Source organism: Nonomuraea sp. NPDC049684, from assembly GCF_044465345.1.
In the GTDB taxonomy this organism is placed as follows: domain Bacteria; phylum Actinomycetota; class Actinomycetes; order Streptosporangiales; family Streptosporangiaceae; genus Nonomuraea.
Genome location: NZ_JBITLO010000023.1, coordinates 1 through 56028 on the forward strand (window position 1 = coordinate 1; position 56028 = coordinate 56028).

The following is a 56028-nucleotide window of genomic DNA, read 5'->3' on the forward strand; positions in this document are numbered from 1 at the left end:
CGGTTCCAGAACGAGGTCGAGGTGGGGATGGTGGGGATCAACGTGCCGATCCCGGTGCCGATGGCGTTCTACAGTTTCGGCGGGTGGAAGTCGTCCCTGTTCGGTGACACGCATGTGCACGGCGCCGAGGGGGTGCATTTCTACACGCGGGGCAAGGTGGTGACATCGCGCTGGCTGGATCCGTCCCACGGCGGCGTGAACCTCGGCTTCCCCACGAACGGGTAACCGACGCCTCCCGCCGGGAGGGACCGGCGTCCCTCCCGGTCCCGTCCCCGGTAAGCTCCAGCGCAACGGACAAGGGGGGACATCGTGAGACGCCGTCGCATATCCGCCGTGGCGCTGGCCACGGCGGCGCTGGTCGCCGGCACGGGAGCGGTGTCCTCGACCTCCGAGGCGGCCGGGCAGCCGGCCGTCAGGCCGAGCCCCAAGCCCACCCCGACGGCCACGCCCTCGCCCACGGCCACCCAGAGCGACGGCACGCTGCAGATCCTCACCTACCGCGGCTACGCCGAGTACGGCGGGATCAGCCCCAAGGCCAACTGGGTCGGCTCCTTCGAGAAGGAGACCGGCTGCCGCCTGGCCCGCGTCGACACCGTACGCACCGCCGAGGAGATGGAGCGGGCCGTCGCGGCCGCCGAGCGCCCGTACGACCTGATCTCGGCGGGCCCGGCGCTGGCCGGCGACCTGATCACGCGCAAGCTGGTACAGCCGATCGACCCGGCCAAGGTGAGCGGCTACGACGACCTGAACGAGCGTTTCCGCGACATGACGAAGGTGTCCGGCAAGGTCTACGGCGTGCCGTTCCTGTGGGGGTACCACGAGTTCGTCTACGACTCGTCCAGGGTCAAGGACGCGAGCATGAGCCAGGTGTTCGCCTCCGGCCGGACCGCGCTCCGCGACAGCCCGCTGACCATCGCCGACGCGGCGCTGGCCGACGCCGCCGTCAAGGACCCGTACGAGCTGAGCCAGGAGCAGCTCGACCGGGCCATGGCGCTGCTCGGGCAGCAGAAGGAGCGCACCTACTGGCGGAAGCCGATCGACCTGATCAAGGGCTTCGCCACCGGGTCGCTGGATTACGCGCAGGCCACACCGTACTATCGCCTGCTGCTGCAGAAGGCCGGCAAACCGGTCCGGACGGTCGCCGCCAAGACGGCCACCGGCTGGCTCGACTCCTGGATGCTCGGCGCCAACCTGCCCGACACCACCTGCGCCTACCGCTGGCTGACCTGGATGACCGCGGCCGACGCCCAGCGCGACGCGGCCGCTTGGGTGGGGCTCGCGCCGGCCAACGACAAGGCGTGCAAGGGCCGGGCCAAGTCGATCTGCGACCTGTACGGCGCCGACGACCCCAAGCGGCTCGACCGGATCGCCTTCGCCGTCCGGCCGCCGGGCGGTTGCCGCGGCGAGGACGGGGAATGCACTGATTATGCCGTCTGGGGGAAACGGTGGGCCGAACTCGCCGAGTAGGTGAGATCTCCGCCCCCGCTCGACCCCATCGCGGGCGCGCCTTCCCCCGGGTGCGCCTGCAGAGACGCCCCGGGCCTTCCCCCCTGTCCCGGGGCGTCTCGCTGTTCCCTGCTTGACGGACGTCCTGGTGCCGGGGCGTCTCGCCGTGCACCGGCCGGAGGACGTCCGTACTCGGGAACTCTCCGGCGCGAAAATTCGACTGAATGACCAGTCAGTGAGTATGTTCTCCTCATGAGAATCCTTCTTGTCGGCGCCGGAGGCGTCGGCTCCGCCGTGGTGCCCATCGCCGCCCGCCGCCATTTCTACGAACACATCGTGGTGGCCGACTCCCAACAGAGCCGGGCGGCCCGCGCCGTCGCCGCCGTGGACGACCCCCGCTTCACCGCCATCCAGCTGGACGCCTCCGACCGGGCCCAGGTCGCCGCGGCGCTCCGGGAGCACCGATGTGACGTGCTGTTCAACGCGGTCGATCCGCGCTTCACGATGCCGCTGTTCGAGGCCGCCCTGGAGGCCGGGGCCCACTACCTGGACATGGCGATGTCGTTGTCGAAGCCGCATCCGCGCGAGCCGTACCGCAAGCCCGGGGTGAAGCTGGGGGACCGGCAGTTCGAGCGCGACGGCGAGTGGCGCGGCGCGGGCCGGCTCGCGCTGGTCGGCATGGGCGTCGAGCCGGGGCTCGCGGACGTGTTCGCCCGCTACGCCGCCGACCACCTGTTCGACGAGATCGACGAGATCGGCATCAGGGACGGCGCCAACCTCGTCGTGGACGGCTACGACTTCGCGCCCACGTTCTCCATCTGGACCACGATCGAGGAGTGCCTGAACCCGCCCGTCGTCTGGGAGGACGGGCAGTGGCGCACCACCGAGCCGTTCAGCGAGCCCGAGGTGTTCGACTTCCCCGACGGGATCGGGCCCGTGGAGTGCGTGAACGTCGAGCACGAGGAGGTGCTGCTCGTCCCGAGGTGGATCCCGGCGCGGCGGGTGACGTTCAAGTACGGGCTCGGCGAGGAGTTCATCGGCGTGCTCAAGACGCTGCGCAAGCTGGGCCTGGACAGCGCCGACAAGATCAGGGTGGGCGGGGCGGAGGTGGCGCCGCGCGACATGGTCGCCGCGAGCCTGCCGGACCCGGCGACGCTGGGCGCCCGCATGCGCGGCAAGACCTGCGCGGGCACGTGGGTCAAGGGCACCGGCAAGGACGGCTCCCCGCGCGAGGTGTACCTCTACCACGTGGTGGACAACGAATGGTCGATGCGGGAGTACGGCTCCCAGGCCGTCGTGTGGCAGACGGCGATCCATCCTGTGGTCGCGCTGGAGCTGGTGGCGACCGGGGTGTGGAAGGGCGAGGGCGTGCTCGGCCCCGAGGCGTTCGACGCGGTGCCGTTCCTCGACCTGCTGCGCGAGTACGGCTCGCCGTGGGGCCTGCGCGAGGCGGCCGCTGCTTGACGGTCGCTGCTTGACGGCCCCTGCCCGGCGGTCCGTGCTTGACGGCCGGGGCTTCCCCGGCCGCGGCCTAGCGGCCGGGGAAGGCCACCACGGTCGCCATGGGAGCGGGCAGGAGCGCCTCGGCGCATTCGGTGCAGGCGAGCACGGAGGAGTTGTCGGGCAGCTTGCCGACCCGGACCCGGGGCCGCGGCCACCTCTTGTGGCACACCACGCAGGCGTCGCCGTCGCGCTGGGCCGGCGTCAGGCCCTCAGGGTCGAACGTCAACATACTCCGTGCCGTTCTGGTGGGACCCCAGTTCATCACGCTCCCAGCTGCCATCGCCCCTCCGCATGTCCGGATCCGTTATAACCCTGACCGAGGCCGTGATCGTCTAGCTGAGCGTCAAGCCAGGGTGAATTCTCTACCCGAGTGACCTGCGTTACACACACAAAATCGGGCATCCAGCCGCAAGCCGGATGCCCGATTTTTTGGACTTTGCTATAGAGCGGAGATGGCCTTCTCCAGGATCCCCAGGCCCTCCTCAAGCAGGTGCTCGGGCATGACCAGCGGGGGCAGGAAGCGCAGCACGTTGCCGTACGTGCCGGCGGTCAGGACCACCAGGCCCTCGGCGTGGCAGCGCTTGACGATCTCCTGGACGGCCGCCGGGTCCGGGTTCTTCGTGCCCGGCTCGACCAGCTCGATCGCGATCATCGCGCCGCGTCCGCGCACGTCGCCGATCGCCGGGAACCGCTCCTGGAGCGCGCGGAGGCGGGGGAGCATGATCTCGCCGATGCGGCGGGCCTTGGCGACCAGGTCCTCCGACTCGATCGTCTCCAGGACGCCGAGCGCGGCCTCGCAGGCCAGCGGGTTGCCGCCGTACGTGCCGCCCAGGCCGCCGACGTGCACGTGGTCCATCAGGTCGGCGCGCCCGGTCACGGCGGCCAGCGGCAGGCCGCCGGCGATGCCCTTGGCGGTGCAGATGATGTCGGGGACGACGCCCTCGTCCTCGCAGGCGAACAGGTCACCGGTGCGCGCGAAGCCGGTCTGGACCTCGTCGGCCACGAAGACGATGCCGTTCGCCCGGCAGAACTCGGCGATCCGCGGCAGGAAGCCCCTGGCCGGGACGATGAAACCGCCCTCGCCGGCGATCGGCTCGATCACCACGGCGGCCACGTTCTCCGCCCCGACCTGCTTGTTGATCTGGTCGATGGCCTGCGCGGCGGCCTCCTCCGCGCAGTTGTCCGCGCCCGTCGGCCAGCGGAACGGGTAGGCCAGCGGCACCCGGTACACCTCGGGCGCGTACGGGCCGAAGCCCTGCTTGTACGGCATGTTCTTGGCGGTCATGGTCATCGAGAGCAGCGTGCGGCCGTGGTAGCCGTGGTCGAACACCACGACGGCCTGCCTGCCGGTGGCGTGCCGGGCCACCTTGACGGCGTTCTCGACGGCCTCGGCGCCGGAGTTCACCAGGAAGGTGCGCTTCTCGTGGTCGCCGGGGGTCAGCTCGTTGAGCCTCTCGCAGACCTGCACGTACGACTCGTACGGGGTGACCATGAAACAGGTGTGGGTGAAGTCGGCCGCCTGCTTCTGGACGCGCTCGACGACCTTCGGCGCGGAGTTGCCCACGTTCGTCACGGCGATGCCGGAGCCGAAGTCGATCAGAGAGTTCCCGTCGGCGTCCTGGAGGATGCCGCCGCCGGCGCGGGTGACGAAGACCGGCAGCGTGGTGCCGATGCCGGAGGGGACGGCGGCCTGCTTGCGGGCCAGCAGCTCCTGCGACTTGGGGCCTGGGATCGCGGTCACGACGCGCCGCTCCTGGGGAATGCTCATGGGCTCGACGCTACGTCGGGCTCCGACCTGGGCCGATACGTCGATATGGCACACTGGGGGTGCTCGCCTTTGCCGGAATGGACAAACTCGTATGGCACCTTCGCTGCGCACCGTGGTGCGACGGATGAAGTTGCGTCAGCTCGCGGGCGCGGCGGCCTCCGGAGCGCTCGACGCGGAGGTGCGCTGGGTGGCAGTCAGCGAGCTGGAGGACCCGACGCCGTTCCTTGAGGGCTCGGAGCTGCTGCTGACGACCGGGATCCGCCTGGAGGGTGACTTCTCCGGATATGTCGCCCGGCTGGTGGATCGTGAGGTGGCCGGGCTCGGCTTCGGCGTCGGCCTCTCCCACGAGCACGTCCCGGCCGCCCTGGTCGCGGCCGCCGACGAGGCGGGGCTGCCGCTGTTCGAGGTGCCGCGCGAGACGCCGTTCATCGCCATCGGCAAGGTGGTCAGCGAGCTGCTCGCGGCCGAGCAGTACGACGAGATCACCCGCGCCTTCGCCGCGCAGGGGCGGCTCACCCGGGCGGCGCTGCGTCCGGAGGGCATGAACGCGGTCATCGACCGGGTGGCTAAGGAGATCGACGGCTGGGCGATGCTGCTCGACGAGACGGGCGAGGTCCGGCACGCCACGCCGGGGGCCGACGTGCCGGTCGTGGTGGCCGAGCTGCGCCGGCTGCGCGCCGGCGGCCCGGCAAGACCCCAGCCCGCCGGAGCCGAACGCGCACTCCCTGACGAGCCCGCCGCCCCCCAAGGGCCGGTCGGTGAGCGGGTACGCGGCGGTGGTCAGGCTGGTGAGCGGGTGGGGGGCGGCGTGCCGGTCGGGGCACGGAGGCGCGGGGCGGTCCAGGCCGGTGAGCGGGTGCCGGCGAGTCTCGCGTTGTCCGGGCCTGACGAGCACGTCGTGATCCAGCCGCTCGGCGGCGGTCCACGGCCGCGCGGCTTCTTCGCGGTCGGCGCCCGCAGGCCCTTCTCGCCGGTGACCCACACGGTGATCAACGCGGCCGGGTCGCTGCTCACGCTCGCCATGGAGCAGGGCAGGGCCCAGCGGGAGGCCGGTCGGCGGCTCCGCTCGGCCGTGCTGGAACTGCTGCTCGGCGGGGCGGTCGAGCAGGCGCGGGCGGTGGCAGGCACGCTCGGCGCGCGACTGCCCGGCGAGCCGCTGGTGGTCCTCGCAGCGGGCGCGGCCGCCCTGGAGACCCTGGAGCCGCACGGCTTCACAGCACTCCTCGACGACGGCCACAACGGTCCCGGCGGCGCACACGGCGGCGGTCCTGGCAGTGGTTCCGGCGATGGTCCTGGCGGTGGTCATGGTGGCGCTCACGGTGGTGGTCCCGGTGGTGGTGGCAGGCGGGGGCGTGGTGGTGGGCTTCCGGGTGGGGAGACGGTGAGTGTCTGTCTGATGGCGGAGGGGGTCGCGGAGAAGGTGGCGCGGGAGGTGGAGGGGCCGGTCGGGCTGAGCTCGCCCTGCCGCTACGACGGCCTGCGCGACGCGCTCGACCAGGCCCGCCGCGCGCTGGCTCACAGCGACGGCGGCATGACGCGCTTCGCCGACCTGGCCGGCCAGGGCCTGCTCGCCCTGCTGGACGCCGACACCCTGCGCGCGTTCTCCGGCGCGCTGCTGGCCCCGCTCACCGCGTACGGCTCCCGCGCCGACCTGGTCGAGTCGCTGCGCGCCTACCTCGACAGCAACGGCCACTGGGACGCAGCCGCCCAGCGGCTCGGCGTCCACCGGCACACGCTGCGCTACCGCATGCGCCGCGTCGCCGAACTCCTCGGCCGCGACCTCGACGACCCGGGCGTACGCGCCGAGCTCTGGCTCGCCCTGGAGGCAGCCCGCCGCTGAACCCATCACCGGGTCCGCCACTGAGCCCACCGCTGGGCCCGCCGCTGGGCCCGCCGACCGGTGGGTGCGTCAGCGGCCGGGGGCCGACGGGAGGCTGTCCTTGTCCACCAGGTAGCAGCAGATCGTGGCCAGGGTGACCGCCTCGTACGTGCGGTCGTCCCGCAGGTGGCCGGCCCGTTCCAGGCTGATCGCGCCCTGCGCGGCGGCCCAGAGCGCGTCGGCGATCTTGCGGGGCTGGGTCGGCGTCAGGTAGCCGGCGGAGATGCAGTCGGCGATCACCCGGTCGAGGATGTTCAGCGCCGCGCGGGCGAGCGTCCTGGCCCGCTCGCTGGGCTCGAAACCGGGGATGGCCCGTTCGAACATCAGGTTGTAGTAGCCGGGCTCGGACAGGCACGCCTGCCGGTAGGCGGGGCCGAGCGCGGTCAGGTACTCCAGCGGGTTGCGCCGCTGCGGGACCGCTTCGAGAAAGCGGCGGAAACGCTCGAAACCCTCCAGATACAGCGCCTCGGCCAGGCCCTCCCGGTTGCCGAACATCGTGTAGATGACGGTCGTCGTGCAGCCGGCCTCGGCCGCGATCCTGCGCATGGTCAGACTGTCGGGACCCTCGCTCTGAAGCAGGTTCACCGCCACGTCGAGCAGGCGGGAACGGAGTTCGTCGTGGGTGGCGCGCTCGCCCAGCAGGTAGGCGCCCTGCAGGCCCAGCGGCGTCGAGGTCATGCGACCTCCCCAGCGACCAAGGAGCTCAGTGTCCTTGTGACCTCACTTTGCTCGGTCACGGGGCCCACGCCTTTCTGATCGGGGGCCCACCGCGCTGGAGACCCGCACCCGATGACTTAGCCATGGCGGAGATCGCTCAAACCACTCCGCATGGTAAACATCCCGAATTGGGTCTACTTCTGTTACATCATGGGTATACACCAGGGCTTGTACTTAACGGTGAGCGCTCATGGGAGTCTTGTGCACCGTGGTGTAAATCCCCGGACTCCCGCTTGGCATAACGTCGTGGGTATGGACGTGCGTACCTTCTGGCTTGCCGGCCGGCCCGCCACCGGCGAAACCGATCTCACCGTGACCAACCCCCATGACGGTCGTGAGGTCGGCCGGTACTCCGTACCGACCGATGCTCAGGTCGAGGAGGCCGTCGCGGCCGCCCACGCGGTCTCGCGCGAGGCCGCCGCGCTGCCCGTGCACGTACGTGCCGAGGCCCTGGCCCACGTCTCGCGCCGGCTGGCCGAGCGGGCCGACGAGATCGCCCACCTGATCACCGCCGAGAACGGCAAGCCGATCTTCTGGGCGCGCGGCGAGGTCAACCGCGCCATCTCCACGTTCCGCTTCGCGGCGGAGGAGGCCCGCCGCTGGTCGGGCCAGGTGCAGCGGCTCGACACCGAGCCGGCCGCCGCGGGCCGTCTCGCCTACGTCTCCCGCGTGCCCAAAGGACCCGTGCTGGCGATCACCCCGTTCAACTTCCCGCTGAACCTGGTCGCCCACAAGGTCGCGCCCGCCATCGCCGTCGGCGCCCCGATCATCGTCAAGCCCGCGCCCGCCACGCCGCTGTCCTCGCTGGTCCTCGGCGAGATCCTGGCCGAGACCGACCTGCCCGCGGGCATGTTCTCGGTGCTGCCCGTGCCGAACGAGCGCGCCGCCGCCCTCGTCGACGACCCCCGCCTGCCCGTGGTCTCCTTCACCGGCTCCGCGCCCGTCGGCTACGCCATCGCCGACCAGGTGCCGCGCAAGCACGTGACCCTGGAGCTGGGCGGCAACGCCGCGGCCGTCGTGCTGGCCGACGCCGACCTCGACTGGGCCGCGCAGCGCATCGCCCTGTTCTCCAACTACCAGGCCGGTCAGAGCTGCATCGCCGTCCAGCGGGTGATCGTCGAGCAGCCGGTCTACGACGCGTTCGTCGAGCGGCTGCTGCCGGCCGTCGGTGGGCTCGTCACGGGTGACCCGGCCGACGAGAAGACCCAGGTCGGGCCGCTGGTGTCGGAGGCCGCCGCCGAGCGGGTGGAGCAGTGGGTGCGCGAGGCGGTCGCCGCCGGCGCCCGCGTCCTGGCCGGCGGCACCCGCGAGGGCGCCACGGTCGCGCCGACCGTGCTGGCCGACGTCCCGCACGACGCCAAGGTGGCCTGCGAGGAGGTGTTCGGGCCGGTGATGATCCTCCAGCCGGCCGCGTCGATCGACGAGGCGTACGCCATGGTGAACGACTCCAAGTACGGCCTCCAGGCCGGCGTCTTCACCCGCTCCCTGGACGCCGCCTTCAAGGCCAACCGCGAGCTGGAGGTCGGCGGCGTGATCATCGGCGACGTGCCGTCGTACCGGGCCGACCAGATGCCGTACGGCGGCGTGAAGGACTCCGGCATCGGCCGCGAGGGCCTGCACTCGGCCATGGAGGACCTGACCTACGAGAAGGTCATGGTGCTCACCGGCCTGTCGCTGTAGCTCCCGCCCCGCCCCGCCCCGCGCCGCCCCGGCGCGGGGCGGTCGTGTGTCCGGGCGGGGACCGCCGAGCCGCCGCGGTCGTCAGGCGCGTTCGGCCGTGGCGTAGACCGTCCTGGCGGCCTGGCCGAAGTACGGGCCGTACATGGTGTGCTGGTCGTCGCTGTACTTGAAGCTGCTCAGCGAGGTGATCGTGCCGCGGCCGGTCATCGGGTCGAAGCCGGACAGCCAGGGGCCGCCGCTCGACCCGGCGGTCATGGCGCAGCCGAGCCCCTGGTCGCGCGTCTGCTTGTACGGGTCGTCGCGCAGCCGCCCGGCGCAGTAGACGAGCTGGTCGCCGTCGTAGGGCGGGTCGGCCGGGTAGCCGAAGCCGTAGGTCTGGCCGCCGCGCCGGGTGTTGAAGGCGATGTCCTGGGTGCCCACCACGTCGGCGACGTGCCGCCCGCCCGAGGTGGCCAGGGCGACCATGCCGACGTCGTGGTTGTCGTCGCCGGAGCGCGACCAGGGGGCCGAGACGAACATGCGGCGGGCCGCGTACTGGCCGTAGGGCTGCTCGCCGCCCCTGCCGTAGCCGGGGACGAACGTCCAGTTCTGGGCCCATTCGCCGGCGCCGTCCTTGACGCAGTGGCCGGCGGTGACGACGAGGTCCTTGCTGGCGCTGGTGACCGTGCTGGCCGAGCAGACGAAGTCGGCGCCCGCCAGGGTCAGGAACACCCGCCCGGTGGTGCGGGTCACGGCTCCGCCGGTGCTCCAGCGCGCGCCGATCGTGCTGGCCTGGGGCCTGGACGACGCCTGGTGGCGCCGGCGGCCGACGTTGATCTCGGTACGGCCGCCGGACCCGCCGGACCCGCCCGGCTCGGCCTGCGCCCCGCCGCGCCCGGTCAGGCCGCTGAGCAGGCCGTCGCCGTCGGTCACGGAGTCGAGCAGGCCGATGGGCAGGGCCGCCGCCATGCGTTGCGGGGTCCAGTAGCCGAGCACGCGCCGCTGCTCGGCGTCGCTCCGCGCGGCCTCGTGCTCGACCACCATGCCGAGCTGAGCAGCGGCGTGCTCGACGGCGGGACGATCGACCTGGTGCTGGCCGGGGACCGCGCCGAGGATCGCCGGTCCCGTCAGCCCCGCGATCAGCGGGACGGCCGCAAGCAGGGAGGTGCTCAGGGTCATGGCCCCCGAGTGTGCACCACGAGATGTGTTCTTGCGGCTACTTTCCGTGAATTGAATCAGAGTGCGCTGGTGGTTTGCGCTGCTTGGTACACAGCCTGTGCTTCGTTTCCGAAATAGGGGCCGAACATCCAGTTGGGGGCGAAGTTGTATTTGAAGCTGTTGACCGAGTTCTGCGTGCCGAGACCGGTCGACTCGTCGAAATTCAGCATCCACGGGCCGCCGCTCGCGCCGCCGGTCATGTCGCAGGTCAGGCCGAGGTCGTCGGAGAGCAGGAAGTCGTCGAACGTGCGTCCGCTGCAGTAGATGAGCTTCGAGCCGTCGTAGGGGGCCGCGGCCGGGTAGCCGAAGGAGTGCATCTGCCGGCCGCGTTGCTGGTTGAAGGCCACGCCCTGGCCGCCGACGACGTCCACCAGGCTCTTGCCGTCCACCTGGGCCACCACGGCGGCGGCCACGTCGAAGTCGACGTCCTCACTGGCGTTCCACTGGGGGGTGGTCAGCAGCTTGGCGGCCGGCCAGGTGCCGAAGGGGCGCCGGCCGGCGGCGTAGCCGGGCACGAACACCCAGTTGGTGTGGAAGGCGCCGCCGAGCTTGACGCAGTGGCCGGCGGTCAGCACCACGCTCTTGTTCGCGCTGGTCACCGCCGAGCCCGAGCACGAGGCGCTGCGTCCCTGGTAGGTGAAGAACACCCGGCCGGTGGTCTGCGCGACGGCGCCGCCGCCCCAGGGGGCGCCGGAGCTGTTCGCCGACCGGAGCCGCCGCCCGTCGCCCCGGCCGCCGGTGGGCGGCGCCTGCCAGGGGGTGCCGCCGTCGGGCTCGCCGGGCCCGGCCGCCGCGCCGCGGGACGCCTTCCCGCCGTTCTTGGGCGCGGGCAGGTCGAGCGGCTGCGCGCTCTCCATGCGCGCCTCGGTCCAGTACCGCGTGACCTGCCGTTGCTCGGACGCCGAGTCCGCGGCGGCGTGCTGGGCGGGACGGGGTGCCGCGCCGGCCTGGGCCGCGGTGCCGGGGAGCAGGGCGATGCTCCCGGCGGCGAGGGTGAGAACGGGGAGCAGGGCAGATCTGCGGCGCATTACGTAACCTCCCGAAACCGGAGCTGGGGCTTGGAAGGTAGCCGCACAATAATCAGGATTTCTCCAGAAATGCGCATCCCGATATAGCGATATCTGGACATAAATGGCGTGGGTTATCGCGCGTCACTCAGGAGCCGGGATCGCGCCGGTCGGCCCCTCACGTGCCCGTCCGCGTCCGGCAGCGGGGACAATGGACACGTGCATGCAGAGACCCTCCGCTCCGTCGTCGTGCTCGGCTCCACCGGCTCGGTCGGCACCCAGGCCCTCGACGTCATCGCCGCCGACCCCAACCGGTTCAAGGTCGCCGGGCTCGCGGCCGGGGGCGGCAGGGTCGAGGAGCTGGCCGCGCAGGCGGCCCGGTTCGGCGTGGAGGTCGTGGCGGTGGCCGACGCCGCCGCCGTCCCGGCGCTGAAGGAGGCGCTGGCCGCGCGCGGGGCGTCCCCCGTCGTGCTGGGCGGTCACGAGGGCGTCGCCGAGGTCGCGGGCTGGCGGTGCGACACCGTGCTCAACGGCATCACCGGCGCGCTGGGCCTGACGTCCACGCTGGTCGCGCTGGAGGCCGGCCGCACGCTCGCGCTGGCCAACAAGGAGTCCCTGATCATCGGCGGGCCGCTGGTCAAGCGGCTGGCCGCGCCGGGGCAGATCCTCCCGGTCGACTCCGAGCACTCGGCGGTGCAGCAGTGCCTGTGGGCCTCCGGCCCCGGCGCCCACGACCCCGCCGCCGTCAGGCAGCTCGTCATCACCGCCAGCGGCGGCCCGTTCCGGGGCATGAAGCGCGAGGAGATGGCCGACGTCACCCCCGAGATGGCGCTGGCCCACCCCACCTGGTCCATGGGCCCGGTCATCACCATCAACTCCGCCACGCTGGTCAACAAGGGGCTGGAGGTCATCGAGGCCCACCTGCTGTTCGACATCGGCTTCGAGCGGATCGAGGTCGTCGTCCACCCGCAGTCGGTGATCCACTCCATGGTCGAGTACGTCGACGGCTCCACCATCGCCCAGGCCAGCCCGCCCGACATGCGCCTGCCGATCGCGCTCGCGCTGGCCCACCCGGCCCGCGTGCCCGGCGCCGCCCGGCCCGTCGACTGGACCAAGGCCCACACCTGGACCTTCGAGCCGCTCGACGACGCGGCCTTCCCGGCCGTCGCGCTGGCCCGGCACGTCGGCGCCGAGGGCGGCACCGCGCCCGCCGTCTACAACGCCGCCAATGAGGTCTGCGTCGAGGCGTTCGCCAGGGGCGGGCTGCGTTTCCCCGCGATCGTCGACACGGTCGCCCAGGTCGTCGAGGAACACCGCGTCACCCCGGCCTCCAGCGTGGAGGAGGTGCTGGCCGCCGACGCCTGGGCCCGGGCGCGTGCGGCCGAACTCACAGCCGGGCAGTCCTTCTAGCTACCTAGACTGGGTAGCGTCGTCACACCTAAGGGTAGAAATGTCTTCTGTAGCACTTGGCATCCCGACGGTCCGCCCCAAGCCGCTCGCCGAACGCCGGCACTCCCGCCAGATCATGGTCGGCAGCGTTCCCGTGGGCGGCGACGCGCCCGTCTCCGTCCAGTCGATGACGACGACGGTCACCGCCGACGTCAACGCCACGTTGCAGCAGATCGCCGAGCTGACGGCGTCCGGCTGCCAGATCGTGCGCGTGGCCGTCCCGTCGCAGGACGACGCGGACGCGCTGCCGATCATCGCGAAGAAGTCCCAGATCCCGGTCATCGCCGACATCCACTTCCAGCCGAAGTACGTGTTCGCGGCCATCGAGGCGGGCTGCGCGGCGGTCCGCGTCAACCCGGGGAACATCAAGAAGTTCGACGACAAGGTGGGCGAGATCGCCAGGGCGGCCGCCGACCACGGCGTGCCGATCAGGATCGGCGTCAACGCCGGGTCGCTCGACCCCCGCCTGCTCCAGAAGTACGGCAAGGCCACGCCCGAGGCGCTGGTCGAGTCCGCGCTGTGGGAGTGCTCGCTGTTCGAGGAGCACGGCTTCAGGGACATCAAGATCTCGGTCAAGCACAACGACCCGGTCGTCATGATCAACGCTTACCGGCTGCTCGCCGCCAAGTGCGACTACCCGCTCCACCTCGGCGTCACCGAGGCCGGCCCCGCCTTCCAGGGCACCGTCAAGTCCGCCGTGGCGTTCGGCGCGCTGCTGGCCGAGGGCATCGGCGACACCATCCGCGTCTCGCTGTCCGCGCCGCCCGTCGAGGAGGTCAAGGTCGGCGCCCAGATCCTGGAGTCGCTGGGGCTGCGCGAGCGGGGGCTGGAGATCGTCTCCTGCCCGTCGTGCGGCCGGGCCCAGGTCGACGTCTACACGCTGGCCGAGCAGGTCCAGGCCGGTCTGGAGGGGCTCAAGGTCCCGCTGCGGGTGGCCGTCATGGGCTGCGTCGTCAACGGCCCAGGCGAGGCGCGCGAGGCCGACCTCGGCGTCGCCTCCGGCAACGGCAAGGGCCAGATCTTCGTCAAGGGCGAGGTCATCAAGACCGTGCCCGAGTCGCAGATCGTCGAGACCCTGATCGAGGAGGCCCTGCGGCTGGCCGAGGAGATGGGCGTCGAGGTCGACCTCGACGACGACGACGTCGCCGGGCCCCAGGTGACCGTGGGCTGAGCGCCCGCCGGGGCCGGTAACCCGGTGCAATGGCCCCATTACAAACTGGCAAGCCTTTCCCCATTCCCAGCGTCATGACCCGCTCGCCCGCGGGAGCATCACAGGGCCATGACGAGGGGGAGGGGCTGGGTGAAGCGCGTATTCAGTGTTGCCGTCGGCATCGCGGTGCTGGTCGCCGGGGTTGTCAGCGCGGACGGAGTGGCGTCGGCCGGCAGGGGCGCGGCCTGGGGGGCGCAGCAGGTGGTCTGGGGGCCGTGCCCGGCGAAGGAGGGCAAGACGGTCCGGGCCGACCTTGAGTGCGCCACCGTACGCGTGCCGCTCGACTACCGCGACCCCTGGGGCCAGTCGATCAAGCTGGCGATCAACCGCATCAAGGCCAAGGTGTCCAGGGACGGCAACCATCTCGGCACCCTGCTGATCAACCCGGGCGGCCCGGGGGCCTCGGGCCGTGACCTGACCGAGTTCGTCTCGAACGGCCTGCCGAACCGGCTGGGCGAGCGTTACGACGTCGTCGGGTTCGACCCGCGCGGGGTCGGCGGCAGCGAGCCGTCGCTCCACTGCGTGGACCCCGACACCTACTACCGGGCGCCGCGACCCGACGCGGTGCCGCACACGGCCGGCGACGAGAGCAAGCTGCTGGCCAGGGCCGACGAGTACGCCACCCGCTGCGGCGACCTCTGGGCCTGGATGCTGCCGCACCTGACGACCGAGAACTCGGCCAGGGACATGGACACGATCAGGGCGGCCCTGGGCGAGGAGAAGATCAGCTACCTGGGCTACTCGTACGGCACCTACCTCGGGGCCGTCTACGCCACCCTGTTCCCGCAGCGGGTCAGGCGGCTGGTCATGGACAGCACGGTCAACCCCGAGGGCGTCTGGTACCGGTCGAACCTGGGCCAGGACGTCGCCTTCGAACGCCGCCACCGCGCCTTCCTGGCCTGGACGGCCCGGCACAACGACGTCTACCGGCTGGGCGGCACGCTGAAGCAGACCTCGTTCGCCTACTACGCGATGCGCGACCGGCTGCGCACCCGCCCGGCCGGCGGCGTGGTGGGGCCGAGCGAGCTGGACGACACCTTCACCCTCGGCGGGTACACCGACCGGGTGTGGCCGGAGTTCGCCCGCGCCTGGTCCGCCTACGTGCGCAAGGGCGACGTGCAGCCGCTGGTGGAGGCGTACAACCGGCGCGGCAAGAACGACGCCGACGACGAGAACGGCTACGCCGTCTACCTCGGCGTGCAGTGCCGCGACGCCGCGTGGCCGCGCGACTGGGACAAGTGGCGCACCGACATGGCCCGCCTCCACCGCAGGGCGCCGTTCCTGACCTGGCCGAACGCCTGGTTCAACGCGCCGTGCGCGTTCTGGCCGGTCAAGGGCGGCACGCCGGTCGCGGTGCACGCCTCGCCGAAGCTGCCGCCGGTGCTGTTCCTGCAGTCGCGCGACGACGCCGCGACGCCGTACCGGGGGGCGCTGGCCATGCGCCGGCGGTTCCCGCGCAGCGGCATGGTGATCGACGAGGGCGGCAACCACGGTGTGTCGCTGGCCGGCAACCGGTGCGTGGACGGCCACCTCGCGGCGTACCTGGCCGACGGCACGCTGCCGGCCCGGACGGCGTCCTGCGCGGCCCTGCCGGACCCGTCGCCCGCCGCCCACCTGGCCGCCCACATGGCCGCGGGAGGCGCGCAGGGTCACGATCGGCTCACCGACGTGCTGTCCCGGTGAGCTATTCGGGGGACGTTCGCGTAGTCTGACCATGTGATGCTGCGTACATCGGCGTCGCGCGTGCTCGACGACAGCGACCGGGACGAGGTTCTCGCCCTGCTTGACTGCGATCCGGTCGCCAACGTCTTCGTCTCCTCCCGGGTGCGGGCCGTCGGACTCAATCCGGCACGCCTCGGGGGGCAGATGTGGGGGTTCGGGCCGCGCGGCGGGCTCGTGTCGCTCTGTTACGCCGGCGCCAACATGGTCCCGGTCAACGCCGGCCCCGAGGCCGTGCACGCGTTCGCCGACCGTGCCCGCAAGCAGGGGCGCAGGTGCTCGTCCATCGTGGGCCCCGTCGAGGCGGTGTCCCTGCTGTGGGAGCGGCTGGAGCCGCACTGGGGCAGGGCGCGGGCCATCCGGTGGGCGCAGCCGGTGATGGCGACCTCCAGCAAGGCCCCCGTGCCCGCCGATCCGCTGGTGCGCCGGGTGCGGCCCGAGGAGTTCGACATCGTGCTGCCGGCGTGCGTGGCGATGTTCACCGAGGAGGTGGGCGTCTCGCCCAACCTCGGCGACGGCGGCGCGCTCTACCGCACCCGGGTCGCCGAGCTGATCCGCATCGGCCGCTCCTACGCCCGCATCGACGACGGCCGGGTGGTGTTCAAGGCGGAGGTGGGCGCGGTCACGCCGCACGCCTGCCAGATCCAGGGCGTGTGGGTGGCCCCCGACCAGCGCGGCAAGGGCCACGCGGTGGCGGGCATGGCGGCGGTCGTGGAGGCGGCGATGAGCTGCTTCGCCCCCGTCGTGTCGCTCTACGTCAACGACTTCAACCACTCGGCGCGGGCCGTCTACCGCAAGGTGGGGTTCCGCGAGGTGGACACCTTCATGTCGGTGCTGTTCTGAGGGTGTGCGGCTAGAGGCGGACCAGCTTGTCGAACAGCCGGGCCAGCTCGGTGCCGGGGTCGGCGGTGAGGCCGGCGTGCACCGGCCCGGTCTGGACGATCGTGCTGCGCGGCGCGGTCAGCCAGCGGAACCGGCCGCCCAGCGGCTCGCTCGCGAGGGGGCCCGGCCGGTCGCCGCAGGCCCGCTCGTAGGCGCTGAGCGCGTGGCGCACGCCGTCGAGGTCGGCGCCGGGGTCGAGGGCGCGCAGGCGGGCCGGGTCGAGGTGCACGCGCGCGCACAGGTAGTCGCGTGGCTGGCAGTAGAGCAGCACGCCGGCGTTGATCAGCTCGCCGCGCTCGACTTTCGGCATGACGCGGATCACCGCGTACTCGTAGACGTCTCTGGTCACCGGCTGCCTCCCCGCCAGAATTCGCCGACCGAGCCGGGCCCGGCCGCCCTGCGTTCCTTGTCGGGGCCGCGCAGCAGCCACTCGCGCGGCCCGTGCGCCCGGCTCAGCAGATGGTCGATGTAGGACTCCCGGACGGCCTGGGCGGAGTCGAAGCCCGGCTCGCCGTCGAGCCATTCGTCGGGCACCAGGGCCGTCACCTCGCCGAGCAGGTCGCGGGTGATCCGGCCGGCCAGCTCGTCGCCGGCGGCGGGCACGTCGGGCGCGAACGGCGCGAGCACGTGGTCGCCGGTGTCGAAGGCGCGCTGCGGGTCGGCCGTGCGCCAGTTGTGGTGGAACCACAGGGCCGCGCCGTGGTCGATGAGCCAGATGTCGCGGTGCCAGACCAGGAGGTTGGGGTTGCGCCAGCTCCGGTCGATGTTGTGGATCAGGCCGTCGAACCAGACCACCCTGGAGGCGAACACCGGGTCGGGGATCCAGCCCAGGGGGTCGAACCCGAGCGCGCCGGGCAGGAAGTCGACGGCCAGGTTGAGGCCGGTGCTGGCCTTGAGGAGGTCCTGGACCTCCTCGTCGGGCTCGCGGACGCCGAGCTGCGGGTCGAGGTCGATGAGCTTGAGCTCGGGAGTGCGCAGCCCCAGCCGGCGGCCCAGCTCGGCGGCGATGATCTCCGCGACCAGCACCCGCCGGCCCTGCCCCGCCTCGCGGAACTTCACCACGTACGTGCCGAGGTCGTCGGCCTCGACCACGCCCGGCAGCGACCCGCCCTCCCGCAGCGGGGTCACATATCGGGTGGCTGCGATCTTTTCCAGCACGGGACGAGGCTATCGTCCCCCTGGCCCCCATCCGTAACTCCGGGCCGGTTCAACGCGCCGGTGGCCGGACAGGACGGGCGAAAGGGGCGAACGGCTGCCGCAACGAGGCTTCGACGGCGGTGAACGCGTAGTCGAGCATGGCGTGCTCGTAGGCCGTCTTCGCCTCGGCGAGCGGGCGGCCCGCGGCGGCGGCAGCGGCCAGCTCCGCGCTCAGGGTGCGCGCGTCGCGCAGCGCGACGTTCGCGCCCTCGCCGCGCCCCGGGCTCATGCTGTGCACCGCGTCGCCGAGCAGGGTCACCGCGGGCTCGTCCCAGGGGCGCACCCGCCGGGCCGAGTGGGTGTGCACCAGGAACGTCGCCTCGGGGTCGGCCCGCTCGACGATCCGGCGCACGCCCTCGTGCCAGCCGGCGACCGTGGCGAGCGCGAGCCGGTGCAGGGCGGCGGGGGAGGTGTCGTCCGGCAGGGGGCCGGGGGCGGTCAGCGTCCAGGAGAAGTAGCCGGGGACGTCGGTCAGCTCCAGGCCGGGGGCGTGCCGGGCGGCGGCCTCGGCCACCGGCGCGCAGGGGCGGCAGGTGGCGACCGAGATCGCGGTGTGGTCGGGCGCGGTGACGCGGTTGAAGGTGTCGACCAGGTCGGCGGGCGTGGCGGCCAGCAGGTCGGGGGTCAGGACGGTCCTGCCGTACAGGGCCCAGTCGAGCCGGTCCACGACGGCGTCGGGGAGGAGCTGGGCGCGGACGCGGGAGCCGACGCCGTCCGCGCCGGCGAGCAGGTCGCCGTCCAGGGCGGAGCCGCCGGCGAGGTGGGCGCGGACGCGGCCGCCGGGCAGCGGCTCGTACCGGCTGAACTCGGTGCCGAAGCGCACGTCGAGGCCGGACAGCAGGATCTCGCGCAGGGTGAGCCGGTTGACGCCGAAACCGGCCACGCCGGGGAGCTGCGGCGGGACGTCCTTGGAGAACTTGGGGACGAGCCGGGTGTCCATGAAGGTCATGCGGGTGGCCGGGCGGATGGAGGTGGCCACGGCCAGGTCGTACAGGTCGGGGGGCAGGATCTCGCGCAGCGCCGCGGCGCCGGTCTCCTTGAGGCTGATGCGGTACCCCTGGGGGCGGTGGCCGGCCGAGGGGTCGCGCTCCAGGACGGTGACCTGGAAACCCGCCGTGCGCAGGCCCTGGGCCAGGGATAAGCCGCCGATGCCGCCTCCCGCGACGATGATGTGGGCAGAAGTGTCCATGGATCCGACGATAGACGATAGCTGTCGCGACAGTAAATGCTTGCGCCAGCTATTCTGGTCGCGTGACCGACGATCGAATGCCGCCGTCGTTCGAGCTGGTGCTGGGCGGCGGGTCGCTGCTCGTGCAGGTCGGACGGGAGCTCAACACCGAGACCGAGCGCCGCCTGGCTCCGCTCGGGCTCACCGCGCAGCAGGCGGCGCTGCTGCTGCACGCGGCGGGCGGGCGCAGCACGCCCGGCGTGCTGAAGGGCCGGCTCGGCACGGACACGGCCGGGATGACCCGGCTGCTGGACCGGCTGGAGGCCAAGGGGCTGCTGCGGCGGGTCCGGCGGCCGGAGGACCGGCGCTCGGTCGTCATCGAGCTGACGGACGAGGGGCACGCGCTGGTGCCGCGCCTGCCGCCGATCTTCGGCGGGGTCAGCCGCCAGGTCTTCTCGGGCTTCTCCGGGGAGGAGATCGAGCAGGTCACGGGCATGCTGCGGCGGATCATGGCCAACCTCGCCGAAGGGAGGCCGTGACCGGGACGCGCGCGCGCCGCGCCTCCCGGCCAGCATCGCCGGGGCTGCCGGAGCCCCCGGGGCTCAGGGGTCAGAGTTTGGCGATGACCTCCTCGGCGAAGCGCTCCATCGTGGCGATCTTGAGGTCGAGGCTGTCCTCGCCGTACCGGGCCTTCTCCTCGGGGGTGGCCAGCCACCAGGGGGCCGCCATGGTGGCGGTCACGCCCTTGGCGGCGAAGCGGCGGTAGGTCTCGGCGTCCGGCAGCACGGCCAGCGGGGCGACGATGTCGAACGGGCCCGTCCTGCCGTTCTCGTCGAGGTGCCGGCGGAGGGTGTCGAGCACCGGGTCGAGCTGCTCCTCGGTGTAGATGCGGTTGCCCAGCCAGCCGTCGCCGAAGCGGGCGGCCCGGCGCAGCGCCGCCTCGCTGTCGCCGCCCACGTAGACGGGCACGGGCCCGGCCGGCGTGGGGGAGATCGACAGCGGCGGCAGGCCGTCCAGCTCGACGGTCTCGCCCGACCACAGGGCGCGCAGCGTGGGCAGCATCCGGTCGAGGCGGCGGCCCCGGGTGTGGAAGTCCTGGCCGGTGCCGAGGAACTCCTCCTCGCACCACCCCACCCCGACCCCGAACGTCACCCGTTCCCGCGACAGCACCGCCGCCGTGGAGACCAGCTTGGCCACGGTGAACAGGTCGCGGGCGGGGGCGATGTAGACGTTCGGCGAGAAGCGCAGCGTCGTGGTGGCCGTGGCCATCGCGCCGATCGTCACCCACACGTCGGGCCAGTGCGTCTCGGCGCTCCACCGGGGCGCGCCCGACCGCGAGTACGGGTACCGCGAGGCGAAGTCGGCGTAGAACAGGTGGTCCGACAGCGTGAAGGTGTCGAAGCCGCAGCGCTCGGCCGCCCGCGCCAGCTCCACGAACTGGTCGGTCGGGACGAACGACGCCCCCAGCCACATCTTCATCGGAACTCCGGCGCGACCTTGGTGGCGAACATCTCCAGGTTCCGCTTGACCGTGTCCAGCGGGAGCACGCCCTGCTGCCCCTGCATGTACAGGCCGAACCACTCCAGGTCCGGCATGCGGTCGAGCATGCGCTGGATGCCGCGCTTGACGTCGTCCGGCGTGCCGAACAGCGCCATCTCCACGTCGTTCATGCGCTTGGCGTCGCCCTTCTCGGGGGAGATCGGCTTGTGCTTCTCGTCCTCCTTCTTGCGCAGCACCTCCAGGTAGCCGAAGGGGCCGAAGAAGGCGGCGAAGTCCTTGGGGATGCTGCGGCCGAAGGTGTTGATGGCCTCCTCGGTGGTGTCCGCGATGCCGACGATCTTCAGGATGCCGGTGTGCTCGCCCAGCTTGTAGTGACGGCCCTGCCGGGCCGACTCCTCCTGGTAGAGCTTGGCCTTGGCGGCGTGGTCGTCGGGGTTGGGGGTGAACATCCACGGCAGGATGTCCTCCTGCGCGGCCCTGATCACCGACCGGTCGGAGATCGTGAACGGCTGCCACAGCTCCGGATGCGGGTTCTGGTACGGCCGGGGGCAGACCGAGATGGCCTGGATCTTCCCGTCGTCGGAGACCTCGCCGGGGGCCCCGAAGGTCTTGGTCCATTCCATCGCGGGCCAGCCCTCGATACCGTCGTAGGGGTATGGCACCTCGTAGTCCAGCACGTCGGACTTGTAGCGGAGGGTCTCCTGCGTCCAGGCCATCTTCATGATCTTCAGCACCTCGCCGAAGACGTCGAAGTTCCGCGTGTCCGAGGCCGAGCCGTCGGACCGGGCGGCGGCGGCCTGCCAGCGCTGGCCGAGGACGTTCATCCAGCGGTTCTGGTAGCCGCGGGCCACGCCGAGCCGCAGGCGGCCCTTGCTGAACTGGTCGAGCAGCGCCACGTCCTCGGCGGCCCTGATCGGGTCCCAGGCGGGCAGCACCATGCCGAGCGGGGCGAGCAGGATGCGCTCGGTCCGCGCGGCGAGGTCGGTGAGGAACATCAGCGGATTGACCGAGAACTCCATTCCCTCGGAGTGGAAGTGGTGCTCGGTCATCATCAGCGCGTCGAACCCGATCTGGTCGGCGTGGACGGCTATCTCCCGCACCTCGTGCAGCAGCCGCTGATACGACTCGGTGTCGCGTCCGATGGGACGCCGTGCCTTGGCGTTCTCCTCGGCCGCGTATCCAGAGCCTGGAATCTGCGGATTCAGGAAGATAGAGAACTTCACCGGGAACCTCTTTCCGCGGACGTCGCCTTGCAAGCTACCCTGGAAATCTTAGCCGAGCAATCGCTTGGTTGACATGAGGAGGCCGTATGAGGCTGGGTGTCACGATGTTCGCCACGGATCTGGCCATGCCGGTCCAGGACCTCGCGGCCGCGGCCGAGGAGCGCGGGTTCGACTCGCTCTACCTCCCCGAGCACACCCACATCCCGGTCAGCCGCCGCACGCCGCCCGCCGGCGGCCAGGCCGAGCTGCCCGAGGAGTACAAGCGCACCCTGGACCCGCTGGTCGCGCTCTCCTTCGCCGCCGCCGCGACCCGGCGGCTGCGCGTCGGCACCGGCATCCTGCTCGCCGCCCAGCGCGACCCGATCGTGACCGCCAAGGCCCTGGCCACGCTCGACCACCTGTCGGGCGGGCGCGTGGTGGTCGGCGTCGGGTTCGGCTGGAACGTCGAGGAGATCGAGAACCACGGCGTGCCGTACGGGCGGCGGCGCGAGGTCGCCCGGCGCAACGTGCTGGCCATGCGGGCCTTCTGGCGGGACGAGGTGGCCGCCGTCGAAGGGGTCGAACCGTCCTGGTCGTGGCCCAAACCCGCGCACGACCTGCCCGTCTACCTCGGCGGGGCGGCCGGGCCGAAGCTGTTCGCCCACATCGCCGAGTACGGCGACGGCTGGATGCCCATCGGCGGCAAGGGCATCAAGGACGCGCTGCCCGCTCTGCGCGAGGCGTGCGAGAAGGCCGGGCGGCCGATGGCCAGGGTGATCCCGTTCGGGACGCTGCCCACCAGGGAGAAGCTGGACTACTTCGCCGGGCTCGGCATCGAGGAGGCCGTGGCCACCCTGCCGAGCGGCCCGGCGGACGCCGTGCTGCGCGCCCTCGACGGCTACGCCGCGCTGCTGCCGGCGGTGTCATAATGACGCCCTATGTCCGAGCTCCGTGCTGATGATCCCCGACGGCTGGGGGAGTACCGGCTCTCGCGCCGGCTCGGGCAGGGCGGCCAGGGCGTCGTCTTCCTCGGTCACTCGGCGGCCGGGGCGCAGGTCGCGATCAAGCTGCTGCACGCGAGCGTGTCCAAGGACGCCGACGTGCGGCGCAGGTTCCTCGGCGAGGTCGAGGCGGTGCGCCGGGTCGCGGCCTTCTGCACCGCCCAGCTCCTCGACGCCGACCTCGACGGCGACCGGCCCTACCTGGTCAGCGAGTACGTCGAGGGGCCGTCGCTGGGCGAGCACGTGGTGGCCGGTGGGCCGCGGAGCGGCGGCTCGCTCGACCGGCTGGCCATCGGCACCGCCACCGCCCTGGGGGCGATCCACCGGGCGGGGGTCGTCCACCGGGACCTGAAGCCGGGCAACGTGCTGCTCAGCCTCGACGGGCCGCGGGTGATCGACTTCGGGGTGTCCCGGCTGATGGACGCCGCCGCCACCACGACCAGGTCGCCCATCGGCACGCCGGCCTACCTGTCGCCCGAGCGCATCAACGGGGAGCCGGCGGGGCCGCCCGCGGACATGTGGGCGTGGGGGCTGACCGTGGCGTACACGGCCGGGGGGCGGCACGCGTACATGGCGGACACGTACCCGGAGGTCCTGGCCCGGATCCTGTACGGCAAGCCGGACCTGCGCGGGTTGTCGGGGCGGCTGCGGGAGATCGTGGAGGCGTGCCTGGCCCACGACCCGCGCGACCGTCCGGACGCCGAGGAGACGCTGCGCGCGCTGCTCGGCCAGGACGGCGGAACCGGCGACGTCCTCCCCTCCGGCGCCCAAGCCGCCACCCCCACCCCACCACCCGCCTCCCCCCGCCCCACCCCGATCACCCCCACCCCCACGACCACCCCCGACAGGACCCCCACCACAGCGCCCGGGCGAGCCCCCACCTCACCTGCCGAAGGCACGCCCGCCATCGCGGCTTCCCCTCTCTCCGAAGGGACGCCCGACGTCGCGGCCGGGGGAGTGGCCGCCGCCCCTTCCCCCAAGGGGACGCCCGCCGTCGCGTGGCGGAGGTGGCAGGTGGGCGTGGCGGTGGCCGGGGTCGTGCTCGGGGTCGCAGGGTTCGTGTTCTGGTGGCGCACGTCCCAAGAACCCGGCCTGGACGGCACCCGGAAGGGGACGTCCCAGCACGCCCCCACCCCGACCACCGAAAAACCGGACACCACCCGCACCGCCCTCGACGGCACCTGGACGGGATCGGCCGAGCATCCCACGGCCGGCCGGGTCTTCCCGGTCGAGCTGCGCCTGCGCGCCGACGGCGAGTCCACCATGCGCTGGGGCGCCGACCTGCACTGCTCCGGCCGGCTCGCCCCCACAAAGAGCGCCGTCGTGTACGCGCTCGGCCAGGTCAAGGGCCAGGCGTGCCACGCCGGGACGGTCCGCATCGTCCCCTCGGACGACCCCGACCGGTTCCTGGTCAAGGTGACCCGGTCCGACACCGGCGCCGTCATGTACGCGGGCCAGCTCTCCCGTGCCACCTGACCGGCTGTGTCACGGTCAGGCGGCGATTGGCGTGCACACTGTTGACTGAACGCCGCCCGTTGCCTTCAGTGGAGAGCAAGAAGGGGTGGCGGCGAGGGGAGGCGCCCCGTGCCGACGGCGCAGCCGCTGAGAACGGGGGACCCGCACAGACTCGGCGAGTACGAGCTCGCCGGGCGGCTGGGTGAAGGCGGGCAGGGCGCGGTGTTCCTCGGTTCGCGAAGCGGCGAGAGGTACGCGGTCAAGCTGCTGCACGGGCCCGTGGGGGATGAGCAGGGCGCGTTCCTGCGCGAGGTGGAGCTGGCCAAGCACGTGGCGCGGTTCTGCACGGCCCAGGTGATCGACGCCGGGTTCGACGAGGGCCGGCCGTACATCGTGAGCGAGTACGTCGACGGGCCCTCGCTGCACCGGGAGGTCTCGCTGACCGGGCCGCGGCACGGCGGCGCGCTGGAGCGGCTGGCGGTCGGCACCGCGACCGCGCTGGCCGCGATCCACCGGGCGGGCATCGTGCACCGGGACTTCAAGCCGCAGAACGTGCTGCTCGGGCCCGACGGGCCGCGGGTGATCGACTTCGGGCTGGCCAGGGCGCTGGACGCGGCGGCCACGGTGACGAACAGGGGCGTGGGCACGCCGGCGTACATGGCTCCCGAGCAGATCACCGCCTCGGCCGTGACCGGGGCGGCCGACGTCTTCTCCTGGGGCGCGACGATGTGCTTCGCGGCCAACGCGAGCGCGCCGTTCGGGCAGGACTCGGTGGCGCCGGTGCTGCACCGCATCCTGACCGCGCCGCCCGAGCTGGGCCGGCTGGACGGGCGGCTGCGCGTGCTGGTCGCCGCCTGCCTGGACAAGGACGTCAGGAACCGGCCCACCAGCAGGGAACTGCTGCTCGCGCTGCTCGGCGAGCCGGACGCGCCGGACCGCGGGTACGGCGACGTGCCGCTGGTCCCCGGGCAGCGTCCGCCCGTGCCGCTGGCCGAGCCGGAGGTCACCGGCGTGGCCGGCGCCTACCACCTGCGCTCGCGGACGGGAGCCGGGCCGGAACCTCCCACGTCCACCGGCCCGGCGGCCCAGCCCGGCCCGACGACGCCGGTCGAGGCGCCCCCGCCAGGCCCGACGACGCCGGTCGGTGCGCCCCCGCCAGGCCCGAGGCCGTCGGACGGCCTGCGGACGCGGGCCGGGACGGGCGCGCCGGACCGGCCGGGCCGGGGACGCGGGGCCCGGTGGGTGCAGGCGGTCGTGGCGGTGTGCGCGGCGCTGGTGGTGACCGCGGTCGTGCTCACCGTGATCGTGCCCGCGCTCAACGGCCACCGCTCCGGCCAGGCGTCCGTGCTGCCGGCGCCGCCGCCGCGCCCGGCGGGTTCGGCGCACGCCTCCTCGCGGCCGGGCGGGAAGACGGCGGACCGGCAGCGCGTGCCCACCGTCGCGCCCGCCGTCGAGCCCACCGGCGTACCGGTCGGGGTGCCCACCGGCGAGCCGACAGCCGGGCGGCCGGTGACGGTCGTGGTCCCGCCGCTGACCGGCCTGGACCGGGCCGACGCGGTCAAGGCGCTCAAGCAGGCCGGGCTGACCGTCGGCGCGGTCACCAGGACCGACTCGCCGCGGGAGATCGGCCGGGTCCTGGGCAGCCGTCCGGCGGCCGGCGCGGTGGTGGGCCGGGGCGGCGCGGTCGCGCTGGAGGTGTCGGCGGGGATGCCGGTGCCGTCCCTGGTCGGGCAGGGGCGCAAGGAGGCCGAGGCGGCGCTCACCGCCGCCGGGCTCGCGGCGGGGACGGTCACCCGGGCCTGCTCCGGCCGGCCGGACGGCCAGGTGCTCGCGACGCGGCCGGAGGCGGGCGCGCGGCTGCCGGGCGGCGCGCCGGTGGCGCTCACGGTGGCCCGCCAGGGCGTGCAGGTGCCGTCCGTGGTGGGGCGGTCCCGCGCCGACGGCCGGGCCGGCCTGGTCGCGGCCGGCTTCACGGTACGGTCCCGCGCCCAGGTCGTGGACGACGACGCCAAGGCGGACACCGTCCTGAGCCAGAGCCTGACCCCGGGAACCTGCGCCGCGCCCGGGGACGTGGTGGTGATCACGGTCGGCGTCGTCGGCCAGTCCGGCGGCCCCGGCCCCGAGGAGCCCACACAGACCCCGACCGGCCCCGCCACCGACCCCTCGACCGGCCTGTAGCCACCACCGGCGCGCCGGAAAGCGGCCGGAAAGCGGCCGGAAAGCAGCGGGGAAGCGGCGGGGAAGCCGTCAGAAGGCCAGCGCGGACTCCAGCATGACCGCCGTTACCTGGTCTTCGGGCAGGTCCATGGTCTTGACCACGCCCCACTGCAACGCCCCGAGCAGCGCCCAGCACCTGACCCTGGCCTCGGGGCCCGGGTTCTCGCCGGCGAGCTTGGCGAAGATCTCGTCCCTGAACGTGCCGACGACCGCGCGCTCGGAGCCGGGCGGCTGGGTGTCGTCGGCCGCCAGGTCCTCCATGAACAGGCGGATCACCGCGCGGTGCCGGACCGCGAAGACGGCCAGGGCCTCGACGAACGCCTTGCGGTCGGGGTGGTCGGTGTCGAGCAGCGTGATCATCTCGGCCGCGGCGGGGGAGAGCAGTTCGGAGGCCAGCCGGTCCTTGGGGTGGAAGTGGTAGGCGACGGCGGTCTTGGTCAGCCCGACCGCGGCGGCGATGTCGGCCAGCGAGGTGCCCGCGTAGCCGCGCTCGGCGAACAGCTCGCGCGCGGCCGCCAGGATCCGGGAGCGGGTGTCGTCGGGTGTGGTCATCGTCTCATTTCCCACGGGATCCGGAATTTCGGATGTCCTCCGTTTTATCATAGTCCTGTACGACCGTACAGGACGGCCGTCGGGCAGGGGCGAGACGATGACGCGGTTTCTTGGTCGGCTGGGTGGCTGGTGTGCGCGGCACGGGCGGATCGTGCTGGCCTTATGGGTGGCCCTGGCCGCGGGCCTGATGGGCGCGAGCCTCGCGCTCGGCAGCCCGGTCAGCAACGACGCCTCCATCCCGGGCACCGACGCGCAGCGCGCGCACGACCTGATGAAGGAGGGCTTCGGCCCCGGCTACGCCACCGGCGGAACCGTGCAACTCCTGCTGTACTCCGCGGACGGGAAGCTCACCGACGAACCGCGCAAGCAGGCCGTCGAGCGCTCGGTGGCCGCGATGCGCACGATGCCGCACGTCGTCCAGGTGGACACGCCCTACCGGATGGGCGGCATCGCCTCGAACCTGCAGATCGGCGTGATCACCGTCAAGATGCAGGGCAACGACCCCGACAAGGTGGGCGAGGACACCCAGGCCCTGTCCGACGCCGCGGCCCCGGCCAGGGACGCCGGGCTGGAAGTGGTGCCCGCCGCCGACTCCAACCCGGCCAGCAAGGAGATCAAGACCGGGCCGAGCGAGATCATCGGCGTGGTCTGCGCGCTGCTCGTGCTGGTCTTCGCCTTCGGGACGCTGGTCGCCGCGATGGTGCCGATCTTCGCCGCGCTGGTCAGCGTCGCGACCGGGCTCGGCGTGATCGGCCTGCTCGGCTACGTCGTCGACATGCCGAAGCAGGCCGGGATCATGTCCACGATGATCGGGCTCGGCGTCGGCATCGACTACGCGCTGTTCCTGCTGTCGCGCCACCGCAAGCTGCTGGCCGACGGCGTGCCGGTCGTGGAGTCCGTGCGCCGGACGGTGGCCAGCTCGGGCGGGGCCGTCGTGTTCGCCGGCGGCACGGTGATCATCGCGTTGAGCGCGCTGATGCTGGCCGGGTTCCCGCTGCTCAGCACGCTCGGCTGGGTGACCGGCATCTCCGTCGTCTTCGCCGTGCTGACCTCGGTCACGCTCGTGCCCGCCCTGCTCGGGCTGCTCGGCCACCGCGTCAACGCGCTCAAGGTGCCGCTGGTGCGCGGGCGGTCGTCCACCCGCGGCGGGGGCGTCGGCTGGGCCGGGCTCGGCGCGTGGGTGGCGCGCCGGCCGTGGCGGGTGCTGATCGGCAGCGTCCTGGTGCTCGGCGCGCTGGCCGCGCCCGCGCTCGCGCTGAAGCTGGGGCCCCTGGACGAGGGCTACGCGGCCAAGGACTCGGCCGGGCGGCGCGCGTACGAGCTGATGGCCACGGCCTTCGGGCCCGGCAGCAACGGCCCGCTGATCGTGGTCGCCGAGCTGCCGGAGAAGGTCTCCGGCGCCGGGGACGCCACCGTGAAGCGGATCGCCGACGAGGTCGCCCGCGTCGACGGGGTCGCCCACGTGTCGGACCCGAAGGTGAACGACTCCGGCCGCTCGGTCCTGCTCCAGACGATCAGCGACTACGCGCCGAGCGACCCGAAGGCGGCCGAGGTGGTCAGGGAGGTCAGGGCCATTTCGATCCCGGGCGTCCAGGTGCACGTCGGCGGCAAGGTGGCCGGGCTGACCGACGCCGGCGACCGCATGAACGAGCGCACCCCGCTGGTCATCGGCGTGGTCGTGCTGCTCAGCGCGCTGCTCCTGCTGTTCGCCTTCCGCGCGCCGGTCGTCGCGATCAAGGCCGCCGTGATGAACCTGGTGTCGCTGGGCGCCGCGTTCGGCGCGCTCGCGCTGGTGTTCTCGATCGGCCTCGGCAGCGGCCTGGTCGGCATGGACGCCCCCATGGACTCCTCCTACCTCCAGACGCTGTTCTTCTCCGTGCCGATCGAGAGCTACGTGCCGCTGATGCTGTTCGCGGTGCTGTTCGGCCTGTCGATGGACTACGAGGTGTTCCTGCTGACGGCGGTGCGCCAGGCCCACGCCCGGCACGGCGACAACAGCCGGGCGGTGGCCGAGGGCCTCGGCTCGACCGGCCGGGTCATCACCTCGGCCGCCCTGATCATGGTGGCGGTGTTCGTGGCGTTCATCGCCTATCCGGACGCGATGGTCAAGACGTTCGGCGTCGGCCTGGCCGTGGCCATCGCGGTGGACGCGACCGTCATCCGCGGCTTCCTCGTGCCGGCCACGATGGTGCTGCTCGGCCGGGCGAACTGGTGGTGCCCGCGCTGGCTGGACCGGCTGCTGCCGAACCTGTCGGTCGAGGGGCACGAGGAGGACGAGCCGGAGCCGCGCCGCGAGCGCGCGCAGGAGCCGGTGGCCGCCGGGCGCTGACCCCGGCGGCGGCCGGTCAGTCGGGGTCGTCGAGGTGGCAGGCCGGCACCCAGCCGACGACGCCGGTGGCCGCGTCGGTGCCGTGGTGCCACAGGGTGCTGTCGAAGGCGTCGTCGCAGCGGAACAGCTCGTGCTCCTCCGACCGGTCGGAGTCGAAGCCGTCGCCGGGACGGCCCACGCCGAGCTGGGCCGCGCCGCCCTTCGGCTCGCTCCAGATGACCACCTCGCGGCTGCGGAAGTCGTAGCGGTAGCGGGCCTGCGCGGGGCCGGCGCCGCCCACGGTCACGACCGCGAGCAGGCCGGCCGTGACGGCTCCTCTGGCGAGCATGCGGACCTCCCTCACTGTGGGCGATTACCCGCTCACAGTACGCTCCCGGACGACCTTGTGCCCGGCACGCCGCCAGCCGATCAGGCCGCCGTCCAGCGGGCGGGCGTCGAGACCGCGCTCGCGCAGCAGGCGGGCGGCCTGCGGGGAGAGCACGCAGTACGGCCCGCCGCAGTAGGCCACGACCCGGGCGTCGGCCGGCAGCTCGGCCAGGCGGCCCGCCAGGTCGTCCAGGGGCACCGAGATCGCGCCCGGCAGGTGGCCCTTGGCGTAGGCGGCGGCCGACCGGACGTCGACGACCACCGTGCCGGGGTCGGCCAGCCTGGCGGCCAGCTCGTCGGCCGTGATGCCCGACAGGTCGCCCAGGTGCTCCCGCACCGCCTCGCGCAGGCCGGACAGCCGGTCGTGGGCGAAACGCTGGAGGTCGCCCAGGAAGCGCGAGACCTGCTCGTCGGCCAGCCGGTAGCGGATGCGCGTGCCGTCCCGGCGGCTGGTCACCAGGTGGGCCGCGTGCAGGTGCTGGAGCTGGGCCGAGGTGTTCTTGAGCGGCACGCCCGCCGCCTTCGCCAGCTCCTCGACCGTGCGCTCGCCCTGGTCGAGCACGTCGAGCAGGCGCAGCCGCACCGGGCTGGCCAGCGCCTTGCCGACGCGGGCCAGCTGCCGGTAGACGGGCTCCTCGGGGAAATCCGCCATCAGACCGCGTACTGGTCGTGGCGCAGCCAGAGTTCGGTCCACTCCTCGGAGGTGAGCTCGCGGCCGCTGTGGGTGATCTCGGCCAGCTCCTCGAAGTACGCCTCGCGCGGCGCGCCCGGCGTGAAGAGCACCAGCATCGAGGCCGGCTCGCCCGAGGCGTTGCGGAAGGCGTGCACGCCGCCCTCGGGCACGTGCAGGAAGTCGCCGGGGCGGCCGTCGGCCCACTTGTCGCCGTCGTAGAGCTGGACGGTGCCGGTCAGCACGTAGAACGACTCGGTGATGGTCCGGTGGAAGTGCGGGGACGCGCCGCCGGGACGCGGGCCCATCTCCCAGCGGTACAGGCCGTAGGCGCCGTTGGTCGAGCCGCCGGTGCCCAGGTAGTGGACGCGGGTGCCGGTCGCCATCGACAGGTCGGGGCCGTTCTCGGCCCGGCGGAGGGTGGCGCTGATCTCGCCGGTCTCGGCCAGGTAGCGCTGCTGGGGGTACGACATGGGACAACCTCCACTATTCCAAAGGAAATTAGAATAGCGCCTCAGAACGTGATGACCGTGCGGGCGACCGTCCCCTGGCGGACGTGGGCGACGGCCTCGTTGATCCGGTCGAGGGGGAGGCGTTCTGTGATCAGGCCGTCGAGGTCGAGACGGCCGCGCAGGTACTGGGCGGCCAGCATGGGCAGGTCGCGGTGCGGCGCGGCGTCGCCGCCCTGGGTGCCCATGAGGCGGCGGGAGGAGAACAGCAGGCCGGTGTCCAGCGCCATGGGATGGCCCTGGGGCGGGCTGCCGACCATGACCGTGGTCCCGCCCGGCTGGGTGGCGGCGAACGCCTCCGCCAGCACGCCGGGGACGCCGGTCGCGTCGAAGGCGTAGTCGACGCCGCCGCGGACCAGCGCGCTCACCTGGCGGGGCAGGTCGCCGGCGGTGAGCAGGTGGGTGGCCCCGAAGCGCTCGGCCAGCTTGAGCTTCCCCTCGGCCACGTCCGCGGCGATGATCGTGGTGGCGCCGGCGAGCACCGCGCCCTGGATGACGTTGAGCCCCACGCCGCCGCAGCCGACCACCAGGACCGAGGCGCCCGGCGGCACCTCGGCCACGTTCAGCACCGCGCCCACGCCGGTGACCACGCCGCAGGCCAGCAGGCACATGGCGGCGAAGGGCGCGCCCTTGGCGATCTTGACGCACATGGCCTCGGCGACCACCGCGTACTCGGCGAACGAGCCGATGCCGATGAAGCGGCGGGTCTCCCGGCCGTCCAGGGTGACCCTGGGCGGGCCGCCCATGATGGTCGGCAGCCGCTGCGGGCCCGAGCACAGGTGGAAGCGGCCGGAGCCGCAGTGGCGGCAGCGCCCGCAGGGGCCGCTCATGGCGATGATGACGTGGTCGTCCGGCCGGACGGAGGTGACGCCCGCGCCGACGCTCTCCACCACGCCCGCGCTCTCGTGCCCCAGGATGAACGGCGGCGCGCCCACCACCGGGCTCTTGCCGTCGATGGCTTTGAGGTCGGAGCCGCACACGCCCGAGGCCCTGATCCGGACGCGCACCTCGCCGGGCCCGGGGTCGTCGATCTCGACGTCGCGGATCTCCATCGGGGCGTGGAACCCGGTCAGCACGGCCGCGCGCATCAGCATGGGCCCACGCTAGCCCGGCGCGCCTCCTGCGAGCAAGCGGTTGCTCGGTAGGCCGTTGACACCCCTTCCCGGCAAATCTACGCTCAGCGAAACCAAGCGAGCGCTAGGCCGAATCGCGAGGAGAACAACATGGTACGGCGGGGCGCGGCGGCGCTCATCCTGACGCTGCTCGTCGCCGGCTGCGCGGCTCGGCAGAGCGGCGCGGCCCAGTCGGGCGCGGGAGTGACGGACACCACCATCAAGATCGGCGGCGTGCTGACCAAGACCAGCGCGAGCGGCTACTCGACCAGGGACGCCGAGATCGGGGCGAAGGCCAGGTTCGCCCGCGCCAACGCCGAGGGCGGCGTGCACGGCCGGAAGATCGACTTCATCGGCGCCGAGGACGACGCCCAGGACGCGGCCAAGGGCGACGCGGCGGCCAAGAAACTCGTCCAGAAGGACCAGGTGTTCGCCCTGGTCCCGGTGCACGCCCCGAACTTCGGCGGGGCGGCCTTCCTCGAACAGCAGGGCGTCCCCTGGTTCGGCTGGGCCACCGGGCCGCAGTGGTGCGGCACCAGGACCGGGTTCGGCTACAACGGCTGCCTGGCCCCCGAGCAGGGCGCCGGCTCCCAGACGTGGTGGGGCAGGCAGATGGCCGACCTGCTCGGCGGCGCCGCCGGCAAGAGCGTCTACGTGCAGACCAGCGACTCCAGCGGCAGCAAGTACGGCGGCACCACCATCTCCCAGTCGTTCACCGCGGCCGGGTTCGAGCTGGTCGGCGTCAACTCCGGCCTGCCGGCCGCCGCCCCGCCCCCCGACTGGCTGCCGTACGTCAACAAGATCATGACCTCGGACGGCGGCAAGGCCCCCGACGTCGTCGTCTCGGTGATCGCCGGCACCAAGTTCAACGTCGGGCTCTACGCGGCGCTCAAGCGGGCCGGGTACAAGGGCGTGCTCACCGACGCCACCAGCTACGACCTGGCCATCCTCAAGGACCCGGCCGGCGCGCAGGCGCTCGACGGCGTGATCGCCGCGCCCATGTTCGAGCCGTTCGAGTCGCCGGCGCCCGAGATCGCCCAGCTCAAGAAGGACGTCGAGCAGGTCGCCCCCGGCGCCGCGCTCACCCAGCACCTGGCGATCGGCTACTGGGCCGCCGACATCTTCCTCGACGTGCTCAAGCGCACCGGCAAGGACCTGACCAGGGAGAAGTTCCTGGCCACCGCCAACGGCGACTACCTCTACGAGAACCCCGGCTTCGGCCGCATCCGCTACCCGCGGGACCACGACGAGCCCAACGGCTGCGGCGCCCTGGTCAAACTGGAGGGCGGGGCCTTCCAGGTGGCCAGGAGGATGGCCTGCTTCGACAACGTGCCGCTGAAATGATCCTCCAGTACGTGCTCAGCGGCCTGGTCACCGGGGCCGTCTTCGCGATCATGGGCTCCGGGCTGACCCTGTCCTACGCGGCGACCGGGGTGTTCAACTTCGCCCACGGCGCCGTCGGCTTCCTGGCCGCCCTGGTGTTATACGAGCTCACCGCCGCCGCCGGGCTGCCCGCCTGGCTGTCGGCGGTCGTGGCGGCCGGGCTGTTCGCGCCCGCGCTCGGCTACCTGCTGCACCGGGCCATGTTCCGCGGGCTCGCCCAGGCGGGGGAGACCGCGCAGATCGTCGCCACCATCGGGCTCACGATCGCGCTGCCCGCGCTCGGCCTGCTGGCCGTGGAGCTGGCCGGGCTGCCCGCCACGGACGCCACCTCGCTGCCGCGCGGCCTCGGCCCCCATCCGGCCGAGTCGTTCGACCCGCTCGGCGTGCGGCTGGACACCGACCAGCTCATCACCTTCGCCTTCTCGGCCGTCGCGGCGGCGGGGTTGTGGGCGTTCCTGCGGCACACGCCGTACGGGCTGCGCATGCGCGCCGCCGTGGACCGCCGCCGCCTGGCCACGCTCCGGGGCATCGACGCCGACGCCACCTCGGCGCTGGCCTGGATGCTCGGATCGGGGCTCGCCGGGCTGGCCGGGGTGCTGGCGGCGCCGGTGCTCGGGCTGGACGCGACGGCGTACACGGTGCTGCTGTTCGCCTCGGCGACGGCGGCGGTGTTCGGGCGGCTGCGCTCGATCCCCTGGACGTTCGCCGCCGGGCTCGCGCTCGGCGTCGTGCAGAACCTGGTCGCCGGGTACACCGACTTCCTGGAGGAGGTCACCGGGCTGCGCACGGCCGTGCCGGTGATCCTGCTGTTCGCCGGGCTGCTGCTGCTGAACCGGTCGCGGGAGCGGGTGGCGGGCAGCGCCGCCGAGGACGTCCCGCCGCCCGACCACCTGGCCGGGGTGCCGGCCTGGCGCAGGCGGCTGCCGTGGGCGGCGGGCCTGGCCGCGCTGGCGGCCTTCGCCCTGCTCGGGCCGGAGTACTACGTGGGCGTCGCGGCCCAGGGGCTGGTGCTGGCGCTGATCTTCTGCTCGTTCGTGGTGGTGACCGGGATCGGCGGCATGGTGAACCTGGCGCAGGCCGCCTTCGCCGCCATGGCGGCGCTGACCTGCGGGTGGGCGTTCGCCTCCGGGCTGCCGTTCGTCGTGGCGATCCTGCTCGGGGTGGCCGCCGCGGGGGCCGTAGGGCTGGTCGTGGCGCTGCCCGCGCTGCGGCTGGGCGGGCGGGTGCTGACGCTGGCCACGCTGGCCCTGGCCTTGCTGGCCGACCAGGTGCTGTTCCAGGTGGACGCCTTCAGCAACGGGACCATCGGATGGGCGCTGCCGGCGCTCGGGCTCGGCTTCGCCGACACCTCCGACCCGCGGGTGCGGGTGGCCGTGCTGCTGGCGCTGATCGGGCTGGTGGCGTTGCTGGTGCGCAACCTGGAGCGGTCGGCGTCGGGGCGGGCCGTCCTGGCCGTGCGGTCGGCGCCTGCGGCGGCCGTCACCTCCGGGCTGTCCGCGCCGCGCGCCAAGATCGTGCTGTTCGTGCTGGCGTCGGGGATCGCCGGGCTCGGCGGGGTGCTGTTCGCGATCTCCAAGGGGTCGGTGACGGCCACCGACCTGCCGGCGTTCGCCGGGTTCGTCTGGCTGGCCGTGGTGGTGCTCCAGGGCGTGCGCCGGATCGGCGGGGCGGTGCTCGGCGGGCTGGTCGCGGTGGCCGTGCCCGAACTGCTGGCCACCTGGGACGTCTCCGCGCACGTCGGGTCGATCCTGTTCGGCGCGGGCGGCATGATCCTGGCCCGGCATCCGGACGGCGTGCTCACCCAGCTCGCCGAGGCCCGCCATCGCCGCCGCGCCCGCCGCCTCCCCGCCGCTGCTTCCGCCACGCCGGCCGCGCCTGCCGTGTCTGCCGTTTCTGCCTGGCCTTCGCCCGGCCGGCCGCTGTTCGTGCTGGAGGACGTCGTGGCGGGTTACGCCGACTGCACCGTGCTGCGCGGGGTGCGGCTGGAGGTGCGGCCCGGCGAGGTGGTGGCGCTGCTCGGCGCGAACGGCGCGGGCAAGTCCACCACGTGCGCCGCCGCCGCCGGGGACCTGCCGGTGACCGGCGGCCGGATCCTGCTCGACGGCGTGGACGTCACCGCCTGGCCGGCGCACCGGCGGGCGCGCGCCGGCGTCCTGCTGGCCCCCGAAGGGCGGGGCGTCTTCCCCGGGCTCACCGTGGAGGAGAACCTGCGCACCTGGCTGGACGATCCGGAGCCGGTCTACCGGCGCCTGCCGCAGCTCGCGGCCCGCCGTACGGTGGCCGCGGGCGCGCTGTCGGGCGGCGAGCAGCAGCTCCTCACGCTGGCCCCGGCCCTGGTGCGCCCGCCGCGGGTGCTGATCGCCGACGAGCCCTCGCTCGGCCTGGCCCCGCTCGTGGTGCGGCAGGTGTTCGACGTCTTCGCCGAGCTGCGCGACCGCGGCGTGGCGCTGCTGCTGGTCGAGGAGAAGGCGACCGAGGCGCTGGCCGTCGCCGACCGGGTCGCGTTCATGCGGCTGGGCGCCGTCACCTGGACGGGCCCCCGCTCGGAGGTGGACGGCGACCGGCTGACCGCCGCCTACCTGGGGGTGAGGTGACATGCTGGCGGTGCAGGACGTGTCCGTGGCCTTCGGCGGCGTCAGGGCGCTGGACGGCGTGTCGTTCGAGGCCGGGCCCGGCCAGGTCTGCGGCGTGATCGGGCCGAACGGCGCGGGCAAGACCACGCTGTTCGACGTGGTGTCCGGGCTGCGCAGGCCGGTCGCGGGCCGCGTCACGCTGGACGGGCGCGACCTGACCGGCGTGTCCGCGCTCCGGCGGGCCAGGGCCGGCGTGCGCAGGACGTTCCAGCGCACGCAGGTGTTCGGCCGGCTCACCGTGGCCCAGAACGTGCTGGCCGCGCTCGACTGGCACGGCGGCGGCGGCGGACTGGCCGCCGACCTGGCCGGGTGGCCGGGCCGGCGGCGGATCGAGCGCGAGCGCGGCGCGCGCGTGGCCGAGGTGCTCGACCTGTGCGGGCTCACCCCGCTGCGCGACGCCTACGCCGCCGCGCTGCCGGTCGGGCAGCGCCGGATGGTCGAGCTGGCCCGCGCGCTGGCCGACCGTCCGCGGCTCCTGCTGCTGGACGAGCCCACCTCCGGCCTGGACGCCGCCCAGACCGCCCGGCTCGGCGCGGTCGTCAGAGCCCTGGACACCACCGTGCTGCTGGTCGAGCACGACATGGGCTTCGTCATGGAGATCTGTGACCGGATCGTCGTCCTGGACCTGGGCAGGGTCATCGCGTCCGGGACGCCGGCGCGGGTCAGGGACGATCCGGTGGTGCGGGCCGCCTACCTAGGCTGAGTGGCGTTCGGTGAAGGACAGGATGCGGCGCCAGGCGTCCTGGCAGATGCCCTCCCACTCCTTGAACGAGCGGTCGAAGAAGGAGTGGGGCGCGCCCTCGTAGACGTGGGTCTCGTGCTCGGTGCCCACCCGGTCCAGCGCCGCGGTGTAGGCGTCGAACTCCTCCGGGCTCGACACCTTGTCCGCGCCACCCCTGAGCAGCAGCAGCGGCGCGCCGGGGCCGGTCTTCGGCTCGTCGATGAAGCGCAGCGCCCCGTAGAAGCCGATGCTCCCGGCCAGGCCGTTGCCCTCCGCGCCCTGACGCCACGACAGCGCGCCGCCCATGCAGAAGCCGACCGTGAACACCGGGCCGGCGGCGGCCAGCTCGGCGGTCGCCGCCGCCGCGTCGGCCTGCACCTGGTCGAGCTTGAGCTGGTCGACGTGGGGCATGTAGTCGAAGTCGTCGCCCCGGTCGTCGGTCGCGGCGGTGCGGCCGAAGTAGTCGATCGCGATCGTGCGGAACCCCGCCTCGGCGAAGCGCACCGCGAGGTCGCGGTAGAACGGGTGCAGGCCGCGCACGTCCGGCATGATCACCACGCCGCGGCCGTTGGGCTCGGCCGGGTCGGCCCGGTAGGCCATGAAGCGGGTGCCGTCGGCGGAGGTCAGGGTGATCTGCTCGTGCGCCGCGACCTCGCCCCGGATCGGCGGGGCGGGCGGCCGGCTGTCGGTGGAATGACACATGTGCCCAGCATGCCCAAGCTGATCGCCCGTCATCCACCTTCGTCCTCAGTACGGCGGCGCCGCCCGGAACGCCGCCAGCAGGTGGGCCCGCACCCGCCCCACGGCCGGCCTGGCCGGCGCCCCCGACCGTACGGCCAGGTAGCCGGTGTTGATCGGCGGCTCCGTCGGCTCGCCCAGCGCGACCAGCGTGCCCTCGGCCAGGTCGCGCCGGCACAGGTACGCGGGCAGGACGGACACCCCCATGCCGGCCCGCACCGCGCTCAGCACGCCGCGCAGGTCCGGGATGACGACCTGCGCGGCCATCGACGGCCGCCGCCCGAAGACGGCCCGCCAGTAGCGGCGCACGATCGGCAGCTCCTCGGCGTAGGCCACCACGGGGACCGCGGCCAGCTCCTTGGGCCCGACCCGGCCGGGCGGCAGCGCGCGGGCCACGGACGGCGCCGCCACCAGGACGAACTCCTCGTCGTAGACCGGATCCGCCTGGATGCCGCGCACCCGGGGCCGGATCGTGGACAGCACCAGGTCCAGCCGTCCGGCCGCGAGGTCGGCCAGCAGGTCGTCGGCCAGGCCGAGGGTGGTGCGCAGACGCAGCCCGTCGCGGACGAGCGGGGCGAGCATCGGCATGACCTCCTCGCACAGGAACTCGGCCGGGCCGCCCAGGTGCACGGCCTCGTCCGAGGGCAGCTCCGAGCCGGCCACCTCCTCCAGCGCGTCGAGGGCGGGGGCCACCCGGCGGGCCAGCTCGTCGGCGGCGGGGGTGGGCGCGACGCCGCGCGGCAGCCGGTCGAACAGCGGCCGGTCGAGCGTCGCCTCCAGCGTCTTGACCTGGGCGGTCACCGCGGGCTGCGAGAGGCCGAGCGTCTGCGCGGCGGCGGTGATGGAGCCGGTCCTGTGGACGGCGAGGAAGGTCCGCAGCAGGTCCAGCGAGAGAGAGGACACATCACCATTCTGATGCCACGACCGGCGTTTCGCTATTTGTGGCTGATGGGCCTTCCCGGCCATGCTCGACGGCATGAGCAAGCGCATCCTGATCGTGTTGACCAGCCATGACGACCTCGGCGGCGTGGAGCGTACCGGATACTACGTCCCCGAGGCGGCCCATCCCTGGCAGATCTTCACCAAGGCCGGCTTCGAGGTGGACGTCGCCAGCGTCGCCGGCGGCCGGCCGCCCCGCGACGGCCACGACCCGGACGACCCGGCGCAGGCCGCCTTCCTCGCCACCGGCCTGGACGAGGACACCGCCCCCCTCTCCGGCGTGGACGCCGCGGCCTACGACGCCGTCCTGTACGCCGGCGGCCACGGCACCATGTGGGACTTCCCCGCCGACCCCGACGTGGCCCGGGTCGGCCGCGAGGTCTACGAGCGCGGCGGCGTGGTCGCGGCGGTCTGCCACGGCCCGGCCGCGCTGGTCGGCCTCACCCTGTCCGACGGCTCCCACCTGGTGGACGGCCGGCGGGTGGCCGCCTTCACCAACAGCGAGGAGACCGCGCGGGGCGTGGCAGGGGTGGTGCCGTTCCTGCTGGCCGACGCGCTGACCGAGCGCGGCGCCCGGCACGAGCCCGCCCCCGACTGGCAGCCGCAGGTCGTCGTGGACGGCCGGCTGGTCACCGGCCAGAACCCGGCCAGCGCCGCGCCCCTGGCCGAACAGGTCGTCGCCCTGCTGACCTGACCCCGGCCGACCCCGTCCGCCCCCGGCCGACCCCGTCCGCCCTCGGCCCGCCCCGGCAGAGGTCGCCGGACGGCGGGCGGCGGGCGCGCAACGGCAGCCGGATGGCGGTTGCCGCACCGTCGCGCGAAATCCGACCATCGAGGGGTACGGCAAGCCCCCTCCGTGGAAGGAAGTCCTCATGGCGTTCCACCCCAACCTCGATCCGGACCTGCGTGCCGCCCTGGAGAGCGCGCCGTTCCCGGCGTTCGACGTGACGGCCCTCGACGCGGAGGAGCTGGCCGGGCACCGGGCCCAGATCCACGCGATGCTGGCCGCCATGCCGCCCGCCGAGACCGAGGTGCGCATCGAGGACCGCCACGTCCCCGGCCCCGACGGCGAACCGGACATCCGGGTCCGCGTCTACCGTCCCGCGCAGGACGGCGCCGGCCGGCCCGGCCTCTACTGGATCCACGGCGGCGGCATGATCGTCGGCGTGCCCGAGGTGGACGAGGCCACGATGATCGACTACGTCGAGCGGCTCGGCGTCGTCGTGGTCTCCGTCGACTACCGCCTGGCGCCCGAGCACCCGCACCCCGCGCCGGTCGAGGACTGCTACGCGGGGCTGGTGTGGACCGCCAAGAACGCAGAGGAGCTGGGCATCGACCCCGCCCGGCTGGCCGTCGGCGGGGCCAGCGCGGGTGGGGGGCTGGCCGCCGGGACCGTGCTGCTCGCCCGCGACCGGGGCGGCCCCGAGGTGGTCCTCCAGATGCTGATCTGCCCGATGCTCGACGACCGCAACACCACCCCGTCGAGCCTGGAGTTCACCGAGGCCGTGGTCTGGGACCGGGCCGCGAACCTCTACGGCTGGTCCGCCCTGCTCGGCGATCGGGCGGGCGGCCCGGACGTCCCGCCGTACGCGGCGCCGGCGCGGGCCGAGGACCTGTCGGGGCTGCCGCCCGCGTTCGTCGACGTGGGCGAGCTGGAGGTGTTCAGGGACGAGGACATCGACTACGCCCAGCGGCTCGCGCGGGCCGGGGTGTCCACCGAGTTCCACCTCTACCCGGGAGCCTTCCACGGGTTCGACGTCATGGTGCCCGACACCCCGCTGAGCAGGCGGGCGCGGGAGACCCGGCTGGCCGCGCTCAGGCGGGCGTACCGCCTGTAGCGGTGGCGGCGTTCGCCAGCAGGCGCAGCAGGGCCAGGGCGAGGTGGGCGCGCAGGCGTCCGGCCGGGTCGGCGAGGGAGAAGCCCAGCACCGACTCCGCCCGCGCGATGCGGCCCGCCATCGAGCTGTGGTGCAGGTGCGCCCCGGTGGCGGCGGCGCGGACCGAGCCGGCCGAGCACAGCGCGCGCACCGCGAGCAGGTGCTCCTCGCTCAGCCGCGCCATCGCCCGCACGTCGGCCAGCTCCGCGACGGCCGGGCCGGGCAGGTCGGCGAACAGCGCGAGCGCGCCGAGATCGGTCCAGCGCACCACCCGGTCGTGCGGGCCGGTGAAGCGCAGCGCCGTGCGGGCCTTGGCCCACGACTCGGCGGCGTGCGACCCGGGCAGCTCGGGGCCGATGCCCACGCGGGCGCCCTCGGGCAGCTCGCCCTCGACGGTGGTGGTCACCAGCGCGGCCTGGGTGTCGCCGATCCTGGCCGTACGCACGTGGTGCCCCATCGCCCGCAACCCGGCCGCGACCGCGTCGCCGGGGAGGGCGAACGCCATGGCCTGGAGCGGGGTGGATGGCGCGAAGCCGAGCAGCCGCAGCGCCCGCGCCCGTTCCGCCTCGCCGGTCTCGGCCGACAGCACCAGCTCGACCAGCGCCGGGTCCCGGCCCTCGCGGGCCTGCGCGGCGGCGCGTTCCAAGGTCAGCTCGGCGGCGGCGGCGAACCGTTCGAGCACGATGTCGTCGAGGCCGTGGGGGACGCCCTCGCGTTCCATCCACACGCTGCCCAGCCCACCGCTCAGCTCCCTCGCCCGCACCCCCTCCGCGGGCCCCTCCCCGGGCCCTTCCGCGGGTCCCTTCCCGGCGCGCGGTGCCGGCGCGTCGGTGGCGCGGCCGTCCGGGCCGGTCCGGAGGCGCCGGCCGGCGGTGGCGTCGTGCAGGCCGACCGGACAGCGCGCCAGCCGCGCGGTGGCCGCGAGCAGCACGGGCACGGTCACGTGGTCGCGCACCAGCGAGTCGAAGTAGGCGATGACCCGCACCGCGCTCTCGGCGTCGGTGTCGAGCGTGGAAAGCCGGAGCAGCAGACCCTGCACGACGTCCACACTAGGCCGACGGACGGCGGCCTGGCCAGTAGACCAAGCGTGCGCTAGTTTGGTTTCGTGGATCTGGACTTCTCCCCGGCCGAGCTGGACTTCCGCGCCGAGGTTCGCGACTGGCTGGCCGCCCACGTGCCCGAGCGGCTCCCGCCGATGGACACCGGCGAAGGCTTCCGGGCCCACCGCGCCTGGGAGGCGCTGCTGGCCGGCGAGCGGCTGTCGGTCGTCTCCTGGCCGCGCGAGTACGGCGGCCGGGCCGCGTCCCTGATCGAGTGGCTGATCTTCGAGGAGGAGTACTGGGCCGCCGGCGCCCCCGCCCGGGTCAGCCAGAACGGCATCTTCCTCCTGGCCCCCAGCCTCATGCGCTTCGGCACCCCCGAGCAGCGGCGGCGCTGGCTGCCCCGGATGGCGACGGCCGAGGACGTGTGGGCGCAGGCCTGGTCCGAGCCCGAGGCCGGCAGCGACCTGGCCGCGCTCACCGCCCGCGCCGAACGCGCCGACGGCGGCTGGCTCCTGTACGGGCACAAGACCTGGAGCTCCCGAGCCGCCCACGCCTCCCACGGCTTCGGCCTCTTCCGCACCTCCGGCGCCCGGCACAAGGGCCTGACCTACTTCCTATTCCCCCTCGACGAGGTCGCCGTCCGGCCGATCGCCCAGCTCGACGGCCTGCCCGGGTTCGCCGAGCTGCACTTCGACGGGGTGTTCACGCCCGACTCCATGGTGCTCGGCGAGCCCGGCGACGGCTGGCGGATCGCGATGTCCACCACGTCCTCCGAACGCGGCCTGACCCTGCGCAGCCCCGGCCGCTTCCTCGCCACCGCCGACCGCCTCCTCGACCTGGCCCTGGACGCCGACCCCGCCCTCGCCGACCGGGCCGCGCGCTGCTGGACGGCGGCCGAGGCGTACCGGCTGCACACCTTCGCCACGGCCCGCCGGATCATGGCCGGAGACGAGATCGGGGCGGCGGCCAGCATGGGCAAGGTCTTCTGGTCGGAGCTGGACCTGCGGATGCACGAGCTGGCCATGGAACTGCTCGGCGACCGCGCCGGCGGGACGGCCTGGCTGGACGGCTTCCTGTTCTCGCTGGCCGGGCCCATCTACGCGGGCACCAACGAGATCCAGCGCAACATCATCGCCGAGCGTGTCCTGGGCCTGCCCCGATGACCCCTCTGGAGTCGCCCTCATGCACTTCGCCTTCACCGACGAGCAACTCGCCCTGGGGGCGACCGTGCGCGACGTGCTGCGGGCGCACTGCCCGCCCGGCGCGCTGCGCACCGAACGCCGTCCCGCCTGGGACCGGCTCGCCGAGCTGGGGTTCTTCGGGCTGCTGCTGCCGCCGGAGCTCGACGGGCTCGGGCTCGGGCTGACCGACGTGCTGCCCGCGGTCGAGGAGACCGGGCGGGCCTGCCTGCCGGGGCCGGTGGTCGAGACGGCGGTGGCGGCGGCGTTCCTGACGCCCTTCCTCGCGCCCGAGGCGTCCGAGACGGCCAAGCCGGCCGAGCTCGCCTCGGGCGGGGTGTGCGTGGGGGTGCTGCTGCCGGGGGAGGCGTACCTGGCCGACGCCGATCTCGCCGACGTGCTGGTCGTGGCGCGTACGGGGGAGGGGGTGCGGGTGCTGCCCGCGCACGAGGCGCGGCTCACCGCCGTGCCCGGGGTGGATCCGTGCCGGCCGCTGTTCGACGTGGCCTTCGAGCCGTCCGGACGGGATGAGCCCGGCGGGGACCGGGTGGCGCTCGCGGCGCGGGCCGTCGCGGTGGCGACCGCCGCCCAGCTCGTCGGGGTCGCGCGGGAGCTGCTTGCGGTCTCGGTGTCGTACGCGGGGGTCAGGAGGCAGTTCGGCGCGGCGATCGGGTCCTTCCAGGCCGTCCGGCACCGGCTCGCCGACGTGGCGGTCGCCGTCGAGTTCGCCGCGCCGCTGGTGCACCGCGCGGCGCTGTCCGTCGACCGGGACGCGCCCACGGCCGGGCGGGACGCCAGTGCCGCCAAGGCCGCGGCGGGCGAGGCGGCGACGCTGGCCGCCCGGGTCGCCCTGCAGACCCACGGCGCGATCGGTTACACCGAGGAGCTGGACCTGCGGTTCTGGCTCGCGCGGGCCTGGTCCCTGTCGGCCGCGCACGGCACCACCGCCGCCCACCGCGAACACGTCCGCGCCTGCCTGCGCGCCCGCGACCTGCGGAGGTACCCGTGAAGTACGGCGTGCCGCTGGGGCTGCTGCACCCCGACGCCTGGAAGGACGTGGCCGTGGCCGCCGACGAGCTGGGGTTCGAGTCGGTGTGGCTGCCCGAGCACCTGGTGTTCGCCACCGACCTGTCGCTCGCCGTCTACCCGGGCACCGAGGACCCCGGCATCAAGCCGACGACCCCGCTGTTCGACGCCCCGGCCTACCTGTGCTGGCTGGCCGGGCTCACCACCCGCGTCCGGCTCGGCACCGCCGTGCACCTGCTGGCGCTGCGCCACCCGTTCGTCTCGGCCCGCGCCTTCGCCACCCTGGACGTGGTGTCGGACGGACGGGCGATCTGCGGCGTGGGCGCGGGCTGGTACCGCGGGGAGTGGGCGGCGGCCGGGCTGCCCTTCGAGACCCGCGGCGCCCGGCTGGACGAGGTCATCGAGATCGTCCGGCGGCTCTGGACCGAACCCGTGGTCGCCCATTCCGGACGGTTCTACCGGTTCCCGGAGGTCGCCTTCGAGCCCAAGCCCGTGCAGGGGCGGCTGCCGGTACTGGCCGGCGGGGAGTCGGCGGCGGCGCTGCGCCGGGCGTCCCGGCTGTGCGACGGGTGGATCAGCATGCCGCACACGATCGAGTCCATCAGGCCGCAGCTCGCGCGGCTGGGGGCGGGGGTGCCGGTCACGGCGCACGCGTACGCGCTGGGCTCGCCCGGCGAGGTGGCCGCCTGGGCGGAGCTGGGAGTGGAACGGCTGATCGTCCGGCCGTGGACGCGCAGCCGGGACGCGGTCACCCGCCTGGCCGCCTTCGCCGCCGACTACGACGTGACCTGACCCCGACGCCGCCGCGCCGCCGTTGGCCCGGCCTTTTCCGCGGCCTGGCCGCGTCCGGTCGCCGGCGGGCCGTCCTCAGGCGGGCTGACGTCCCCAGTCGGGGGTGCTGACGATCTCGCGGGTGGGGGCGCGGTGACGGCGGCCGCGCAGGGGGGCGTCCTGGACGAAGGCGTCGATGGTGCTCGCGCGGCCCTGCGGGTGCTGCGAGACGGCGACCCCGGCGCTCATGGCGGGCGCGGCAATCCCCGCGGTCCCGGCGGTTCCGGCGCGACGGTGGCGGCGGCCGCGCGGAACGGAGTCGGCGGTGAACTCGTCCATGAAGAAGGGGTGATCGGAGGCGTACGCGTCCGGGACCGGCTCGCTGCGGCGGCGGCGGCCCTGGTACGTCGCGCCGATCCCGGACGCCTGGGCGGCCCGCGGCGTCGTCCTCGTGCGGGCGGCGACCTCGGCGCCCGGACGGGGGCTGGGGGAGAAGGCGCTGAACGTGCTCGTCGCCGGGGGGAGCGAGATCGGCACCATCGGGCCGGTGTCGAACATGGGCTCGAAGGGGGCCGTGTCGGGGGCGGGCCGGAACGAGGCGCTGTCCAGCCGCCGCGGCGGGGCCGCCCGGTCGGTGAACGCCTCGAACGCCTCGAACGCGTCCGCACCGGCGGCGAGCTCGGCGCCGCCGGCGGGGCCGGGCTCGGGGACGGGGGCGGCGAACTCGAAGGTGCGGCTCCGGCCGCCCTCGAAAGAGCCCGCCCCGAGCTCGAAGCGGCCCCCCTGACCGGCCTCGGGCGAGGCGGCCGCGAACTCGACGGCGTCCTCCCGGCCGGTCTCGGGGGAGCCCGCGGCGAGCTCGAAGCGGTGCCTCCGGCCGGTGTCGGGCGAGACGGCCGCGCGTTCGAAGCCCGTGCCGGAGGGAGCGGCGGCGGGTTCGAAGGGGGCGGTGGGCTCGGCGCCGGTGCGCGGCGAGGAGGGGCGGGTGTGCTCGTGGCGCGTCTCCGCGGGACGGCGGCGACGCCGGTGGCGTGAGGGCGCGGCGTGGGTGCCGCGCCTGGGACGCGCCCCCGGAAGGGGCACGGCGACGGGCACGGGAACCGGCAGAGCGACGGGCACGGCGATGCCGGCGGTGACACCCGCACTGACGCCCGCTGTGACACCCGCACTGACGCCCGCAGCAGCGCCTGCAGCGGCGCCCGCTGCGGCGCCCACGGAGGCGCCCACGGAGGTGCTCTCCGGCGAAGTGACGTTCAGCGCGGCGATGCTCAGGGTGACGCCCTCGTCCGCAGAAAGGGCGGCGGCGCGTACGCGGGCGGCCTTCGCGGCGGCCGCCGGACGGAGGCGGCTCTGACGGGTCTTCGCCAGGGCGACGAGCGCCAGCGCGGCGATCAGCGCGGACCCGACCAGCGACGGGGAGCCGATCGCGGGAATCGAGCCGGTCGAGGAGGCGTCCACGAGCGTGGGCAGGGGCTCGGCGGTGGCGGACGTGGTGTCGGCGGTCGTCGCCTTGGCGTGCTTGGACTTCTGTCCCGACCTCCCGGCCGCCGCCGTCGGCGCGGGCGCGGCCCCCGTCGCGGGCGAGGCGGACGCGGACGGCGCGGCGGCGGGCGCCGGCGGCGAGGACGCCGTGGTCCTGGCCGGCTCGCCGGTCTTGGTCTTCGGACGCGCGGCGAGCGGGGCCTCGGCGGCGCGCTCCTGCTCGACGTGCGGGATCAGGGAGGCGAGCGAGTCGGCGGGGAGCTGGAGCGTTCCCACGTCGGTGCCGGGCCTGGCGGGCGTCGCCGCCTGCTCGTCGGCCCGCTTCTGGGCCGCCTCCTCGTCGAGGCGGGCCTTGACGCGCTCGGGGTAGCCGTAGCCGACGACCTTGCTGGTGTCGCGCTCCTTGCGCTTGGCGACGCCGCCGTCGATGTTGCCCTCGATGGTGAAGATCGTGTCGCCCTCGACCCGCGTGACGATGCCGACGTGGTCGATATTGTCGATCTTGCCGCTGCCGCTCCAGTCGTAAAAGACGAACGCGCCGGGCTTGGGCGTCTTCCCCCAGGCCCCCTGGGCCTTGAACCATTCGGCGTGCCGTACGGTCCAGGCGAACTGCCCGATCCACTCCTGGTAGCCGAGCTTGTGCGCGGCCCAGGAGAGGTACATGTCACACCAGGGTGCGGCGGAGTAGTCGGCGTCGAACTCGACGGTCTTGCCGTACCAGTCGCCGAACTTGGTGTACGCACCGGCCTTCTCGGCGTAGCCGAGCTGGCTCTCCAGCAGGTCGATGTACTTCTGCATCTCGGGCGTCATGGAAGTATGGGGGAACCTTCCGGTCAAGATCCGGATTTATCCGCACATACTCGGGTACACGGGGGTAACCCGGGACATGTGTGGCAAAACCGGAAACCTGTAGTCTTCCGTGCGGTGCGAGGTTACCGCTTCGTGACCAAGGTCAAGCACGCCCCAAGAGAGGGTAAAGACGTCACCGGGCGCATAACCGCAGCTCAGCCAAGCTGTCGAAGCCGCCCAGGGTGGGTGATTTAACAGGAAAAGAGCCGCGTGTCGCAGCGCCGGGAGTCTAGTAACCGGCCCCCGTCAGCAGCCCTCCGTCCACCGTGAACTCGCTGCCCGTGCAGTAGCTGGCCCGGTCCGAGGCCAGGAACGCCACCACGTGCGAGACCTCCACCGGCTTGGCGAACCGCTTGATGACCATGGACTTCACGAACGCCTCCGCGTCCACCTCGGCCATCAGGTCCGGGTTCACCGCCATCGCCGTGTTGATCGCCCCCGGATGCACCGAGTTCACCCGGATCCTGAACCGGGCCAGCTCCCGCGCGGCCGACTTGGTCAGCCCGCGCACCGCGAACTTCGAGGCCGCGTACGCCGACAGCCCCTCCGCCCCGACGAACCCCTCGATCGAGGAGATGTTCACGATGGCGCCGCGCCCGGCCGCCTTCATGGGCTCGATCACCGACTTGACCCCCAGCCAGGTGCCCTTGAGGTTCACGTCGATCACCCGGTCGAAGTCCTCGGGCGCCATGTCCTGGATGCGGCCGTAGGTGAGGATGCCGGCGTTGTTCACCAGGACGTCGAGCCGCCCGTGCAGCTCCGTGGCCGTGCCGACGGCCCGCCGCCACTCCTCCGGGCTGCGCACGTCGTGCCGCACGTACGCGGCCCCGGTCTCGGCGGCCAGCGCCTTGCCCTCCTCCTCCAGCACGTCGCCGAAGACCACCCGCGCGCCCTCTTCGAGGAACAGGCGCACGTGCGCCTCGCCCATGCCCCTGGCCCCGCCCGTGATCAGCGCGACCTTGCCGTCAAGCAGCCCCACGACTACCTCCTGCCGCGACGGCCGCCGCGGCCGCCTCCATGGAGCGGTAGACGGGGACGCCCGCCGCCGCCGCGATCCGCCGTACCTCGTCCTCCACGCCCGCGGGCGCGCACTCGCCGTTCCTGGTGACGAGCGTGATCCTGACCCGCGGCAGCGCCTCCTGCGCGCCGGCCAGGGCCCGCGCGTAGGCGTACAGGGGCTCGGCCGCGTCGCCGTAGGTGAAGAAGCTCTGCACGTTCACGTGGGCGACCACGTCCGCGTACGGCTCCCGCCGCACGATCGCCCCGATCACCTCCGCCACCAGCCCCGGACGCCCGCGCGGCCCCACCGGCACCTCCAGCGGGTTGCCCGCGGCGGCCAGGCCGAGCCCGTCGAGCACCGGGTCCGGCAGCGGGGCCAGCCGCACCCCGGCCCGGTCGAACGCGTCGGCCGCCAGCACCCCCGCGCCGCCGCTCGGCCCGATCACCAGCACCCGGTCGCCGTCCGTCACGCGGGAGCCGTGCGCCTGGAAGAAGGCCAGCACGCCGATCAGGTCGTCCTGGGAGGAGACCAGCGCCGTGCCGGTCTGGGCCGCGACCGCCGCCCACACCCGCAGGTCGCTCACCATGCCGCCGGTGTGCGAGAGCGCCGCCCGCTGCCCCTGCGAGCTGCGCCCGCCGACCAGCAGCGCCACCGGCAGCCCCGCCGCACGAAGCGCCTCGTGCAGCTCCCGGCCGCCGCGCGGGTCCTCCAGGTAGAGCCCGACGGCCCGCGTCTCGGGGTCGCGGGCCAGCCAGGACAGCAGCTCGGCGGGGGTCACGTCGGCCGCGTTCCCCACGGTGACGACCCGGCTGAACGCCAGCCCGCGCCGCTCCCCGACCTTGATCACCTCACCCGCGAGCCCGCCGCTCTGGGAGATCAGCGCGACCGTCCCCGCCGGTCCGACGCCGCCGCCGACGAACGTCTGCCGGCCGCGCGGGCAGTACACGCCCATGCAGTTGGGGCCGAGCAGCCGGGTGCCCGCCGCGCGGGCGGCCCCGGCCAGGTCGCGTTCCAGGTCCGCGCGTCCGGCCTCGCCGAACCCGCCGCTCATGACCTGCACGTACGGGATGCCGGACGCCTGCCGCACGACCTCGGCGCACCGCTCGGCGGGCACCGCCACCAGCGCGTAGTCCACGTCGGCGGCGGCCAGCGACGGCACCGCGGGCACCCCCGCCACCTCGGCGGCCGACGGGTGCACGGCCACCAGCGGCACCCCGGCGGCCCGGTAGAAGTCGAGGAACATGTTCCCGAAGTTCGGCCTGCTCGCCGAGGCGCCGACGACGGCCACCGCGCGCGGCTCGAAGAGCGGCAGGAAGTCCGCGGGCTCGCGGACGGCGGGCGGGCGCGGCCGGCCGGGAAGGTGGCGCGCGTCCACGGCGGTCACGCCGGAAGGGGTGGCGATGACCGGGTTCAGCTCGAACTCGCCCAGTTCCAGCCGTTCCCACAGGCCGCCGGGGCCGCCGACCGTCATGAGCAGCTTGATCACGGCGTCCACGTCCACGGGCGGGTGGCCGCGGTGGCCGCGCAGGAGGGCCGCGCCGCGCAGTTCGTCCAGCATGAGCCGCGCGTCCGGCTCGGAGATCGGGCAGAGGCGCAGCGCCGTGTCGCGCATCGCCTCCGTCCAGACGCCGCCCAGCCCGGCCAGCAGCACCGGGCCGAACCCCGGGTCGCCGACCAGCCCGACGATCAGCTCCACCCCGGCGGGCGCCTGCTCCTCGACCAGGAACCCCTCCACGTCGAGCCGGGAGCGCATCTCCGCGGCGGCCGCGGCGAGGTCGTCCGACCGCAGGCCGAGCCGTACGGCCCCCACCTCCGACTTGTGCACCAGCCCCGGACCGAACGCCTTCAGCACCAGCGGCTCGGCCAGCTCCCCGGCCGCCGCGAAGTCCAGGCCGCGCACCACGACCCCGCGCGGCACCGGCACCCCGGCCGCCGCGACGAGCGCCTTGACCTCGTGCTCGCGGGGGACGCGAGGGGTGTCATGGAAGTCATGGGGGGCGCGGGGGAGGTCCCGGCTCCCGTGCTCGGGGGCGCTCACCCGAGCAGGTGCCCGTGCTGCTCGCGGATCCGGCGGCGCAGCAGCTTGCCGGGGCCGCCGGAGGCGTCCTGCGAGTGCGGCAGCTCGCCGGTCACCACGATGTGGTCGGGCCGCTGGTGCGGGGGCAGCGTGTCGGCCAGGGCGAGCGACAGCTTGGCGGCGTCCAGCGACTGCCCGGCGCGCGGCACGACCGCCAGCAGCACCCGCTGCTCGGCCGCCCCCTCGGGGACGCCCACCGCGCCGGCCTCCGCCACGCCGTCCAGGGCCGAGACGGCCTCCTCGATCGTGGCGGGCTGCGTCCACTGGCCGTGCTTGAGTATCGAGTCCTCGCGGCGGCCGAGGACGCGCAGCACGCCGTCGGCCGACAACGTCCCGAGGTCGCCGCCCACGTACCACTCGCCGCGCAGGACGCCGTGGTCGTCCGCGCCGTCGTAGCCGGCCATGCGGTGCGGCCCGGCCAGGTTGATCTCGCCGACCTCGCCCGTCACCGCGGCCCCGGACGGGCCGGTGATCCGTACGGCGTTGCCCGTCCGCGCCCGCCCGGACGACCCGAGCGGCGTCGAACCGTCGTCCACCCGGCCCATGCACGTGTACGGCGCCTCGGTCTGCCCGTAGTAGGAGTAGACCCCGGCCCCGGGCAGCCTGGCCTTGATCCGGTCGAGCATGGTCGCGGTCAGCGGCTCGCCGCCCAGCATGATCACCTGGATCGACGACAGGTCCACCCCCTCGTGCTCGGACGTCCCCAGCAGCGCCGCGTAGAACGAGGGGATCTGCGACACGTGCGTGACCCGTTCGCGCGGCACCACGCGCAGGAAGTTCGCCGGCCCCCAGTCCTGCTCCAGCACCAGGCGCATGCCCGCGTACAGGGCGGGGCCGACGATGGCGGGGAAGCCGATGCCCCAGATGATCGCGCCGGTGCCGAACACCGAGTCGGGGCCGCGCGGCACGTCCAGCCAGATCTGGGCGGTCGCCAGGGAGGAGGCGTGGGTGTGCACGACGGCCTTCGGCAGGCCGGTCGTGCCGGAGGTGTAGTAGAGGGCCACCGGGTCGTCGTGGAACCCGCCGAGCGGCGGCTCCTCCTCCTGGCCGCCGGTCAGCTCCCCGGCGTCGATCCAGGTGGTGACCTGCGGGAGGGCGTCCCTGATGCCGTCGACCAGGCCGGCGACCGTGGAGTCGTACACGAAGGCCGTGCAGCCGGAGGCGGCCACCACCGCCCGCAGCGTCTCGGCCGGCCAGTACGGGTTGAGCGCCGCCGTCACCGCCCCGATCTTGGCCTGGGCCAGGTAGACCTCGGCGACCAGCAGCGTCTCGTTGAGCAGCGCCGCCACCCGCTGCCCGGCGGTGATCCCGGCCGCCAGCAGCGCGTTCGCCCGGCGGTTGACGGCCCGGTTCAGCTCGTCGTAGGTGAAGCTGCGCTCGCCGCAGTACGTCAGCGCCACCCGGTCGGGCGTGCGCAGCGCTCCCGCGGTCAGGATCGCGTGGCCGTAGTTGCCGTAGGGTGATCGCGCCATGGGGGGTGCCTCCAGGTCAGAGGGGCGAGTAGAGCACGAACGTGTTTCCCGAGGGGTCGCGCAGCACGGCCCGCCTCTCGTGCGGCCCGTCCTCGGGCGCGCGCACCACCTCGGCCCCGCGCGCCGCCATCTCGCGTACCGCGACCGCCACGTCGTCCACCTTGTACGACGGCGCCGCCGACGCGGTGACGTGCTCGGCCGGACCGGCCAGCGCCACGGTGACGCCGCCGCCGTCCAGCGCGGCGAACCTGTCGCCGTCCCTGAACTTCACCGGCAGGCCGTAGAAGGCGATCGCCTCGTCCAGGTCGGCTACGGGGATGAGCACGTTGCCGAGCTTCACACGGGCCTCCAATGCGGCAGATCGTCCACGAACGTCACCCGCACCGGCATCCCGACGCGGACCTCCTCCGGCGCGCACCCCACGACGTGCCCGAACGCGCGCACACCCTCGTCCAGGTCCACCCACGCCGGCACGTACGGCTCCCGCCCCCGGTAGCCGGGCGCGAACGACCGGTGCACGACGGTGAACGTGTGGACCGTCCCCGTGCCCCTGGCGGGCTCGGCGGCCAGCTCGCCGCCGCCGCACGCCGGGCACGACGGCTCGGGCAGGCAGCCGCGGCGGCCGCAGGACACGCAGCGCTGGATCACCAGCTCGCCACGCGCCCCCGCGGCGCCGGTGGGGGAGGTCTCACCGCTCATCGCTGCCAAGCTAGCGCACGCTTGGTTTCCGAACAAGAGCCTCCACGCGGCTCCGGTGCTCCTGGTGACCGGGCACCAGGCCGCCCTGCCCGGAGGGGGAGTGCGCCGGGGCGGCCTCCGTGGGGTACGTGGTCCCCGGCGTGGGATGCGCCACGGGCCGGCCGCTGATCGGCGGCGTCGCGCCGGGGGCCGGACGGTCCACGGGCTGCTCGACCGTGGGGGAGGCGGTGCCGGTCGAGGGGCCGGTCGGGGGGCCGGTCGGGGTGGGCGGTCCTGAGCGGGTCGGTGGTGGGGCGGTGCAGGCGGGGCCGTCCACCGCGACCTCGCTCACCTGCGGCCCGTTGACCGCCGCCGGCTCGGTCATGACGATGATCCCGAGGTAGGCCCGCACCCCGCAGTCCACGCCCCCGGGATCGTGCCGGACCCCGCTGGTGTAGGCGGTGCTGCCGCGCAACGTGAGGGTCTCCCGCCGCACGGTGGTGACCGGCCCGTCGCCGAGCCGCCGCGTGTACGCGATCCGCAGCCGCACCGGCCCCGTGCCGTCCGCGGACACCCTGATCGCGCCCGCCGAACCGCTCCACCGCGCGATGCTCGCCTCCCGTACGGCGGGCGGCGTCAGGGCGGTCCCGCTCTGCGCCCGCGTCGGCACCGGCGGCGTCGTCGGCGGGGGCGCAGCGCTCGTGGGCGCGGGCGGCCCGGTCGGGACGCGCGGCCCGCCGGTGGGGGCGGGCGGCGACGCGCTCCCGCGGCCCGTGACGGGCGGGCTCCTGCGCGGCGTCGGCGTGTGGGCGTCGACCGGCGCCGGGTTCAGCTCGCCCGACGGCCTCGGCTGCGGCATCAGGATCGTGCCCGCCCCCGGCGACAGCCGTCCGCCGGAGATCACCAGGGCGATGGCCACGGCGACCACCGTCGCGCCCGCCACCCACAGGTGCGGCGGCAGCGCGGGCAGCCGGACCGCCCGCCCGCGGATCCCGGCCGGGACGCGGGCGTCCCGCTCGGTCCTGGCCGCCAGCGGGAAGCGCAGGGCCAGCAGCGTGGCCAGCTCGGCGAGCCGGCGGCGGCCCCGCTGCTCCCAGCCGGGCCCGTACCCCGCGACGGCGTCCTCCTCCAGCTCGGCCGCGAACTGCCGGGCCGAGGCGTACCGGACCGCCGGGTCCTTGGCCAGCCCGCGCCTGAGCAGGTCGCGCAGGGCGTCCGGGACCACCTCCAGCGGCACCGGCGCCGCCAGGTGCAGGTCCCGCAGGGCCGCGACGTCCTGCTCGCCGTCCCGCTCGCCGTCCGGGCCCTCCTTGTACGCCCGGTAGGGCGGCCGCCCCCTGACCGCCTCGAACAGCACGCAGGCCGCCGCGTACAGGTCGGCAGGGGGCCCCGCCCGTCCCTGCGTCCACAGTTCCGGCGACATGTACGCCGGGCTCCCCGCCGGCACCCCCGGCTCCTCGGCGTGCACGACCACCCCGAAGTCGGCCAGCTTGCTCGTGCCGTCCGCCTGGACCAGGACGTTCTCCGGCTTGACGTCCCGGTGCGGGACGCCCTTCTCGTGCGCGGCGGCCAGGGCGGCGAGGATGCCCTTGAGCAGCACCAGGGCCGCCTCCGGGGCCGTCCGGCCGTGCTCGGCCAGCAGCGTGCGCAGCGAGACGCCGTCCACCAGCTCCATGACGACGGCGGCCCGGTCCGGGGTCTCGACGTACTCGTGCAGGCGGACCACGTTGGGGTCGTCGAGCTCGACGAGGTGATGGGTGTCGGCCCTGAAGCGGTCCATGAACTCGGGGTCCCTGCGCAGGGTGGCGTTCAGGTACTTGATCGCGACGTAGGCGCCGGTGGACTGGTAGGTGGCGAGGAACACGCGGCCGGTGCGGCCCGCGCCGAGCTGACGAACTTCACGGTAACCAGGGACCAAGTCCAACCCCCATCAGCCATGCCGTCGTGCATTCGACGGTCTCACCCGGGGTGTGGGTTGTCACGTCTGGAGAAATTTCGCTCTTTGTGATGAAAGGTGGGGTCGTGGGGGCGGTGTTATGCTGTGGCGAACCCAAGCAAGCGCTCGGCTAAATGACGGAGGGTGCGGGTGGAGCGGTCGGCCGTGCTGGTGATGGAGATGCAGCGGGGGGTCGTCGGCGATCTCACGAAATTTCCGGATTTGGTGGCGGCCTGCGCCCGTCACGACGTCGTCCCCAACGCCGCCCGCGTCCTGGGCACGGCCCGAGCGGCCGGGCTCCCGGTGATCCACTGCACGGCCGCCTTCCGGCCGGACCGGGCGGGCTCGCACACCGGCAACTGCCCGTTCATCGTCTCCCTGCTCAAGGACCCCGCGCACATGCTGGAGGGCACGCCCGCCGTGGAGGTGCTGCCCGAGCTGCGCGCGGACGGCGACCTGGAGAGCCGGCGGCACCACGGGTTCTCGCCGTTCACCGGCACCTCGCTGGACATGACGCTGCGCTCGCTCGGCGTCTCGTCCGTGGTCGCGATGGGGGTCTCGCTCAACCTGGGCATCCCGGGGCTGGCGCTGGAGGCGGTCAATCTCGGCTACCGGGTGACGGTGGTGCGGGACGCGGTGGCCGGGATCCCCGAGGACTACGCCAAGGCCGTCCTGCGCAACACGATCGGCCTGCTGGCCACCCGCGTCGCCGCGGCCGACCTCGTCCGGGCCTGGACGTGATGGACGGCCTGCGCCTCGACGGCCGCGTCGCCGTCGTCACCGGCGGAGCGGGCGCGATCGGCACGGCCGTCGCGACCGACCTCGCCGCGCTCGGCGCCCGCGTCACCGTCGCCGACGTGGACCTGCCGGGGGCCCGCCGGACGGCCGCGGCGCTGCCCGGGGCGCGGGCGCTGGCCGTGGACCTGGCCTCGCCCGCCTCCGTCGAGGCGTTCTGCGCCGAGGCCGGGCCGGTGGACGTGCTCGTGCACAACGCCGGGGTGTCGGTCGTGCGGCCGTTCACGGCGAGCGACCCGGCGGACTGGGACCTCATGTGGCAGGTCAACCTGCGCGGCCCGATGCTCATGACCAAGCTGCTCCTGCCCGGCATGACGGCCAGGGGATGGGGACGGCTGGTGTTCGTCTCCTCCGACGGCGCCAGGGCCGGGTCGGGCGGCGAGGGCGCGTACGCGGCCACCAAGGCGGGGCTGTTCGGCCTGGCCAAGACGCTCGCCCGGGAGGCCGCCAGGGGCGGGGTGACCTCGAACGTCGTCTGCCCCGGGCCGACCGACACCCCGATGCTCCGGCGGATCTCCGAGGCCGAGCCGGGGCTCGTGGACAAGATCGCCAAGGGGATCCCGCTGCGCCGGCTGGGCACGCCCGCCGACGTCGCGGGGCTGATCGCCTACCTGTGCACCGACCGCGCCGCCTACATCACCGGCCAGACGCTGTCGGTGAGCGGCGGCGTGACCATGCAGTGACGCGCGCCGTGCGGTCACAGGGAGCGGTAGACGGCCTCGATCAGGCGCAGGCCGCGCAGGTTGCCGGTGAGGCTGTCGGCCATCCGGTTCATCACGTACCCGAAGGCGAGCTTGCGTTCGGGGTCGCCCAGGCCGAGCGAGCCGCCCATCCCCGAGTGGCCGAACGCGGTCGCCGACGGCATCGGGAACGTGAACGACGGGCGCATGTAGCCGAGGCCGAACGCGGTGTCCATGAACAGCACGCGGTCGGGGCCGCTGACGCGGGGGCGCAGGGCGTCCTGGAGGGTCGCCGGGCTCAGGAGGTCGCCGCCGACCAGCGCGCGGTAGAACCCGGCCAGGCCCTTGGCGGTGGTGACGACCCCGGCGGCGGGCCATCCGGCGCGCAGGATCACCGGGTTGTTCGCGCCGCCTTCGAGCAGGCGGATGGCCGGGTTGCCGAGCGCCCGGTTCATCAGGCTGCCGGGGTCGAGCGCCGCCCGGCTCATCTCGCCCAGCAGATCCCGCCCCCCACCGGTCCCAGGCCCGCTCCCCCCGCCGGAGGGAGCGGGGCTCCCCGGGGCGGCCGCGGGGCTCCCGGCGGCGGGCGCGGGGGTGGAGGAGGCCCCCGAGGCGGCCGCGGGGGCGGGGGGCTCCGGGGTGGGGCGGGGGCGGGCGGGGGCCTTGAGGCGGGCGGCGCGGGGGATCACGTCGTCGGGCGCGCCGACCCACAGGTCCAGCCCCAGCGGCCCGGCGATCTCCGCCGCCACCAGCTCGCCCACCGACTTCCCGGCGACCCGCCGCACCACCTCCCCGACCAGGAAGCCGTACGTCAGCGCGTGGTACCCGTGCGCCGTCCCCGGCTCCCACAGGGGCCGCTGACCGGCGAGCCGGGCCGCGATGGCCGGCAGGTCCTCGAACTCCGCCACCGGCACCGGCGTCTCGATCACCGGCAGCCCGCAGGAGTGCGTCAGCACGTGCTCGACCGTGACCCCCTCCTTGCCCGCGGCGGCGAACTCCGGCCACACGTCGGCGA

At 73.9% G+C, this 56028-nt stretch carries 50 protein-coding genes (1 of these 50 only partly in view); 24 read left to right on the plus strand and 26 right to left on the minus strand.

The window, feature by feature from the left end; genetic code table 11:
* The 3 genes from ACIBST_RS44730 to ACIBST_RS44740 form a co-directional block, all read left to right on the plus strand.
* Positions 1-225: aldehyde dehydrogenase family protein (locus tag ACIBST_RS44730; protein WP_397170743.1), on the plus strand; the 225-nt coding region annotated here is incomplete at its 5' end.
* An 84-nt stretch (positions 226-309) separates the two neighbouring features.
* Entirely contained in the window at positions 310-1467 is a 1158-nt protein-coding gene (locus ACIBST_RS44735; protein WP_397179560.1) for an extracellular solute-binding protein, read from the plus strand.
* A gap of 231 nt (positions 1468-1698) precedes the next feature.
* Positions 1699-2910 (plus strand): saccharopine dehydrogenase family protein, encoded by a 1212-nt coding sequence (locus ACIBST_RS44740; RefSeq protein WP_397179561.1) that lies wholly within the window; start codon positions 1699-1701, stop codon positions 2908-2910.
* 67 nt (positions 2911-2977) lie between these two features.
* Here the strand turns inward: ACIBST_RS44740 and ACIBST_RS44745 are convergent, their stop codons facing one another.
* Positions 2978-3178 carry a hypothetical protein gene (locus tag ACIBST_RS44745; RefSeq protein WP_352362958.1) on the minus strand — a complete coding sequence of 67 codons (201 nt, stop codon included), beginning with the start codon at positions 3176-3178 and terminating at the stop codon, positions 2978-2980.
* A gap of 210 nt (positions 3179-3388) precedes the next feature.
* The gene (gene gabT, locus ACIBST_RS44750; protein WP_397179562.1) at positions 3389-4717 is read right to left on the minus strand and encodes a 4-aminobutyrate--2-oxoglutarate transaminase; all 1329 of its coding nucleotides are present in this window, start codon (positions 4715-4717) and stop codon (positions 3389-3391) included.
* A gap of 124 nt (positions 4718-4841) precedes the next feature.
* Here gabT and ACIBST_RS44755 point away from each other — a divergent pair, with 124 nt between their 5' ends.
* A complete protein-coding gene (locus tag ACIBST_RS44755; RefSeq protein ID WP_397179563.1) occupies positions 4842-6557 on the plus strand; it encodes a PucR family transcriptional regulator in 1716 nt (571 codons plus the stop codon).
* A gap of 69 nt (positions 6558-6626) precedes the next feature.
* On the opposite strand, the gene ACIBST_RS44760 is transcribed toward ACIBST_RS44755, so the two are convergent.
* Positions 6627-7274: a TetR/AcrR family transcriptional regulator gene (locus tag ACIBST_RS44760; protein ID WP_352362964.1), complete on the minus strand. Its 648-nt coding sequence runs from the start codon at positions 7272-7274 to the stop codon at positions 6627-6629.
* 291 nt (positions 7275-7565) lie between these two features.
* Here ACIBST_RS44760 and ACIBST_RS44765 point away from each other — a divergent pair, with 291 nt between their 5' ends.
* Positions 7566-8993 (plus strand): aldehyde dehydrogenase family protein, encoded by a 1428-nt coding sequence (locus ACIBST_RS44765; RefSeq protein ID WP_397179564.1) that lies wholly within the window; start codon positions 7566-7568, stop codon positions 8991-8993.
* An 81-nt stretch (positions 8994-9074) separates the two neighbouring features.
* Here the strand turns inward: ACIBST_RS44765 and ACIBST_RS44770 are convergent, their stop codons facing one another.
* Together ACIBST_RS44770 and ACIBST_RS44775 are read right to left on the minus strand one after the other, a co-directional pair.
* Entirely contained in the window at positions 9075-10151 is a 1077-nt protein-coding gene (locus ACIBST_RS44770) for a trypsin-like serine peptidase (RefSeq protein WP_397179565.1), read from the minus strand.
* 56 nt (positions 10152-10207) lie between these two features.
* Entirely contained in the window at positions 10208-11218 is a 1011-nt protein-coding gene (locus ACIBST_RS44775; protein WP_397179566.1) for a peptidase, read from the minus strand.
* A 198-nt stretch (positions 11219-11416) separates the two neighbouring features.
* On the opposite strand from ACIBST_RS44775, the gene dxr reads away from it, so the two are divergent.
* From dxr to ACIBST_RS44795, 4 genes are all read left to right on the plus strand, one after another.
* Positions 11417-12607, plus strand: coding sequence for a 1-deoxy-D-xylulose-5-phosphate reductoisomerase (gene dxr / locus ACIBST_RS44780; protein ID WP_397179567.1), 1191 nt, complete (start codon positions 11417-11419; stop codon positions 12605-12607).
* A 40-nt stretch (positions 12608-12647) separates the two neighbouring features.
* The gene (gene ispG / locus ACIBST_RS44785) at positions 12648-13817 is read left to right on the plus strand and encodes a flavodoxin-dependent (E)-4-hydroxy-3-methylbut-2-enyl-diphosphate synthase (RefSeq protein ID WP_397179568.1); all 1170 of its coding nucleotides are present in this window, start codon (positions 12648-12650) and stop codon (positions 13815-13817) included.
* A gap of 129 nt (positions 13818-13946) precedes the next feature.
* Complete coding sequence (locus tag ACIBST_RS44790; RefSeq protein ID WP_397179569.1) at positions 13947-15539, plus strand: alpha/beta hydrolase; 1593 nt, start codon at positions 13947-13949, stop codon at positions 15537-15539.
* Between the two features lie 36 nt (positions 15540-15575).
* Positions 15576-16418 (plus strand): GNAT family N-acetyltransferase, encoded by an 843-nt coding sequence (locus tag ACIBST_RS44795; RefSeq protein WP_352319456.1) that lies wholly within the window; start codon positions 15576-15578, stop codon positions 16416-16418.
* A 10-nt stretch (positions 16419-16428) separates the two neighbouring features.
* On the opposite strand, the gene ACIBST_RS44800 is transcribed toward ACIBST_RS44795, so the two are convergent.
* The 3 genes from ACIBST_RS44800 to ACIBST_RS44810 are packed head-to-tail and all read right to left on the minus strand — an operon-like array spanning position 16429 to position 18843.
* Positions 16429-16806, minus strand: a complete 378-nt coding sequence (locus ACIBST_RS44800; protein WP_397179570.1) for a DUF3037 domain-containing protein — start codon at positions 16804-16806, stop codon at positions 16429-16431.
* A complete protein-coding gene (locus tag ACIBST_RS44805) occupies positions 16803-17615 on the minus strand; it encodes a HipA family kinase (RefSeq protein WP_397179571.1) in 813 nt (270 codons plus the stop codon). The genes ACIBST_RS44800 and ACIBST_RS44805 overlap by 4 nt, the downstream gene beginning before the upstream one ends.
* A gap of 49 nt (positions 17616-17664) precedes the next feature.
* A complete protein-coding gene (locus ACIBST_RS44810) occupies positions 17665-18843 on the minus strand; it encodes an FAD-dependent oxidoreductase (RefSeq protein ID WP_397179572.1) in 1179 nt (392 codons plus the stop codon).
* A gap of 62 nt (positions 18844-18905) precedes the next feature.
* Here ACIBST_RS44810 and ACIBST_RS44815 point away from each other — a divergent pair, with 62 nt between their 5' ends.
* Positions 18906-19361, plus strand: coding sequence for a MarR family winged helix-turn-helix transcriptional regulator (locus tag ACIBST_RS44815; protein ID WP_397179573.1), 456 nt, complete (start codon positions 18906-18908; stop codon positions 19359-19361).
* Between the two features lie 70 nt (positions 19362-19431).
* Here the strand turns inward: ACIBST_RS44815 and ACIBST_RS44820 are convergent, their stop codons facing one another.
* Positions 19432-20301 (minus strand): TIGR03619 family F420-dependent LLM class oxidoreductase, encoded by an 870-nt coding sequence (locus ACIBST_RS44820; RefSeq protein WP_397179574.1) that lies wholly within the window; start codon positions 20299-20301, stop codon positions 19432-19434.
* Positions 20298-21545: an LLM class flavin-dependent oxidoreductase gene (locus ACIBST_RS44825; protein WP_397179575.1), complete on the minus strand. Its 1248-nt coding sequence runs from the start codon at positions 21543-21545 to the stop codon at positions 20298-20300. Before ACIBST_RS44825 ends, ACIBST_RS44820 begins: the two co-directional genes overlap by 4 nt.
* Before the next feature lie 86 nt (positions 21546-21631).
* Between ACIBST_RS44825 and ACIBST_RS44830 the strand changes: the two genes are divergently transcribed.
* From ACIBST_RS44830 to ACIBST_RS44840, 3 genes are all read left to right on the plus strand, one after another.
* Complete coding sequence (locus ACIBST_RS44830; RefSeq protein WP_397179576.1) at positions 21632-22453, plus strand: TIGR03619 family F420-dependent LLM class oxidoreductase; 822 nt, start codon at positions 21632-21634, stop codon at positions 22451-22453.
* A 9-nt stretch (positions 22454-22462) separates the two neighbouring features.
* Positions 22463-24001: a serine/threonine-protein kinase gene (locus tag ACIBST_RS44835; protein WP_397179577.1), complete on the plus strand. Its 1539-nt coding sequence runs from the start codon at positions 22463-22465 to the stop codon at positions 23999-24001.
* Between the two features lie 108 nt (positions 24002-24109).
* The gene (locus ACIBST_RS44840; RefSeq protein ID WP_397179578.1) at positions 24110-26158 is read left to right on the plus strand and encodes a PASTA domain-containing protein; all 2049 of its coding nucleotides are present in this window, start codon (positions 24110-24112) and stop codon (positions 26156-26158) included.
* A 69-nt stretch (positions 26159-26227) separates the two neighbouring features.
* On the opposite strand, the gene ACIBST_RS44845 is transcribed toward ACIBST_RS44840, so the two are convergent.
* Complete coding sequence (locus ACIBST_RS44845; protein WP_397179579.1) at positions 26228-26749, minus strand: TetR/AcrR family transcriptional regulator; 522 nt, start codon at positions 26747-26749, stop codon at positions 26228-26230.
* A gap of 151 nt (positions 26750-26900) precedes the next feature.
* Between ACIBST_RS44845 and ACIBST_RS44850 the strand changes: the two genes are divergently transcribed.
* Positions 26901-29078 carry an MMPL family transporter gene (locus ACIBST_RS44850; protein WP_397179580.1) on the plus strand — a complete coding sequence of 726 codons (2178 nt, stop codon included), beginning with the start codon at positions 26901-26903 and terminating at the stop codon, positions 29076-29078.
* A 16-nt stretch (positions 29079-29094) separates the two neighbouring features.
* Here ACIBST_RS44850 and ACIBST_RS44855 read toward each other — a convergent pair whose 3' ends face one another.
* From ACIBST_RS44855 to ACIBST_RS44870, 4 genes are read right to left on the minus strand one after another with little or no spacing between them, the layout of a single operon-like run.
* Positions 29095-29406 carry a hypothetical protein gene (locus ACIBST_RS44855; protein ID WP_397179581.1) on the minus strand — a complete coding sequence of 104 codons (312 nt, stop codon included), beginning with the start codon at positions 29404-29406 and terminating at the stop codon, positions 29095-29097.
* 24 nt (positions 29407-29430) lie between these two features.
* Complete coding sequence (locus tag ACIBST_RS44860; protein ID WP_397179582.1) at positions 29431-30096, minus strand: ArsR/SmtB family transcription factor; 666 nt, start codon at positions 30094-30096, stop codon at positions 29431-29433.
* Positions 30096-30587 carry a cupin domain-containing protein gene (locus tag ACIBST_RS44865; protein ID WP_397179584.1) on the minus strand — a complete coding sequence of 164 codons (492 nt, stop codon included), beginning with the start codon at positions 30585-30587 and terminating at the stop codon, positions 30096-30098. Before ACIBST_RS44865 ends, ACIBST_RS44860 begins: the two co-directional genes overlap by 1 nt.
* Before the next feature lie 41 nt (positions 30588-30628).
* A complete protein-coding gene (locus tag ACIBST_RS44870; protein WP_397179585.1) occupies positions 30629-31717 on the minus strand; it encodes an alcohol dehydrogenase catalytic domain-containing protein in 1089 nt (362 codons plus the stop codon).
* A 129-nt stretch (positions 31718-31846) separates the two neighbouring features.
* Between ACIBST_RS44870 and ACIBST_RS44875 the strand changes: the two genes are divergently transcribed.
* From ACIBST_RS44875 to ACIBST_RS44885, 3 genes are read left to right on the plus strand one after another with little or no spacing between them, the layout of a single operon-like run.
* Positions 31847-33079 (plus strand): ABC transporter substrate-binding protein, encoded by a 1233-nt coding sequence (locus ACIBST_RS44875; protein WP_397179586.1) that lies wholly within the window; start codon positions 31847-31849, stop codon positions 33077-33079.
* Positions 33076-35712 (plus strand): ATP-binding cassette domain-containing protein, encoded by a 2637-nt coding sequence (locus tag ACIBST_RS44880; protein ID WP_397179587.1) that lies wholly within the window; start codon positions 33076-33078, stop codon positions 35710-35712. The genes ACIBST_RS44875 and ACIBST_RS44880 overlap by 4 nt, the downstream gene beginning before the upstream one ends.
* Before the next feature lies 1 nt (position 35713).
* Complete coding sequence (locus ACIBST_RS44885; protein ID WP_397179588.1) at positions 35714-36454, plus strand: ABC transporter ATP-binding protein; 741 nt, start codon at positions 35714-35716, stop codon at positions 36452-36454.
* On the opposite strand, the gene ACIBST_RS44890 is transcribed toward ACIBST_RS44885, so the two are convergent.
* Together ACIBST_RS44890 and ACIBST_RS44895 are read right to left on the minus strand one after the other, a co-directional pair.
* A complete protein-coding gene (locus ACIBST_RS44890; protein WP_397179589.1) occupies positions 36446-37174 on the minus strand; it encodes a dienelactone hydrolase family protein in 729 nt (242 codons plus the stop codon). The two genes, ACIBST_RS44885 and ACIBST_RS44890, sit on opposite strands and share 9 nt — an antisense overlap.
* 45 nt (positions 37175-37219) lie before the next feature.
* A complete protein-coding gene (locus tag ACIBST_RS44895; protein ID WP_397179590.1) occupies positions 37220-38113 on the minus strand; it encodes a LysR family transcriptional regulator in 894 nt (297 codons plus the stop codon).
* A gap of 73 nt (positions 38114-38186) precedes the next feature.
* On the opposite strand from ACIBST_RS44895, the gene ACIBST_RS44900 reads away from it, so the two are divergent.
* Positions 38187-38843: a type 1 glutamine amidotransferase domain-containing protein gene (locus ACIBST_RS44900; RefSeq protein WP_397179591.1), complete on the plus strand. Its 657-nt coding sequence runs from the start codon at positions 38187-38189 to the stop codon at positions 38841-38843.
* A 178-nt stretch (positions 38844-39021) separates the two neighbouring features.
* Entirely contained in the window at positions 39022-39987 is a 966-nt protein-coding gene (locus tag ACIBST_RS44905) for an alpha/beta hydrolase (protein WP_397179592.1), read from the plus strand.
* On the opposite strand, the gene ACIBST_RS44910 is transcribed toward ACIBST_RS44905, so the two are convergent.
* Positions 39965-41065 (minus strand): helix-turn-helix domain-containing protein, encoded by a 1101-nt coding sequence (locus ACIBST_RS44910; RefSeq protein ID WP_397179593.1) that lies wholly within the window; start codon positions 41063-41065, stop codon positions 39965-39967. The two genes, ACIBST_RS44905 and ACIBST_RS44910, sit on opposite strands and share 23 nt — an antisense overlap.
* A 66-nt stretch (positions 41066-41131) precedes the next feature.
* Here ACIBST_RS44910 and ACIBST_RS44915 point away from each other — a divergent pair, with 66 nt between their 5' ends.
* From ACIBST_RS44915 to ACIBST_RS44925, 3 genes are read left to right on the plus strand one after another with little or no spacing between them, the layout of a single operon-like run.
* On the plus strand, positions 41132-42232 hold the full coding sequence (locus ACIBST_RS44915; protein WP_397179594.1) for an acyl-CoA dehydrogenase family protein: 1101 nt from the start codon (positions 41132-41134) through the stop codon (positions 42230-42232).
* A 19-nt stretch (positions 42233-42251) separates the two neighbouring features.
* Positions 42252-43256, plus strand: a complete 1005-nt coding sequence (locus tag ACIBST_RS44920; RefSeq protein ID WP_397179595.1) for an acyl-CoA dehydrogenase family protein — start codon at positions 42252-42254, stop codon at positions 43254-43256.
* Positions 43253-44065, plus strand: coding sequence for a TIGR03619 family F420-dependent LLM class oxidoreductase (locus tag ACIBST_RS44925; RefSeq protein WP_387681852.1), 813 nt, complete (start codon positions 43253-43255; stop codon positions 44063-44065). Before ACIBST_RS44920 ends, ACIBST_RS44925 begins: the two co-directional genes overlap by 4 nt.
* 75 nt (positions 44066-44140) lie before the next feature.
* On the opposite strand, the gene ACIBST_RS44930 is transcribed toward ACIBST_RS44925, so the two are convergent.
* The 7 genes from ACIBST_RS44930 to ACIBST_RS44960 form a co-directional block, all read right to left on the minus strand.
* Complete coding sequence (locus tag ACIBST_RS44930; protein ID WP_397179596.1) at positions 44141-46336, minus strand: CHAP domain-containing protein; 2196 nt, start codon at positions 46334-46336, stop codon at positions 44141-44143.
* Between the two features lie 268 nt (positions 46337-46604).
* The gene (locus tag ACIBST_RS44935) at positions 46605-47354 is read right to left on the minus strand and encodes a glucose 1-dehydrogenase (protein ID WP_397179597.1); all 750 of its coding nucleotides are present in this window, start codon (positions 47352-47354) and stop codon (positions 46605-46607) included.
* A complete protein-coding gene (locus ACIBST_RS44940) occupies positions 47341-49413 on the minus strand; it encodes an acetate--CoA ligase family protein (RefSeq protein WP_397179598.1) in 2073 nt (690 codons plus the stop codon). The genes ACIBST_RS44935 and ACIBST_RS44940 overlap by 14 nt, the downstream gene beginning before the upstream one ends.
* The gene (locus ACIBST_RS44945; RefSeq protein WP_397179599.1) at positions 49410-50924 is read right to left on the minus strand and encodes a class I adenylate-forming enzyme family protein; all 1515 of its coding nucleotides are present in this window, start codon (positions 50922-50924) and stop codon (positions 49410-49412) included. The genes ACIBST_RS44940 and ACIBST_RS44945 overlap by 4 nt, the downstream gene beginning before the upstream one ends.
* Positions 50925-50940: 16 nt before the next feature.
* Positions 50941-51264, minus strand: a complete 324-nt coding sequence (locus ACIBST_RS44950) for a VOC family protein (protein ID WP_358000513.1) — start codon at positions 51262-51264, stop codon at positions 50941-50943.
* The gene (locus ACIBST_RS44955; protein ID WP_397179600.1) at positions 51261-51623 is read right to left on the minus strand and encodes a Zn-ribbon domain-containing OB-fold protein; all 363 of its coding nucleotides are present in this window, start codon (positions 51621-51623) and stop codon (positions 51261-51263) included. Before ACIBST_RS44955 ends, ACIBST_RS44950 begins: the two co-directional genes overlap by 4 nt.
* Positions 51624-51633: 10 nt before the next feature.
* On the minus strand, positions 51634-53520 hold the full coding sequence (locus tag ACIBST_RS44960) for a protein kinase (protein WP_397179601.1): 1887 nt from the start codon (positions 53518-53520) through the stop codon (positions 51634-51636).
* 168 nt (positions 53521-53688) lie between these two features.
* Here ACIBST_RS44960 and ACIBST_RS44965 point away from each other — a divergent pair, with 168 nt between their 5' ends.
* Both ACIBST_RS44965 and ACIBST_RS44970 read left to right on the plus strand, forming a co-directional pair.
* Positions 53689-54279: an isochorismatase family cysteine hydrolase gene (locus ACIBST_RS44965; protein WP_397179602.1), complete on the plus strand. Its 591-nt coding sequence runs from the start codon at positions 53689-53691 to the stop codon at positions 54277-54279.
* Positions 54279-55016, plus strand: a complete 738-nt coding sequence (locus ACIBST_RS44970; RefSeq protein WP_397179603.1) for an SDR family NAD(P)-dependent oxidoreductase — start codon at positions 54279-54281, stop codon at positions 55014-55016. Before ACIBST_RS44965 ends, ACIBST_RS44970 begins: the two co-directional genes overlap by 1 nt.
* A gap of 14 nt (positions 55017-55030) precedes the next feature.
* Here the strand turns inward: ACIBST_RS44970 and ACIBST_RS44975 are convergent, their stop codons facing one another.
* A protein-coding gene (locus ACIBST_RS44975; protein WP_397179604.1) for a serine hydrolase domain-containing protein crosses the window boundary here: on the minus strand, positions 55031-56028 show its 3' portion. The gene runs 262 nt beyond the window's last position; only the last 998 of its 1260 coding nucleotides appear in the window; its start codon lies beyond the right edge, outside the window; the stop codon is at positions 55031-55033.

What these genes read in the sequence shown, in the direction of transcription:
- ACIBST_RS44740 (WP_397179561.1), top strand. Translation starts at nt 1,699, where the DNA reads ATGAGAATCCTTCTTGTCGGCGCCGGAGGCGTCGGCTCCGCCGTGGTG.
- ACIBST_RS44745 (WP_352362958.1), bottom strand. Translation starts at nt 3,178, where the DNA reads ATGTTGACGTTCGACCCTGAGGGCCTGACGCCGGCCCAGCGCGACGGC.
- gabT (WP_397179562.1), bottom strand. Translation starts at nt 4,717, where the DNA reads ATGAGCATTCCCCAGGAGCGGCGCGTCGTGACCGCGATCCCAGGCCCC.
- ACIBST_RS44755 (WP_397179563.1), top strand. Translation starts at nt 4,842, where the DNA reads ATGAAGTTGCGTCAGCTCGCGGGCGCGGCGGCCTCCGGAGCGCTCGAC.
- ACIBST_RS44760 (WP_352362964.1), bottom strand. Translation starts at nt 7,274, where the DNA reads ATGACCTCGACGCCGCTGGGCCTGCAGGGCGCCTACCTGCTGGGCGAG.
- ACIBST_RS44765 (WP_397179564.1), top strand. Translation starts at nt 7,566, where the DNA reads ATGGACGTGCGTACCTTCTGGCTTGCCGGCCGGCCCGCCACCGGCGAA.
- ACIBST_RS44770 (WP_397179565.1), bottom strand. Translation starts at nt 10,151, where the DNA reads ATGACCCTGAGCACCTCCCTGCTTGCGGCCGTCCCGCTGATCGCGGGG.
- ACIBST_RS44775 (WP_397179566.1), bottom strand. Translation starts at nt 11,218, where the DNA reads ATGCGCCGCAGATCTGCCCTGCTCCCCGTTCTCACCCTCGCCGCCGGG.
- ispG (WP_397179568.1), top strand. Translation starts at nt 12,648, where the DNA reads ATGTCTTCTGTAGCACTTGGCATCCCGACGGTCCGCCCCAAGCCGCTC.
- ACIBST_RS44795 (WP_352319456.1), top strand. Translation starts at nt 15,576, where the DNA reads ATGCTGCGTACATCGGCGTCGCGCGTGCTCGACGACAGCGACCGGGAC.
- ACIBST_RS44810 (WP_397179572.1), bottom strand. Translation starts at nt 18,843, where the DNA reads ATGGACACTTCTGCCCACATCATCGTCGCGGGAGGCGGCATCGGCGGC.
- ACIBST_RS44820 (WP_397179574.1), bottom strand. Translation starts at nt 20,301, where the DNA reads ATGAAGATGTGGCTGGGGGCGTCGTTCGTCCCGACCGACCAGTTCGTG.
- ACIBST_RS44830 (WP_397179576.1), top strand. Translation starts at nt 21,632, where the DNA reads ATGAGGCTGGGTGTCACGATGTTCGCCACGGATCTGGCCATGCCGGTC.
- ACIBST_RS44835 (WP_397179577.1), top strand. Translation starts at nt 22,463, where the DNA reads ATGTCCGAGCTCCGTGCTGATGATCCCCGACGGCTGGGGGAGTACCGG.
- ACIBST_RS44845 (WP_397179579.1), bottom strand. Translation starts at nt 26,749, where the DNA reads ATGACCACACCCGACGACACCCGCTCCCGGATCCTGGCGGCCGCGCGC.
- ACIBST_RS44855 (WP_397179581.1), bottom strand. Translation starts at nt 29,406, where the DNA reads ATGCTCGCCAGAGGAGCCGTCACGGCCGGCCTGCTCGCGGTCGTGACC.
- ACIBST_RS44860 (WP_397179582.1), bottom strand. Translation starts at nt 30,096, where the DNA reads ATGGCGGATTTCCCCGAGGAGCCCGTCTACCGGCAGCTGGCCCGCGTC.
- ACIBST_RS44865 (WP_397179584.1), bottom strand. Translation starts at nt 30,587, where the DNA reads ATGTCGTACCCCCAGCAGCGCTACCTGGCCGAGACCGGCGAGATCAGC.
- ACIBST_RS44870 (WP_397179585.1), bottom strand. Translation starts at nt 31,717, where the DNA reads ATGCTGATGCGCGCGGCCGTGCTGACCGGGTTCCACGCCCCGATGGAG.
- ACIBST_RS44875 (WP_397179586.1), top strand. Translation starts at nt 31,847, where the DNA reads ATGGTACGGCGGGGCGCGGCGGCGCTCATCCTGACGCTGCTCGTCGCC.
- ACIBST_RS44880 (WP_397179587.1), top strand. Translation starts at nt 33,076, where the DNA reads ATGATCCTCCAGTACGTGCTCAGCGGCCTGGTCACCGGGGCCGTCTTC.
- ACIBST_RS44885 (WP_397179588.1), top strand. Translation starts at nt 35,714, where the DNA reads ATGCTGGCGGTGCAGGACGTGTCCGTGGCCTTCGGCGGCGTCAGGGCG.
- ACIBST_RS44890 (WP_397179589.1), bottom strand. Translation starts at nt 37,174, where the DNA reads ATGTGTCATTCCACCGACAGCCGGCCGCCCGCCCCGCCGATCCGGGGC.
- ACIBST_RS44900 (WP_397179591.1), top strand. Translation starts at nt 38,187, where the DNA reads ATGAGCAAGCGCATCCTGATCGTGTTGACCAGCCATGACGACCTCGGC.
- ACIBST_RS44905 (WP_397179592.1), top strand. Translation starts at nt 39,022, where the DNA reads ATGGCGTTCCACCCCAACCTCGATCCGGACCTGCGTGCCGCCCTGGAG.
- ACIBST_RS44920 (WP_397179595.1), top strand. Translation starts at nt 42,252, where the DNA reads ATGCACTTCGCCTTCACCGACGAGCAACTCGCCCTGGGGGCGACCGTG.
- ACIBST_RS44930 (WP_397179596.1), bottom strand. Translation starts at nt 46,336, where the DNA reads ATGACGCCCGAGATGCAGAAGTACATCGACCTGCTGGAGAGCCAGCTC.
- ACIBST_RS44945 (WP_397179599.1), bottom strand. Translation starts at nt 50,924, where the DNA reads ATGGCGCGATCACCCTACGGCAACTACGGCCACGCGATCCTGACCGCG.
- ACIBST_RS44955 (WP_397179600.1), bottom strand. Translation starts at nt 51,623, where the DNA reads ATGAGCGGTGAGACCTCCCCCACCGGCGCCGCGGGGGCGCGTGGCGAG.
- ACIBST_RS44970 (WP_397179603.1), top strand. Translation starts at nt 54,279, where the DNA reads ATGGACGGCCTGCGCCTCGACGGCCGCGTCGCCGTCGTCACCGGCGGA.